Raw genomic sequence first — 47979 nt, 5'->3', positions numbered from 1 at the left:
AATTATATCTTATTTACGCCTAATCCCGCTTTATCGTCCTGCTGAATTTATTTCAGCATCTTTTTAGCGTGAAAGACCCTGAAATAAATTCAGGGTGACGACCGTCTTAACAGAAAACTTGATTAAAACGCCACAAAATGAGATTTAATAATCGAACTCAGGTTATTAAGCAATGGCCTAAGCGTTGCTGCAACTTCAAGAAACCTGAACGATTTAATAAATGCAGTTGGTGAACACGAACACTTTTTACCACTAGCTGTTGATTTGATCGACGAAAGCAGTGTAGAAGCAGCAATTAGCCAAACGATCAGCAAATTTGGTCAGTTAGATGTGGTGGTAAACAATGCAGGCTATGGCATGCTTGGTGCTTTAGAAGAATTGAGCGATAAAGAATCGCGTCAAAATTTTGACGTAAACGTTTTTGGTTCGTTAAACGTCATCAGAAAAGTACTTCCTCAATTGCGGAAACAACAATCAGGTCATATTTTCAATATTTCTTCAATCGGTGGCTTTTCAGGTAACTTCCCCGGTTTCGGAATTTATTGCGCAACAAAATTTGCGGTGGTTGGTTTTACCGAATCGCTAGCGGCTGAAGTAAAATCGATGGGAATCAAAGCAACAATTGTAGAGCCGGGTTATTTCAGAACAGCATTCCTAACTGAAGGATCATTAGCCGTACCGAATAAACCAATTGATGCCTACAAAGAGGTACGCGACTCGCAAGCGGCACATCAGAACGACATCAATAACCAACAGCCAGGCGATCCGGCCAAAGCAGTTGAGGTAATTATTGAAGCTTCGAAAAGTGAAAACCCACCGCTCCATTTATTCTTAAGGCCTGATGCTTATCAGGTAGCTGATGCAAAAATTGCAGATGTACAAAGGGATATGGCCAATTGGAAATATTTAGCAACCGCCACTAATTTCGATGAGGTGAGTGCTTAAAATTGATTTAATATGGACCGATCGCTGTCGGTTTATAATTAAATTTCCTTAGAGCTTGTTTAATTTTTATTAGGAGTTATCCGTATGTCAGTCTGAGCGTAGTCGAAGACCCTTTTTTTGATTATATTAAAGGCACTTCGACTCCGCTCAGTGTGACAGAAATGTTAGAAAGAAAATAATTGGATGAAATTTCAACAGGCTCTTACAACTCTTTAAAATATCTCCTTCTAAACCATTGCGCCAGGTTAACCAATGCAATTAATGCTGGCACCTCAACTAACGGACCGATTACACCGGCAAATGCCTGCCCTGAATGAATACCGAATACACCTATTGCCACAGCAATAGCCAATTCGAAGTTATTACCAGTCGCCGTAAACGCAATAGCGGTACTTTTGCCATAATCGGCTCCAAAATACCTGCCCGCAAAAAAACTGATCACAAACATGATCACGAAATAAATCACTAAGGGCAAAACAATTCGCAGTACATCGAACGGAATCTGTACAATTAATTCTCCTTTCAAACTAAACATCACTACAATGGTAAATAACAAAGCAATTAAAGTTATAGGAGAAATCAACGGCACAAAAGTGGAGTAAAACCATTCTTCGCCTTTCCACTTGATCAGTACTTTTTGACTTAAAATACCGAGCACAAACGGAATACCAAGATAAACCCCTACACTCTTTGCAATTTCTGCGATGGAAATTGATACAGAAAGGCCTTTTAAACCAAAAACGGGTGGTAAAACCGTAATAAAAAAATAGGCAAATACACTGTAAAGCAATACCTGAAAAATACTGTTCAGGGCAATTAAACCAGCGGCATACTCTCGGTTTCCGTCGGCAAGTTCATTCCATACCACCACCATGGCAATACACCTGGCAAGACCGATCATAATCAAGCCGACCATGTATTCGGTGTGGTCATGTAAAAATGCAATGGCCAGGAAAAACATCAGAATCGGGCCGATTATCCAGTTTAAAACAAGCGAAGCGCTTAATATTTTTACATTTTTAAATACTTCGCCTAAATTCTGGTATTTAACTTTTGCTAAAGGTGGATACATCATCAGGATCAATCCGATGGCCAAAGGAATGTTTGTACTCCCGCTCGAAAATGAATTGATCAAGACAGCTGATGATGGGAACAAAAAGCCTAAGCCCACCCCCAATAACATGGCTAAGAAAATCCACAGCGTTAAATAACGATCTAAAAAACTTAGATGTTTTCTTTGAGCTGCCGGGGCACAAATATCTGCAGACATTAGCTTTTTAGGTTTTTATTTACAAAATCTTCCATGTAAACCTTTACCAGATCTCTTGTATTTCTAAATTCGGCCATAATTTCTTCATCTGTACCTACGGCTTTTGCAGGGTCGGGAAAATTATGGTGCATTTTTATAGCCTGCGTTGGAAAATATGGACAACTTTCTTTTGCATGATCGCAAACGGTAATCACATAATCGAAAGGAACATCAAAATACTCCTCGATATTATTTGAGGTTTGATTAGAAATATCGATTCCATCTTCGGCCATTACTTTTATCGCCCTTGGATTAACGCCATGAACTTCGATACCAGCACTGTAAATTTTGGCCTTGTTTTGGGCGAAATGTTTCAAATAACCTTCTGCCAGTTGACTTCTGCAACTATTTCCGGTGCAAAGCACCAATACATTTTTCATTCCTATAAATTTTGAATAATTAACAACATCCACTTCCTGGAGAACAACTATTTTGACTGGTTGCTAGATTAACCAGTTCGACTTTTTGCTTTATCGGCTGAGCAGGCGCACAACACTCTTCGCCAGTTTCGGTAGTGCCACAGCTTCCCCCACGGTTAATCGCTTTACATTGGGTAGCATCGGGTGTTAGATCCAAAACCAGGTTTTCCCCATCAATTTTAAATTCACCTGGAAACATCTGCCTTGTATCGAACGCAGAATTGCCAAATTCAATTTTCACAATTCCATTAGGATTTAAGGGCAGTTTGCTTTCTACCATATTGATAATGGATAATGCTTTTTTCACCTGCATGGCCCTACCCGTTTCTTGTTCGGTAGGTTCCCATAACTGTATAATAATTTCAGTCCAGGCGTTCATTACGCCTCCACAATCTACCGAAACAATCGGCGCTTGTTTAACTTCGGTGATGTGATAATTGGCATTTACCCACTTGCCTGGAGCATATTGAAACTGTAATACCAATTCTGGATGTTGTTGAAGTTGAGCCTTAAAGCTGCTCCATTCGATCGAAGATGTATTTATCATAATATTGCAATTTAACGATTGATTTATATAAAAAATTTTAACAGCAGTTTTGTCCGCCCTTATATGCAGCAAAGAAATCGCTCAGCTGTGTTTGTAATAACTTCCAGGTTTTAGGTTCTATACAATAGCAAATACTCACACCCTCGATAGTGCCCTGTATAATACCTGCATTTTTAAGTTCTTTTAAATGCTGAGAAATAGTAGCCTGCGCCAAACCAAGTTCCTCAACCAAATCGCCACAGATACAGGTATTCGATTTAAGGATACGCTGAAGAATAGCAATCCGTGCAGGATGCGCCATCGCTTTTAATAACGCTGCCATTTGATTCTGCTCTTCGGTGAAGATTTCTGTTTTGGTAAGTCCCATAATTTTATATCGCAATATTACGATAGATAATTTAGATATCAAAATTTATTTTAATTTTCTATTTTCATCAAAAACAGATTATCTAGAGAAAGAGTTGGTGTGTTTTTTAGCCACGGAAGCAAGGAAAAACACGGAAATTTGGTTGATAATGGCCCTTGCCTTCACTTCACTCCGTTATCAATTCAGAGAATTTAATAAAAAGTATCGTCATCTCGACTGGAACACAGTGGAATGTTCCAAGGGAACTCCTTCGGAGGAGAGATCTATCTCGAGATAGATTTCCTGACTACGTTGCACTCCGCTAGAAATGACGGCATTTGAAGGGTAAACAAAAAAACCGTCGACTAATTAAAGTCAACGGTTCAATTTGTACAGGGATGAGAAAAATTATTTCTTAGGTTTTGCGCTCATGTAAAAAGTAAGCTTTCCGCCGTTGGTGATATCGGCATGTTTGATTTTATGATCGGTAATTTCTTTGCCGTTCAGTAAAACTTTCTCTACATAAACATTTTTATCGCTCTGTTTAATGGCCTCAACGGTAAATGTTTTACCGTTTTCTAAGTTAATTAAAGCATTATTAACCAACGGACTACCTAACGAATACACATCAGAACCTGGTGCTACCGGATAAAAACCTAACGAAGAGAACATATACCAGGCGCTCATCTGCCCGCAGTCGTCATTTCCACCCAAACCATCGGCTGTAGGTTTGTACTGCATGTTTAAGATGTGACGGATCTGCGCCTGGGTTTTCCATGGCTGATCGGTCCAGTTGTAAAGGTAAGCGATATGGTGTGCAGGCTCATTACCATGTACATATCCGCCAATAATACCTTCGCGGGTAATATCTTCAGTATGCGCAAAAAACTCGTCAGGTAAATGCATCGTAAATAAAGTATCTAAACGGGTTGCAAATTTCTTTTTACCGCCCATCATTTCAATCAGCGAAGCCGGATCCTGCGGAACAAAAAAACTGTAGTTCCAGCTATTTCCTTCAATAAAACCTTGTCCTTCGGTATCTTTTGGATCGAACTGCTTTTTGAAAGAGCCATCTGCCAATTTAGGGCGCATGAAACCAGAAGCACTATCGTAGTTGTTTTTCCAGTTGTTAGAACGCTTGATAAATTCATCGTAAACATCCATACGGTTTAACTTCTTGGCCAGTTGCGCAATCGACCAGTCATCGTAAGAATATTCTAAGTTATTGGAAACCGAAATGCCCGATTTTTCTGCCGGGATATAACCTTTATCCATATAATAGCCAATTCCCTCGTAATCGCGGTGTTTTGCTGTTGCAATACAGGCATCCAATGCTTTGTTCGCATCGCCATTGTAGGTGCCTTTTATAATCGCATCAGAAATTACAGAAACACTGTGGTAACCACTCATGCACCAGTTATCGTTGGCATAATGCGACCAGATCGGCAACATATGCAAACTACTTTGATCGTAATGCGCCATCATCGATTTCACCATGTCGTTGCTACGGCCTGGCTGCATAATATTAAAGAAAGGATGTAAAGCACGATAAGTATCCCAAAGGGAGAATGTGGTGTAATTGGTAAAGCCTTCAGCTTTATGTATCCCCTGATCTAAACCTTTATACTCGCCATTAATATCGGTATAGGTTGTTGGATTGATAAAAGCATGATATAAAGCGGTGTAAAAATTGATTTTATTATCGTTAGAAGTTGTAACCTGTATTTTATTCAATTCTTTATTCCAGGTAGCCTGTGCCTTAGCCTTCACTTTTTCGAAATCCCAGCCCGAAATTTCTGCACGCATATTTTGCAAAGCATTTTCCTGGCTAACCGGCGATAAAGCAAATTTAATTTTAATCTTCTCTCCTTCCTGGGTATCGAAGTCGAAGTACATTTTCAGTTTTTTGCCTGCAATTTCAGGAAAGTTCTGCTCCTGGTTAAACTTGCCCCAAAAGCCTCTATAAGCCTGTTTGGCATCGTAGCTTTTACGTCCGTAGCTTTTAAAAGGTTTAGAAAAGCTCATCGCAAAATATACGGTTCTGGTTCTGGCCCATCCGTTGGTTTGGCGGTAACCGGTAATCAGGGTATCGTTCACTACGCGAACGTAAGTCCACACCGTTTTTTCTTCGTAATTATAAATACCGGCCATCAGATCGAGAATAATGTGCGATTGATCTGATTTAGGAAAAGTATATTGATGCATCCCTACCCTCGTGGTCGAAGTTAATTCGGCGGTAATGTTATCATCATCTAATTTTACTTTGTAATAACCGGCCTCTGCAACTTCATTGGTATGCGAAAATGCCGAACGGTAACCACTTTTCGGATCTGATGAAGTACCAGGATTCAATTGTAATTTACCTTGTGTAGGCATAATGAGAAAATCACCCAGATCGGAGTGACCAGTACCACTAAAATGGGTATGACTAAAGCCGGTAATGGTTTTATCCTCATATTTATAACCCGCACAGTATTTATATACATCGCCATTGTATTTTCCGTTTACTTCGTAAGATAAAGTATCCGTTTCGGGACTTAGCTGTACCGAACCAAATGGAACTGTGGCGCCAGGATAGGTATGCCCCATTTTAGATGTACCAATAATGGGCTTAACATACTGCACCAGATTCTGCTGTGCCGATGTAACCAGGGCCGATAGCAAAAGACAAGGCAGGATAATTTTTTTAATCATATCTTTTTAAAATTTAGCTCGTTTTGTTGAAAATTATAAGGTTATAATTTATCTTCAAATATGCATAAAACGAAAGACTAAAACGTTTAAGTAAAGCAAAAAATACATTTAATAAGCTTGAAGATACAATTTATTGTGATTCAAACCTCGCAGGTTTTAAAAACCTGCGAGGTTTATGCGTGTTCTTTTTTATTGCCAAAGACCACAGGCTTTATGATGTAAACCTGATAGAACGGAAAGCCCGGAGGTGAGGTATCCCGATTCATCGGGAAGGACTTGAAGGGATAGCAGGACTGCTGACAGCCACTAACACCGGACCCCCCATTTTCAAAATATTAATGACCACCTGAGTCACTTTAGCGCATCTAAGTGATAAGCCCATTCACTTTAACAACCGCTTTTTACAAGTAACTGACTTGCTTTAAATAATTTCAGCTAAATAAACCTTATTTTTGCATCCAATATTTTTAAGATGAGTAAACACGGTAGAATTCTGGTTGCCATGAGTGGCGGGGTTGATAGTTCGGTAGCGGCTGTAATGTTGCATGAGCAGGGTTATGAAGTTATTGGATTAACCATGAAGACCTGGGATTATGCTACTTCTGGTGGTAGCAGTAAAGAAACCGGCTGTTGCTCATTAGATAGTATCAACGATGCCCGTACACTTGCCGTAAATTATGGTTTTCCGCATTATATCCTTGATATCAGGGATGAATTTGGCGATTACGTAATCGATAATTTTGTTGATGAATACCTTGCCGGAAGAACCCCAAATCCATGTGTTTTGTGCAATACGCATATTAAATGGGAAGCACTTTTAAAACGTGCCAATAAACTCGATTGCGAATTTATCGCAACAGGGCATTATGCCAATATCCGTCAACAAGATAGCGGTCGTTACGTAATTTCAAAAGGAAAAGACGAAAATAAAGATCAATCTTATGTACTGTGGGGCGTTTCGCAAGAAAACCTTTCGCGTACTAAATTTCCGTTGGGCAGTTTTGCAAAATCTGAAATCAGACAGATGGCTTTGGATATGGGACAGGAAGAACTGGCAAAAAAATCAGAGAGTTACGAAATCTGTTTCGTTCCCGATAACGATTACAGGGCTTTCTTAAAACATAAAGTAGAAGATTTAGAAGACAGAGTAGCTGGCGGAAATTTCATTTTAAGTAATGGAATGATCGTTGGGCAACATAAAGGTTATCCTTTTTATACCATTGGTCAACGTAAAGGTTTAGGCGTAGCCTTTGGCGAGCCTATGTTTGTAACACAGATCCTGCCAGAAAGCAATACCGTAGTTTTAGGTAAAGCCGATGAGCTTGAACGCCGCGAAGCCATGGTACGTAACATTAACCTGATCAAATATGCAAGCATTGAAGAACCGATGAATGATGTAATTACCAAAATCCGTTACAAAGATGCGGGTATGTTAAGTACAATTGTTCAGGAAAAAGATAAAATGCGTGTGGTGTTCGATCATAATGTTTCAGCAATTGCACCAGGACAATCGGCGGTATTTTACGAAGGAAATGATTTATTGGGCGGAGGATTTTTAGTTTAATCGCTGAGATCCATTCACGACCATAGAAAACGAAAGAGGTTTATCATAAAGGCAATTTCAGCTCAGGTGATGTCACGTTGTCCAAAGGACTCCTACGGAGAGCCTGTCGAAACACCTTAAAGAGTATTTAAATAGGTCCTTCGACAGGCTCAGGATGACAAATCTATATTTATGACACAACCTCTTTTTGTTTGAATTTTATTAGGCTATAGTCGAGAAATCGTCATGCTGATTCGATAGCTATCGGATTTATTTCAACATCTTTCATGCCATCTATTTATTTTAGACTTCTATAATCTATCCATCATAAAAGTAAGTTTATCGAATTAAGATTCCCGCTTACGCGAGAATGACGACCGCCATAAAATATCACGATAGAAGTCTTTTTTTATTCATTTCCCTTAAAAACATTAATAGAGGCTGTTTTCCAGTGGATGTAACCTAAATTACCGCAGGTTTGGGCTACAAAGTTTTCTACATCTTCAGGCACATCGTTAACAACTCGCCATCTTATTTTATATTTGGGATTATAACTTATATATACCACTAAATCATCACTACGTTGCCCAATGGCCTGTAAATGCTGCAAATGAATGTCCTGCAAATCTGCAGCAGCAATCCTCAGTCTTTCATTCATGATTTTACCTAATGAAAGATCTGGTCTAAAATCTGTTTCGAATATGGCTAAAACGGTAACGGTCATAGAAAAAATAAATATATCAGCAAACAAACCAAGCAAAAAGCTTTTTGTTTAAAATCATCAATTAATACATCGAATTATCTTTATGATATTTCCTGTATCCTGTCTCTCCAAAAGCAAATCTATACTAAAAAAATTAGTATCAAAATTTATTTTTATATTTTTTTTAGTCAGTGTAAAAATTATAGAAACGCATGACACACGCTAGGAAAAGGTTAATAACTCCAATATTGTGCATAACTATCTTAAACATCTGATAGTTAGGTGAGTTATCTATATAACAAAAGTTGAGCTTATGAAAAAGTGCATCTATGTAGTAGAAGACAATCCGAGTATTAGAGAAATCATCGAATTTTTGTTAATCGAAGAACTTTACGAGGTAAAGACCTGTCTTAACACCAACGATTTTTGGTTTCAAATGAGCAAACACCTGCCAGATATGGTAATTCTTGACATTACGTTACCAGATGGAAACGGGCTGGACATCTGTAATACGCTAAAGCGAAATATTAAAACACATGATATTCCAGTCATGATGATGTCGGCCAATAATCACTTAAACGCAGTGAAGGCCAAATGTGATGCGGAAGATTTCATCAACAAACCATTCGATCTGAACGATTTTGTAGACAGAGTAGATAAATATTTACTTAATTAAAGGAAATCGTCATTGCGAAACCAATTTTTCATTGGATGAAGCAATCTTGTAGCAAGGCAGTATGAAAGATTGCTTTCGCGAAAAGTCGGGACAGGCTGTCGTTCCTCCTCGCAATGACGAAATTAAACTCCTTAAAGTGCTATTACAATGGCAAATATGGCAATCAATAAACCAACATCAAATACCTTACCTGCCGGTGTATTCGATTCGTAAATAACTTCATGAAGCTTAAAACGCCAATCTTTAGGTGGATCTGATGCCATGGAAATGGTTTAAATATGATTAAAGGTAAAGAAATTAACCGTTTACCACTTCTCCACCATTTACATGGATTACCTGTCCGGTGATAAATGAAGCATCGTCTGAAGCCAGAAATACATAAGATGGTCCAAGTTCTGAGGGTTGACCAGCCCTTTCCATGGCTGTTTCAGATCCAAATGACTTAATCTTTTCTTCGTCAAAAGTGGATACAATGAGTGGTGTCCACACGGGTCCTGGCGCCACTGCGTTTACCCGGATACCTGTTTTGGCTAAATTTGTAGCGAGCGAACGTGTAAAAGAGGTTATTGCGCCTTTTGTTGAAGAGTAATCGATCAGATTTGGTGAAGAACGATAAGCCGTTACCGAGGTGGTATTGATAATGGTATCGCCTGCCTGAAAATATTCCAGTACCTCATGCGCAAAGTAAAAATAGCCAAATATGTTAGTACGGAAGGTATCTTCCAACTGTTTATCGTCGATCTTTTTTGGATCTTTCTGCGGAACCTGCATGCCGGCATTATTTACCAAAATATTGATCTTTCCAAACTTTTTAACCGTTTTTTTTACTGCTTTTCTACAAAATGAAGACTTTTTAACATCTCCTTTAATCAATAAACAATTTTTACCTTCAGCTTCAACCATTTTCTGGGTTTCTTTTGCATCAACATCCTCATCCAAATAAACAATAGCTACGTTGGCACCCTCCCTTGCAAAATGAACTGCTACCGAACGACCAATGCCACTATCTCCACCGGTAATCAGGGCAACCTTATCATTCAGTTTTCCTGCTCCCTTATAGTTTGCTTTAATTACTTCAGGTCTTGGATCCATCTTCGCCTCTATCCCTGGTTGTTTGTTCTGTTTGGCAGCTGTTTTTTGAGTTTTCATCGTTTCTTTTGTCAAATTAAGTTTCACAACACTGCCAATTAAACAAGAATAGCATCTTCAAAGTTTTAAGAAACTCAACCTTCTCCATTAAAACTTAAACCAATTTAACTTAATATTTTGCTCATATCCGATCATTTTAGAAGCATCGACCTCCTTAAATTAGCTTTTTAATCCCTAACCAATAAACCACACAATGAGAAAAACAATTTTATCAGTTTTGTTCATACTGAGCTTAACCTTACCGGGCTTTGCTCAAAAACGATTAGGCAATGAAACTGCTGCCCAAAAAACCAAAAGAATGGAATGGTGGACCGATGCACGCTTCGGCATGTTTATCCACTGGGGCCTGTATGCATTGCCAGCCCGTCATGAGTGGGTAAGAAATTACGAGCACATTACCAACGAAACTTATCAAAAATACTTCGATCAGTTTAATCCCGATTTATTTAACCCTAAAAAATGGGCCAGAGAAGCTAAAGAAGCAGGCATGAAATATGCCGTGTTAACCACCAAACACCATGAAGGTTTTACTTTATTTGACAGTAAATTCACTGATTATAAGGCAACCAATACACAAGCCAAAAGAGATTTGGTTAAAGAATTTGTTGAGGCTTTCCGTGCCGAGGGCATAAAAGTAGGCTTTTATTATTCGCTGATTGATTGGCACCACCCCGATTTTCCTGTTGATAGGTACCATCCTTTAAGACCTGATAAAGACGATGAGGATCAATATGCGGTATTGAATAAAAACAGGGATATGGCCAAATACCGCAAGTACCTATACGATCAGGTAACTGAGTTACTTACTAAGTACGGCAAAATCGACATTCTTTGGGCAGATTTCTCTTATCCGGGCAAACATGGTAAAGGTCGTGATGATTGGGGTTCGGTAGCACTACTTAAGCAGATTAGAAAGCTGCAGCCACAAATTATTGTAGATAACCGACTGGATCTTAATGATTATGAAGATGGTACAGATTTCGAAACACCTGAACAGGTTAGTCCGAAGGAATTAGAAAAATACCGCGGCAAAGTTTGGGAAACCTGCCAAACCTTTTCAGGCTCGTGGGGCTACCACCGTGATGAAAACACCTGGAAAAGCAACAGGAAGTTATTAGATCTTTTGATTACTTCAGTAGCCAATGGAGGAAATTTATTGTTAAATGTTGGGCCCACTGCGCGTGGTGAGTTTGATAGCAGAGCAAACATTGCTTTAGATAGCCTAGGCCTTTGGATGCACGCCAATTCGAAATCTATTTACCATTGTACTTTCGCCCCAACCGAATTTAAAGCGCCCGAAGGAGTAAAACTCACTTACAATAACGACACCAAAAAACTGTATGTGCATTTGTTCGAATATCCTAATACGGGCTACATTACGCTGGATGGATATAAAGACAAGGCGAAATATGCGCAGTTTTTACATGACAACTCTGAAATACAGATTGATGCTCAAAAATCGACCGGGAATACCTTGGTATTAAAACTACCAAAGAAAAAACCCGACTTCGAAATCCCGGTAATCGAATTGACCTTAAATTAATCTACCCATATTAATTATTGGCCTGCAAGTTAAACCTTGCGGGCTTTTTTATTGATAACATTTAGACAGTTAATCTATTTGGATGACCATTAAGAGTTAAGATTTTAGTTATCGCGTATGCAATCAACCGTGAATCTATAAACTATCAACCAAAGTAGTAATGATCAATTACGAATGAACTAATGAACCCTTCTACGCTGATAAAAGTTCTCCCTGATTTAAGTTTGCATAAGCTTTAGCCTGCACCACATTACCTATAATAATAATAGCAGGATAAGTTAAGCCTGCCTGTTCAGCAGATTCCTGTAAATTTTGCACTGAACATACCACTTGTTTTTGGTTGGGCAAGGTAGCATGCTGAATAACTGCCGCAGGCATATCACCCAAGCCCGCATCACAATAAGCTTTAGAGATTTCGCCAACTTTTTTCATACCCATATATATAACAACTGTAGCCGAACTTTTCATGGCACACTTTAAATCATTGGTTAAACTTCCGTCCTTCTTGGTTCCGGTAAGAATCCAAACACTTTCACTAATGCCACGGTGTGTTAAAGGAACATCAATAAAACCTGCCCCCTGCATGCTACTTATACCTGGGATGTAATGACATTTGACGCCTCTAGCCTCCGCATAAATCAATTCTTCGAAGCCTCTGCCAAAAATAAAAGGATCTCCACCCTTTAAACGCACCACTATTTGATAATTTTGGGCATTTTCGACAATTAATTCATTTATTTTCTCTTGTGGCGTGTATTTTCCATAAGGTTGCTTGCCAACATAGATCATTTTGCAATTTTTTGGCGCAATTTCCAACAATCTCTCATTACTTAAGTTATCATACAGAATAACTTCTGCTCTTTTTAACACATTAAAAGCTTTCATAGTGATCAATTCAGGATCTCCAGGACCTCCACCCATTATAAAAAGTCCAAAATCGTTAGTTTTTTGATTCATAATTTTAATGATTTAACCATTTAAACATAAAAGTGATGAAAATTTATTAAAAAATTAAATTTTTTGTGATAAAAATCACACAATAACAACTTTTAATCTAATTTTAACCTATATTTGAATATCAAAAATCATATGAATATTAAAATATGAATTTCTGAATCGATTATTATCAAGAAAAAACAATAAAACAAATAATTCGAAACAAAAAACAACCAACAGAAACCAACAAATACAAAATACCTTTAAGATTTATGAAAGAACCACAAATAATCGTAATAGGAAATGGAATGGTGGGATATAAATTCTGCGAAAAGCTAAGATCAAAAACCTCTTCTTTTAATCTTATCGTTTTTGGCGAAGAACCCCGCAGAGCTTATGACCGTGTTCATTTAAGTGAATATTTTAACGGAAAAACTGCTGATGATCTTTCTCTTTCTACTGAAAACTGGTATCAAGAGCAAAATATTACCCTTTTCTTAAATAATCCAATCGTTAAAATAGACCGCGAACTTCAAAAAGTTTACACCGCCAGTGGCCTTGATTATCATTACGATATTCTTGTTTTTGCAACTGGCTCGGGGGCTTTTGTTCCCAATATCCCTGGTATCGAGAAAGAAGGTGTTTTTGTTTACCGTACCATTGAAGATCTTGACCTGATTAGCGGTTATGCCAAAAAGGCCAAAACAGCTTCGGTTATCGGTGGTGGTTTACTGGGATTGGAAGCTGCTAAAGCATTAATAGATCTGGGCATCGAAAAAACGAGCATTATCGAATTTGCACCGCGCTTAATGCCAAGACAAATTGATGCTGCAGGTAGCGATATGCTTAAATCTAAACTCGTAGATCTTGGTTTACATATCCACTTAAATAAAAACACGACAAGTATTGAAGGCGATGGCCGTATTACCGCATTAAAGTTTAGCGATGATACTGCTTTAGATGTAGATATGCTTGTCATCTCTGCTGGTATAAAACCACGTGATGAACTGGCAAAGGCATGCGGTATCGAGGTTGGTCCGCGCGGTGGAATTGTTGTAGACCAAAAAATGCAGACCAATGATCCGGCTATTTTTGCCATTGGTGAATGCGCTTTGTACGATGGAATGATTTATGGATTAATCGCTCCTGGTTACGAAATGGCTGAAGTGTTGGCTGCAAACCTTTGCGAAGGTGAAAAAACCTTTACAGGGTTTGATATGAGTACTAAACTGAAACTGATCGGTATCGATGTGGCCAGTTTTGGCGATAATTTTATTACCGAACCCGATTGCCGCACCATCACCTTCGAAAACAAACACAAAGGCGTTTATAAAAGAATAAATGTTAGTAATGACGGGCAATACCTTTTAGGAGGTATATTAATTGGAGATGCAACAGCTTACAACCTGCTGTTGCAGACCTCTAATAATCGGATTGTATTACCAGAAAACCCTGAAGAACTGATTCTGGGTGCACGTGGCGGAAGCGAACCTGCTGGCGGAGCCGGAATTACAGGTTTACCCGACGGTGCATTGATCTGTAGCTGTGAAGGCGTGAGCAAAGGCGATATCTGCGCTGCAGTTGCTGATGGCTCTTGCGAAAACATTGATGACTTAAAAAAATGCACCAAAGCAGGCACAGGCTGTGGTGGATGCTTGCCAATGGTTAAAGACTTGATGACTTATACCTTAAAATCACAAGGTAAGTATATCAAAAATGTAATCTGCGAACACTTTAACTATAGCCGACAAGAACTTTTTGACCTTATTCATATCCACGAACTAAAAAGTTATGATGAAGTATTGGATGCTTTAGGCAAAAATGACGGTTGTGAGGTATGTAAACCATTAGTATCATCGCTCCTAGCCAGCCTTTGGAACGAAATGATCCTTAAAAAAGGAAATGATGTAGCCCAAGATAGTAACGACCGTTTTCTGGCCAACATCCAAAAAGGCGGCTCATACTCAGTGGTACCAAGGGTTCCGGGCGGCGAAATCACACCCGATAAATTGATAGTAATTGGCGAAGTAGCTAAAAAATATAACCTCTACACCAAAATTACCGGAGGTCAGCGTATAGATATGTTTGGCGCGCACCTCAACGATCTTCCTATTATCTGGGAGGAATTAATTGCCGCAGGTTTTGAAAGCGGACATGCTTACGGAAAAGGCCTAAGAACGGTTAAAAGCTGCGTAGGTAGTACCTGGTGCAGATTTGGCTTGCATGACAGTGTAAGTTTCGCCATCCGGATCGAAGAAAGATACAGGGGTATCCGTGCACCGCACAAGTTTAAATCAGCTGTAAGTGGCTGTATCAGAGAATGTGCAGAAGCGCAGAGCAAAGACTTCGGCATTATTGCTACTGAAAAAGGCTGGAACTTATATGTATGTGGTAATGGAGGTAGCAAACCTCAACATGCCCTTTTACTGGCAACAGACTTAGATAGTGAAACCTGCATTAAATACATTGATAGATTTTTGATGTTTTACATCCGCACTGCCGATCCACTTACCAGAACAGCAACCTGGCTGAACAAAATGGAAGGTGGAATAGATTACCTGCGGAATGTAATCATTAACGATAGTTTAGGAATGGCCGCCCAATGGGAAAATGAAATTGAAAACTTAATTGCCTCTTACAAATGCGAATGGAAGGAAGCTGTAGAAAATCCTGCGATCAGAAAACGCTTCTCTCATTTTGTAAATGCACCAGAAGACAAAGATCCAACTATAGAATTTGTTGAGATGCGCGGACAAAAAAGAACCGCCGAATGGAAAACAGTTCAATAAATAATCTTTACAAACCTTATAAAACCCAAAAATTATGAATGAACAATCAAATTGGCTAGCAGCCTGCCGAGTCGAGGATGCCATTGAGAACGGTGGCGTTTGCGTAAAACATGGTGAAGATCAGATTGCACTTTTCTATTTCACCAGAAGAAATGAGTGGTACGCCACACAAAATGAGTGCCCGCATAAAAAACAGATGGCATTAAGCCGTGGAATGATTGGATCTACTACTGATGAGCCTAAAGTAGCATGCCCTTTCCACAAAAAAACGTTCTCGCTGAGCACTGGCGAATGTTTGAGCGGCGACGAATGTGCAATAAAAACCTATCCAGTAAAGATAGAAAACGGAACTGTTTACATTGGTACAACACCAAAATCTTAACCTGACCCAGTAAGATTTAAACTTTTTCCGATTAAAAAATTTAACCCCAAACCAAACCGACATGAAAATTTCTAATTATGTAGCCGCAACAGGCTGCCTTGCACTTACCTTGTTCTTTTTTTCAGCTAAATCGCAAACTAAAGCCGTTTTATTCGATGGCACTATCGTCGCCGGATATGTTGATCACGGTGCTTTTATAAACTGTACGGGCCCGGGCATCAAATTCAGCAAAAAACCTTACACCGTTTTATTGGGATTGTTGCCCAGCTTAAGAATCAAAGAAGATAAAGTTGCCGCCGGAGCGCCAAAAAATTCAGTCCTCACTCCTAGCCTTGGTTTTGGCTTAACAACGGTATTTCGCCATGTAGCCTTACAAGTACCGCTATACTACAACCCTAAAACCGCAGTTAAAAATGGCGAATGGAACGCTGGCGTAGGCTTAGGCTATAAATTTTAAAGAACCCATTTATTTATTTACGCTTAAACAGATCGTTATGACACTAAACTCCATTACTAAACCGCTAGATAAATTAAATATATTTTCGCTCAAAGGTGTTCAGATGAAAACCTTTCACATCACCTGGCTAACTTTCTTCTTTTGTTTTTTCGCCTGGTTCGGCATGGCCCCCTTAATGAAAATTGCAAGAGAGCAATTACACCTTACCAAAGATCAGGTCGGCAACATTCAGATTGCTTCAGTATCAGCTACCATTATTGCCCGTTTACTGATCGGACGGCTAATTGATAAATTTGGTCCCAAACTTATTTACACCTGGCTTTTGGTACTGTGTGCCATTCCGGTACTGTTAATCGGAACCAGCCATTCTTATACTTCATTTTTACTTTTCCGCTTGGCCATTGGCGTAATCGGCGCTTCATTTGTAATTACCCAATTCCACACCTCCATTATGTTTGCATCGAACATTAAAGGAACCGCAAATGCAACTGCAGGTGGCTTCGGTAATGCAGGTGGTGGTGCTGCCAATTTATTTATGCCTTTAATCGCATCTGGCATTACCGCTCTGGGCTTTTGTAGCACTGAAGACAGCTGGCGTTATGCTATGATTTTCCCTGGCGTAATGCTTTTAGTATGTGCATTTTTATATCACCGTTATACTTTAGATACTCCACAGGGAGATTTTAAGGATTTAAAAGATGAGAACATAAAAAGCACCAAAAACACATTTTTAATCGCCGCAAAAGATTACCGCACCTGGATTTTAACCATTGCCTACGCTGCCTGTTTTGGTGTAGAAATAACGGTTGATAACTTCGCACCGATCTTTTTTACAGATTCATTCGGTGCAACAATCGCCATAGCCGGAATGGTTGCAGGTATTTTTGGCTGGATCAATGTTTTTGCCAGACCATTGGGTGGAATTGTTGCTGATAAAATCGGTAAAACCTGGGGATTTGATGGCAAAACACTTTTACTTGCGTTATTGCTTCTGATAGAAGGAATCGGATTGATCTGGTTCGCAAAATCAGGCAATATCGGAATGGCTATTTTTATGATGTTCGTTTTCGGTCTAAGTTTAAAAATGGCCAACGGAGCAACTTACAGCCTTGTTCCTTTCATTAATCCACTTGCAGTTGGTAGTGTAGCAGGTATTGTAGGTGCCGGCGGAAATATCGGCGCTATGCTTATTGCATTTATGTTTAAAGCCAAAGCTGGTCATGCTACTAAAAATGTAATCGAAAATGGGCACTCTATTCAAAAAGATCTGATCGATTATACCAGTGCATTTACCTTTCTAGGCTTTATCATTCTCGGAATTGGCATTGCTGTATTTATTTTCAGAACCATTATGGCACAGAAAAGAGCAGAGATAGAAGATCTTGTACTTACACCAAGCAAATAGTGATACCAAAAGTAAAAATCTACCTACAATACCGTTGATCATTTGAAAGAAGAAAAGAATATATCGCTAAATAATACAACAACATGCTGCTATTGCGGAGTGGGCTGTGGTATTGTGGTAAATAAAGATATCCATGAGCGGATAACAGTTGAAGGAGACAAAAACCACCCTGTAAACAAAGGCATGTTGTGCAGTAAAGGCATGAATCTTCATTACACGGCGAATGACAAAAGCGACAGGTTGCTTTACCCCGAAATGCGCTACAACAAGAATATGCCCCTCCAAAGGGTTAGTTGGGATACCGCACTAGAAAGAACAGCAGCCGTTTTTAAAGCACTGATTAAAAAACATGGTCCCGATAGTGTGGCTTTTTATGCAAGCGGACAATGTTTAACGGAAGAGTATTATGTAGTAAACAAATTGATTAAAGGTTTTATCGGTAGCAATAATATCGATACCAACAGCCGCTTATGTATGAGCAGTGCGGTTGTTGGTTATAAAATGAGCTTAGGTGAAGATACTGTGCCCATTAGTTACGATGATATTGAAATTGCCGATTGTATTTTTGTTGCGGGCGCAAATCCAGCATGGTGCCATCCTATCCTTTGGCGCCGTGTTGAAGCCGCAAAGCAAAAAAATCCAGACCTAAAGATCATTGTAAGTGACCCTCGGAAAACGCAGACCTGTTCGCTTGCCAATGTCCATCTGCAACTCAATCCAGGTACCGATATTACCCTTCACCACGCCATTGGCAGATGTTTAATTGAAGACGGAAAAATCGACGCTGATTTTATCATCAACAGTACTAATGGTTATGAAAAATACCATACTACCGTTTTCGGAACTTCACTGGCCGAAGCAGCAGTTATTTGCGGCATAAAAGAAAGTGATATCCGCTTGGCTGCATCTTACATCGGCAATGCAAAAGGTTTCATCAGCATGTGGACGATGGGGCTTAACCAAAGTGTGGTGGGTACCAATAAAAACCTTTCATTAATCAATCTAAACCTGATTACTGGCCATATTGGCAAACCTGGAAGCGGACCTTTTTCACTTACCGGGCAACCAAATGCCATGGGTGGACGAGAAGTTGGTGGTTTAAGCAATTTATTGCCGGCACATCGCATTTTAGCCAACGAAAGTCACCGCAATGAGGTCGAAAAATTTTGGCAGATCCCATTGGGCACCATACAATCTAAACCGGGCTTAACTGCAACCGAAATGTTTGATGAACTGAATACCGGAAAGCTCAAAGCGGTATGGATTTTATGCACCAATCCATTGATTAGCCTACCAGATGTTCGTGTAGCCGAAGAAGGATTAAAAAAAGCGAAATTTGTAGTTGTTCAGGATATTAGCAACAAAGTAGAAACCTTAAAATACGCAGATGTGGTTTTACCTGCAGCTGCCTGGGTAGAAAAAGAGGGCACCATGACCAATGCGGGCCGCTATATTTCTTATCTCAGTAAAGTAACCGAAGCACCTGGAGAAGCCTTACCAGATTCTGAAATTATCTGCCGGTTTGCAAAAAAGATGGGTTATCACGGTTTCGATTTCAGAAGTGCTTCCGAAATATACAACGAGCATGCAGCCCTTACCGAAGGAACCAACATTGATATCAGCGGACTTAATTATGATATTTTAAGGAAAAAAAGAGCCGTTCAATGGCCTTACCCGAAGCAAGAAAAAGCATTCGGAACAGCCAGGTTATTTACCGATCACCAGTTTTATACACCAGATAAAAAAGCCAATATTTTATCATTTGATGATCAAAACCAATCGGAAGCTTTAACACCGGAACATCCATTGATTTTAACCACCGGAAGAATCAGAGATCAATGGCATACCCGAAGCAAAACGGGCAAGGTAAATAAATTGAACCAGCATATTAGCGAATCTTTTTTAGAGATCAACCCTATTGATGCTGAAGCTCGGCAGATTAAAGACAATGATATTATCGAAATTTCCAGTTTACGTGGAAATGTTCGTGTAAAAGCAAAATTTTCGGAAGATATTAAACCCGGAGTGGTTTTTATGCCCATGCACTGGGGGAAAATCTTAAAAAGTGACCTAAACCGGGTGAATAACCTCACCAATAACCTGGTTGACCCACTAAGCAAAGAACCCGATTTTAAATTTAGTGCTGTAGAAGTAAAATTATATCAAAAAGCCCGACAAAAGATCATTGTTATTGGTGCTGGCGCTGGTGCCTGTGGTTTTGTTAAAAGTTACAGGACTTTAAATACCGAAGATGATATTGAGATCTTTAGCAAAGAGAATTTCCCTTTTTACAACAGGGTACTTCTCCCCGATTATATTATTGGCACTTTACCCTGGCATAACCTCATTAAAATGAGCGATAGTGAGGAAACCGATTACAGAATTAAACTGCACCGGGGACTAGGTATCGAAAAAATCAACAAGGAAAATAAAACCGTTATCGATAGTAACGGAGAAACCCACCATTACGACGTTCTGCTCCTGGCGACCGGAAGCAGGGCTTTTGTGCTTAAAGATATCCCAAAATTAAACGGCATATTTACCATGCGCAGCCGTAATGATGCCGATAGTTTTAAAAAACACGTGGATACCACAAATGGAAAAGTAGTGATTGTTGGTGGCGGTTTATTGGGGATCGAATTGGCTACATCTTTGGCCGAAACAGGATCAAAAGTGACGATTATCCAACGGATATCGAGATTAATGGGTCGCCAGTTGGATGCATTAGGCAGTCAGTTATTACATGAAGAACTGACCAGCAAAGGCATTGAGATTTTTTATAATGATGAAGTAGACCGGATTATCGGAGAAAAAAACATTTCGGGCATCCGTTTAAAAAGTGGTTTATTGATCGATTGTGAATCTTTAGTAATTGCCATAGGTACTGTTCCGAATACTGAACTGATTAAAGAAGCAGGCATAGAATGTAAAAGAGGTGTTGTGGTTGATGAATACCTGAGAACCACCGAAAAAGACATTTATGCCATTGGTGAAATTGCTGAATTTCAAGGCCAGATGTACGGCATTACCGCAGCAGCAGAACAACAGGCCGAAATAGTGGCACGATTTCTTTGCGGAGATATTGCTAAATTTTACCAGGGCAGCCTGCTCATGAATATCCTTAAAATGCACAGTTTAGAACTCTGTTCATTAGGTTTGGCCGAAATACCGAACAACGACCCCACTTATGAGGAAATTGTTTTTATTGATAAAGCCAAACGTTACTATAAAAAATGTATTGTACACAACGATAAATTGGTTGGGGCGATATTAATCGGCGATAAAAGTGAGTTTTTGGAGTTCCGCAACCTGATCGAAAATAAAATGGAGTTGAGCGAAAAGCGGCTTCAATTATTAAGAAGTGGTAAAACAACCGAACCTATTATAGGCAAAACCGTATGCAGCTGCAACAATGTTGGCGAAGGCAACCTGATCAACAAAATTAAAGATGGCTGTAAAGATCATTTGCAGCTTTGCCAGTTAACTGGCGCTGGAATGGGTTGTGGCAGTTGCAGACCAGAGGTAAAAGCTATATTAGATTCTTTTGTAAATGTATTAAAAACGGAACCTAAACAGGTTTTAGTAGAGAAATGATAGATTTCGGCAGTTCGTGATCCCTTGCAGTCAGTTTTAAGAAAAAAATAAAGGGGTTCTGATGACAGGTTTTTCTAGGGAGGTCGTCATTGCGAGAAGGCTTTTTCAGCCGACGAAGCAATCTTTATCGTAGGTTGGAAAGATTGCTTCGTCGTTCCTCCTCGCAATGACGATCGATTTTTGAAAATTGTCATTAGTAAACGACCGGGAATCGTAATACAATAAGCATTAAGATTCCCGCCTGCGCGGGAATGACGATAGATTGCTAAAGAATATTTAAAATTAAACAACGTGATGAAAGTAAAACTTGGTCCTTCAGAATTTAAAAACCTAAAAGGGATTGAATATTTTAAATTCGAAGAAGATTTTATTGAAGAAAATGTACGTTGCATCCCTATGATCGTCCGTTTTAAAATGGATGCCGCAGGAATAAAACTAAAATTAGCTGAATGGAGCAAATTTCATCCATCGGAACGGATCCAACTGGCCTTACTACCGGTTTCAACTCAAGAACAAACAGATAAGTACCATCAATTTCTGATTGGCCTGATTACCAAATATACTGGAAATCGAGCCACCACGCTGGCTATCGACCCGCTGCCCGATTGGGGGAACCTACATCAAATCCCTACGATGTTAAGAGAAAAGGCGACAGAATTAGCTTTGCAACTCTCCTTAAACCAATGGCGAAAACTCACTAATATCCAAAGGTTTGCGCTTTTAAAATTATGCAGACCAGGGCACGAAAACAAAAACTTCCCAAAGGCAGTAGTAGAATTTGGACTTTTAAATAGCTAAACCATGTATCAAACCATCATCATTAACTTTCCAGGCGGCATCATTTCACCGGGCAACTTGTATAACATCTTGGTTGCAGCAACAAAAGCGCGGATCCAATATGTTCGTTTTGGCCTCCGCCAGCAGTTATTGATTGATACTACAACCTATAATATTGCCATATTTACAGGTGAAATGGATAAACTTGGGATCGATTATGAAGTAGACACCAATAATTTTCCGAATATTATCAGTTCTTATCCTGCTGAAGAGATTTTTATCCGCAAAACCTGGCTTACTGAAGGGGTATACAAAGATATTTTAGATGATATCGACTTTAAACCTTCCGTTAAAGTCAATATCTGCGATAGCGACCAAAGTTTTACCCCCATGTTAACGGGTAATATCAACTGGATTGCCTCTTCACAATCCGAACATTATTGGCATTTGATTATCCGGTTTCCAAAAACCAATGTAACCTATGAATGGAACCAGCTTTGTTATACCAACCATATTGCACAGGTTACCAAAGCGCTGGAGGGTATTATCAAAAAAAATCCGTCACAGTTTGTAGATAATCCACAAGCCAATGGTGAAGCGCTCTTTGCACTTTTAGATCAGGACAACTTCATTCTTAAACAGGCCGAAAATACCGTATCCCTATCTTCTTTTAACCTACCTTATTACGAGGGCTTAAACCGGTATAACAATAAATATTGGTTGGGTATCTACAGGCGCGATGAATTGTTCAGCATTCCATTCTTAAAGAAACTCTGCCAGCTTTGTTTAGATACCAAACTCGGTCAGTTGTGCTGTACCTCCTGGAAAACCATTATTATAAAAGGAATTGATGAAAAAGACAAAAGCCTTTGGAACAGTTTACTTGAAGAATTTGAGATCAATATGCGGCATGCGGCCAACGAACTTAACTTTCAGGTGGAAGACAATTGTAACGAAGGCCTAGCGTTAAAAAATTTCCTTGTTAAACATTTGAGCATTGATGATACCAGGACGTTTGGAATCTGCTTTGGCATTAAAACACGCAAAAAAAGTGAGGTTTTCAGTAGTATCCTGATCCAAAAACGCCACTTGATTAATATATTGGGTTTAAAACTACTCCCCGTTTACGATATCCTTTGTGCTAAAGATTTTAACCCCAACGAGCGTACCGGCGAAATTTTTAGCAGGAGTAATCCTAGTTTTTTGTTACCGGAACAAGTAAGGCGTTCGATATTTAAGTTTTACAAATACCGTTTAAATGCGATAAAAACCGGTAATCAAAAACAGAGCTTTCAAACTGAAGAAACGATAAAAAAAGATGGCGAGTTTTTATACCAGTGTAATAATTGTTTAACGGTGTACAACGAGCGCATTGGCGAAATTGAAAACAATATTAACCCAGGTACGGCATTTGAAGATTTACCAGAAGGTTATTGTTGTGTGCTTTGTGAAGGAGAAAAAGACAATTTCACTAAAATTGATCAATCGGCCTTGCAATTGTTATAAGCCATTTATTTCGGCATGGGAGTTAAAATTACTGAAATAACGATAATCTTGGTCCTCAATGGCAATTTCGCAAACCCGCAAATTACTTAAAACGTATTTCATGCTGTGTTTGGCCAAACCATTTGTTTGAAGCAGGTGTACAATTTTTTTCAAACCCTCAACTTTATAAATCCCGCATAAAGGTTCTTGCTGACCATCTTTGGTGAAAATATAAGCCTCGAAAGAATCATCAGCTTTAAGTGAATGGATTAGTTTTTCCAGCAACCTGATTTCCATCAACAACATATCGCAGGCCAATAAGAACAGATCTTCCTCAGGGTTTGATAAATGAGCAGAAAGTACCCCCAATAACGGCCCTTTGATATCAAGTAAAGAATGGTCAACTATCAGCTGTTCATTCCCAAAATACCCTGCATAGCTTTCTTGCTGCGACGGATTAACTGAAAATTTTACCGGGAGATTAAGCGAGCTTAACTTATCACAGGCTGCCTGTGCCCATAATCTATCTTGATGATGGAGCAAACCTTTGTCAGTGCCCATCCTTAAACTCTGCCCGCCACATAAAACGATTCCCAACATATTATATTAATAATTTAAAAACTGGTCATTAATTAAGCTAAGCGAAATAAATATTTTGAAAAGATACTTCGACTACGCTCAGTATAACAACAATAAATTTTAAAAAATTAAAATTATAAACCTTAATTATTTATTACTCAAATCTGTTAGTCCAGCTTCGTTTAAAATGCCAATTTGCTTTCCTTTCACTATTATTAACTTTTCTGCTAACAGCTCGTTCATGGTCCTAAAAACGGTTTCGTAAGTGGCACCGGTAAAAGCAGCCAGATCCTGACGGCTTAGTGCTAAATTTAAAAATCCTTCGGCATCTAATCCAAATTGATCTCTCAATCCTAAAATAGCCACGGCAAGCCTTCCCTTAACCGACATTAAAGCTAAATTACGCATTTTCTTTTCTGAAGCATGTAATTCATCTGCATAAAACATCAACAAACCGTAAGCAAATTCCTGGTTTACTTTTATGGTAGTTTTAAAAAAATCGATATCTACAAAACAAAGTTTGGTGGTTTCTAAAGCTGTTGCCGATATTGGATAGGTAGAAATACTGCTGCTTATTCCCCTATGTCCAATTATGGCTCCATCGTTTGCAAAACGTAAAATCAATTCTTTGTCGCCCCATTGTTTATGCACTTTTACATTACCCGAAGTAACAAAATAAACACCACTCACCGGATCGTCCTCTTTGATAATTACTTCCCCCTTTTTAGCGATAAAATTTCGTTTATGGCTCTCGATAGCCGAATGCCACTCTTTTAAAGTGAGCTGGCACATAAAACAGGTTTTAAGATCGCAGTTATTATTTTTCTTCATATTTTATTAGGGATGTTGGGTAAAAATAGCAAATCATTGCACAATTATTGGGTATCGTAAGCAAATTCGGTGATTCTTCACTATTGTTGAAAATTTTATAAGAATAAAACTCATTGAAAGAGAACACTTAGCATTTTTTACTGGTATCCCTATCGCAAAGAAGTTTAAAGATATGCCCATCAAATCATAATTTTGTGTTATGGCAAATACAAACGTTAGAAAATCAATCCAGAATAAGATCGAATCATTAGGTAAGGAAATCGAAAGCTTACAGGCAGAGCTAAAAAGATGGGAAAAAATTGCAGCCGATTATGAAACCAATTCTGAAAGCATTGATTTGATTTTATCGATACAATTACCTGAAAAACCAGAACCAAAAACTAAAAAGGTAAAATTGTAAGGCATTAAACAAAAAGAGGTTGTATCATAAATATAGATTTGTCATCCTGAGCCTGTCGAAGGGCCTGTTAAATACTCTTTGAGGTGTTTCGACAAGCTCAACATGACAGCATTTGAGGTGAAATCACCTTTATGATACAACCTCTTCTTTTTTATCACTACCTGTTCTATTTTTTTGTCGGGATCAAAGTGCAGCCGGAACAATACTGAATCATTTTAACTTAAATTTCTGGCGGGGTATACCAATCGATAAAGGCTTTCCTACTTAACATTTTCAGGTATGGATAATTTCCATTTAATTGGTTACGCTGTTTTAGCTCATATAAAAAATGCCCACCTAAGTCTACAATTATTTTTGCGGTAGCTAAATACCATACACTATGTGGCTGTTTCCAACAAAAAGAATAAAGGTTTGAGGTGAGTTTAATGCCCTGAAGTTCGGGATGGTAAAAATTAAGTATTTTTGGATTGGGCAGCCCCTGCATTACCTCCGATTTCCTAACCATCGAAAGGTGATCGGAATGGCAAAACTCGTAATCCTTTAGCTTTGGGCCATCTACATCAGGCAAATGTTTCAATATTTTAAATCCCTTAAATTTTTTGCCATTCAATACCCATATTAAATTTGGATAAAACGCCTCTCTGCTATTAAGCTCGGCCAATGTGATCGGAGAATTTTGAAACTCAATGGTATAACCGGATGGGGTAAATACATCAGCACGGTGGATATCGGCATTGGCTGCATCATAAAAAGCAACTTCTCTAAATGATGGCGGGAAAGCCAATTTCCAATCTCGGTGCCATGCGGTCTCCTTTCGGCAATATTCTTTTTTAAGTGATGAAATATCCTGAATCATATCTGAATGGATGATATCCTTTTTCATTTCACTATTGTCCATTCTTTTTCAATGTGATTAGAACACTAAAACAATTAATTAGGGAAAACAAATTTAAACTAAAATTTTTAGCAAAGAAATAGACTTGAGATATAACCGGACAATATTTAAAAATCATTATGACTGAGCATTAGGCAGATACCACCTGTCAAAAAAAAATATTTCGATCTGCTCAAAATAGAATGATAACTTTGCAGTATGACCATCCAAGAAATACAGCAGCTAGAAGATTTTTTTACCCAGGCAGGAAAGCAAGAGGTTCCAATTTATCTTAATCAAGCTACCGTAATTACCGATTATGCCCATTTTCTGGAAAGTCATTTTATGCCTTTAAAGCTTAATCCTGATGCAAAAGTGAACCTACCACTTATACATAGGCTGAAAATGTTAAAGTTATTGATTGAATCAAATGCATAAAAACGATTCAATTAGCTGTTACAGCTCCACCATTGGTAAGAAGGGGCCAATTTGAATCGCAACACAAGTAATCGAAACACTTACTATTTGTTAAACTGGTCTTTCGACAGGCTATCATTGACAGAATCCAATAGAAAGCTCGTCATTGCGAGGAACGAAGCAATCTTAAAGCGCAGGTAAGTAACGATCGTTGTAAGATTGCTTCGTTCCTCGCAATGACGATGCCTCGCAGCTTATTATTGCACAAAAAATTCTCTGTCATCTATATTGATTTTATGCAATAAATTACCTCTCGGGATGACAATCTACATTTGTCATACATCCACTTCATGCCTTTGCTATTTATATTTATGACCGTTGGAATAGCTGACTCCCGTTTTCTAATCAGGCAATTAAAAACTTAACCCCTTTTAGTTTTTAAAATAGATATTTCCAACTATATTGGCCGTGATTGGTTATTCCTATCCATTGACCTTTATTTATGACTAAAAATATATTCATTGCTTCGGCCGAACCCTATACCGGAAAATCAGTAATTGCTTTCGGAATGATTAATATGTTATTGGCTAAAACGCAAAAAGTAGGTTATTTTAAACCCATTATTGCGCAAGACGATCAGAATAAAAAAGATGAACATGTAGAAGCCATGTTGGATTATTTCTCACTCCCTGTTAAATATGAGGATGCTTTTGCCTTTACCCGCCAAGAAATGCTGCATCAAGCAGAAGATAGTGGAGCAATTATCAATACCATTATCAGTAAATATAAAAAACTGGAAGACAACTATGATTTCACCGTAATTGAAGGCAGCGATTTTTTAGGCGAAGGTATGGCATTTGAGTTCGAATCGAATGCCTTAATGGCCAAAAACTTAGGTGCACCAGTTTTAATAGTGGTATCGGGAAAGAACAAAACAGCAAGTCAGCTTTTTAAATCGGCCATCAATATTTACCGTAACTTCCTGCTGCGCGATGTACAGGTATTAGGTGTTGTGGCCAATATGGTGAATCCAGAGGAGGCAGACCGTATTAAACAAGCTTTAACCAATCAATTACCTGCCGAATTACTTATCGCCGTTATACCTACTGAAACAGGCCTGCAAAGTCCAATAATGAAAGAAATTACATTGGCACTAGGTGGTGAGGTACTTTTTGGAGCTGAACTATTGGATAACCAGGTTGATAATTTTGTGACAGGCGCCATGATGCTTCCTAACTTTTTAAGGCACATAAAAGATAACCTGCTTATTGTTACCCCCGGCGATCGTGGCGATATCATTATTGGCGCACTTCAGGCCAACTTATCAGCGAACTACCCAAAAATTGCAGGCATTGTTTTAACCGCAGGCAGTTTACCGGATGAGCCGATTATTAAACTGATTGAAGGTTTACAAACCATTATTCCAATAATAGCGGTTAAAAAGGGAACTTTCGAAACCACTACAACCATTGGCGGTATCCACTCAAAAATTACAATCGAAAACAAGAAGAAAATTGCAATCGCAATAGAGCTTTTCGAAAAATATGTCGACATTAAAGCGCTTGATGATAAAATTATCACTTTTAGCTATCAGGGAATTACGCCACATATGTTTCAATATCAATTGGTTAAATGGGCCAAACGCGATAAAAAACATATCGTTTTACCAGAAGGAAATGACGAACGCATTTTAAAGGCTGTAGAGAAACTCATTACACAAGATATTGTAGACATCACGCTCTTGGGCGATCCAACCGAAATTACCAATACGATTAAAAGACTTGGATTAAATCTGGATCCCAATACCTTAAAAATACATAATCCTGGCCAATCGGCTCATTATAACGATTATGTAGATACCTTGCACGAACTACGTAAAGCCAAGAATGTAAACCTCGAAATGGCCAGGGATATGATGACCGATGTTTCTTATTTCGGAACCATGATGGTTTACAAGGGTGATGCTGATGGGATGGTTTCGGGTGCGGTTCATACCACTCAGCACACCATCAGGCCTGCTTTACAGTTTGTTAAAACCAAGCCAGGCGTATCGGTGGTTTCATCCATTTTCTTTATGTGCCTGCCAGAAAGGGTAGCCATATTTGGAGATTGTGCGGTTAACCCCAATCCTACTGCCCAACAGCTGGCAGAAATAGCAATTTCTTCAGCAGAAAGCAGCGCCAAATTTGGCATTGAACCCCGGATAGCGATGTTATCTTATTCGTCAGGTACATCAGGCGAAGGTGAAGATGTAGAACGAGTAAGAGAAGCCACTGCCATCGTTAAAGCAAGGCATCCGGAATTAAAAATTGAAGGTCCGATACAATATGATGCTGCTGTAGATCCCCTTGTAGGCAAACAAAAATTACCAGGATCTGAGGTTGCAGGTAGAGCAAGTGTATTGATCTTCCCCGATTTAAATACCGGAAACAACACCTATAAAGCCGTACAGCGCGAAACCGGTGCACTTGCTATTGGGCCAATGCTGCAGGGCTTAAACAAACCAATAAACGATTTAAGCCGAGGCTGTACTGTAGATGATATTTTTAATACCGTTGTAATTACAGCGATCCAATGCCAAGACATTTAATATGAACATTTTAGTAATCAACTCCGGAAGTAGTTCCTTAAAATACCAGCTTTTTAACATGCCAGAAAAGACTCCGGTTTGCAGCGGTCTGGTAGAACGTATTGGCATTGAAGGCTCGTTTATTAAACATACAGTTTATCGCAACAACGAAAAGCATAGCATAGAACAATCAGGTTTTATTGCTAACCACGGCGAAGGCTTAAAACAAGTTTTAGCATTGCTAACTGAAGGAGAATACGCGGTAATAGCCAGCCCTGATGATATTGCAGCTGTTGGCCATAGAGTAGTACATGGAGGTGAACATTTTACAGGCGCAACCCTTATTACAGATGGGGTAAAACATCAGATCAAAAAGCTGTTTTCTCTTGCGCCGCTGCATAATCCGGTTAATTATAAATGTATTGAAGTAGCCGAACAGACTTTTGTAAACGCGAAACAAATTGCAGTATTCGATACAGCATTTCATCAAACCATACCAGAACAGGCCTATCGTTATGCCATTCCGGAATGGTATTACAAAGAACATGGCATCAGGGTATATGGATTTCATGGTACCAGCCATAAATATGTAAGTGAACAGGCCATTAAATGGTTAAATAAAGTTGATACAAAAATTATCAGCATCCACTTGGGCAACGGCTGCAGTATTACCGCCATTAGAAATGGTAAATCGATAGATACGAGTATGGGATTTGGCCCATTAAGTGGATTAATGATGGGCACTCGCTCTGGAGACATCGATCCATCGGTTATTTTTCATTTAATGGAACATTCCGGATATACTTTAGAGCAGTTGAGTACCCTGGTTAACAAACAGTCGGGGCTTTTGGGTGTGGGGGGTTCAAGCGATATGCGCGACATTAGAAAAATGGTAAGCGAAGGCAATACAGCTGCAATTTTGGCGCTAAAACTTTATGCCTATAGGATCAAGAAATTTATTGGAGCTTATGCAGCTATTTTAAACGGCATAGATGCGATAGTATTTACCGCCGGTGTAGGCGAAAATGACAGTAACATGCGTGAATCCGTTTGTTCAGCACTCGATTATCTGGGTATTGAATTAGATTCAGATCAAAATACAGCCTATAATGGAGAATTGAAAGAAATTAACAAGGCTGATTCAAAGGTTAAGATATTGGTTATCCCAACCAACGAAGAATATGAAATTGCCCACCAATGTTTTGAGCTTATAGACTAAACTTCCGAAGTTTGGCCGAGAAAAGACTTCCGAAGTTTGCGCTATGGCCTTTGCGCTTTGCCAATTTCGAAAGTCTAGCTAGGCTTAGGCCGTTTCCAAAATAGACAAAATATTGCCGGCAGGATCTCTAAACCAGGCGATGTTTGGTCCTCCGTTTCCCCGTGAGATGCCTTTACTATCCGTTTTGAAGTATTCTTCATTGTAAATCTCGAACTTTATTCCCTTAGCAATAAGTTCGTCGGCCGCTTGATCTATATTTTCGACAGGAAAATTAAGTACCGTAAAAGTTGCTGGAACATGATTTGGCTTTGGATAAAGCAATACATTTGCTGATCCGGAAATAACCAGTTCAATTACGCCCATCGGGTTATCTTTCACTTCGATCCCCAATACGCCTTGATAAAAATCTTTTGCTTTCTGTATATCGTCTACAGAAAATGAACTGAATGCTTTTGAGTTTTTTAACATAATTTCTTTATTTTAATCAACTATCATGAGAACGAATATTTAAATTTAGTGGAATAAACCAACAATAACAGGCCGTATAAGTGGCAAAGTACAGCCCCAAACAAGACAACTTCCTTTAGCTTTTCCAGGCACCCAATAAACGTCTGATGACTACAATTTCGGCAATGTGGTAGGCATTATGATCGGCAATCTGCAAGGCTTCGCGTAATATACTTTGTCCATCGCCATGCGGAATTGGCACATATAAATCTGAAGCATCTAACAAAGCAATAAATTCTTTCAGATCAGCATCAATCTGTTTTAGTGTATTGTTCCAGGCATGTTCATCTTTAGGCACCAGTTCTTTAGGCCAATATTCCTCTGGCCATTTAGGCGATCGATGCGATCCATCCTTGCTAAATTCGAGCATATCCCACTGGGCAATTTTGATATGTTCTACCAATTGCCAAATGCTGTAAGGTAAGTTGTAAGGCTTTTCGCCCAATAGATTAAAAGGCAAATTGGCAACAGCATCTTTAAACCCTACATGCGCTCCACCCCCATTTAATAATTTTTTAAGTTCCGTAACCAGTATTGATGTTTGATTTTCCATATAACATTAGCAGATTGTATAAATCTAACAAATGTGATTCTCATAGGTTTGTATAAAAATCAATTTCGGTGGCAGCATCTATTTTTTTAACGCACAATTCTTTTAAATTTGGGCATGAACCTATCTTTTCCGATCCTCACAGCATATACCTATCTCAACACCGCTAATTCTGGCATTTTATCTACCAATCTGGCAGAATGGAGAACTAAACACGATCAAGACTTTATTTCCGGAGGAAGTATTTTCAGAATGGAAAATCTGCCCATCATTACCGACCTCAGAAATAACATAGCTAAACTTTTCAGTTCAAAATCCGAGAACACCTATCTGGTTCAGAATTTTTCAGTAGGTTTTAATATTTTACTGAGTGGATTGGACAAAAACCATCGTTTTCTATTATTGGAGGAGGAATATCCATCTGTGAGTTATCCTGTAATCAGTATGGGTTTTGAGTACAATAGCATAGCTATTGATGAAAAGCTAGAAGAAAACATCATTATTGCCATTGAAAAATTTAAACCTACCGTGCTGGCATTTAGTATGGTACAATACATTAGTGGATTAAGAATGGATGATGGATTTATCCAGAAATTAAAAGCTACATATCCTGATCTTTTGTTGATAGGTGATGGCACTCAGTTTTTAGGCACAACAAATTTTAACTTTGAAAAATCAGGCTTGGATGCTTTAATCGGAAGTGGCTATAAATGGCTTTTAGCGGGGTATGGAAACGGTTATGCCTTTCTTTCCGATCAGATGAAAGATGCGATTTATAGCAAAAACAAACTGGCCGAATTGCCTACAGCACCTTTTTTAAAAGGCAAAGATCATTTATCTATGTGTTTCGAACCTGGGCACTTAGACACCTTAAATTTTGGCACATTAAACGAAAGCTTAAATGAACTTGGCTCAATCGGTTTCGATTGGATTGAAAAAACTGTACAGGAAATTTCCAACAAAGCCAGGTTAGCATTAAATTTAAGGGGCTTAATTCCAGATTGGACATTGGAGCGAAAATACCAATCTACTATTATGAGCATGCCATTGGATCAAAAAACAGTTGACAAAATTGCTGCAGCCAAAATACTTTGCTCACCACGTGGCAAAGGCACAAGGATTTCATTTCACTTTTATAATACAGAAGAGGATTTAAATCAACTGCTCCAGGTTTTGGATAACCGCAGTTAGTCTACTTTCCAGATGGCATCTACAAAATACTGATGTTGATCGAAGAAACGCTTAAGCGGTTTAAATCCGGTTTTTTCTGCAAGCTGATCGATATCATTAAGCGAATACTTTTGTGATATTTCCATAAAAATATGCTCATTTTCTGCAAAGTGAATGGCATTTTGACCAATATTAACAATCTGTTTTTTTAAACTGATGAGGTAACTTTTACAGGCTCCAGATTCTGGATCGTAACTTGCATAATGCTCAAAATTGTTCAGATCAAAATTGCCATCCAATTCTTTATTGATGCGATGAAGCAAATTGAGGTTAAATGATCTGGTAATTCCGCCTTTATCATTATAAGCAGAAAGAATCTGCTGAGGATTTTTTTTCAGGTCGAATCCAATGATCAATAAATCCTTAGGAGAAAGTAACTTTTTTAATGAAGAGCAGAATTTTCCGGCATCGGCTATACTCATGTTTCCGATATTTGCGCCCATAAAAAGCACAACCTTTCTGCGGCTGGATAATTCTGTGGCCTTTTTAAGCATATTAAAATAATCACCATTTAAACCCTTCATATCCAATCCAGGAAGTTTTTTAGGCAAATTTTCTTCCAGGTCTGAAATTACATGTGCGGAAATGTCAATCGGAAAATAACTAAATTCCAACTGACTATCCAACAATGATTTTAGCAGGTGAATGGATTTTGTTGCATCGCCAGCACCCAGTTCGATTAAATCAAAAGTGCTTCCATCGGCTGATATCGCCTGAGAAATCTGATTGGCCTGGTATTGCAGGATTTCCATTTCTGCATTGGTTAAATAATATTCCTCCATTTCCATAATCTGCTGAAAAATGCGGTCTCCGGTAGCATCGTAAAAATACTTAGAGCGCATAAATTTTGGCTCGGAGTGTAAGCCTGCCAAGGTTTCTTGAAGGAACTGTGTTTTGTTGTCTGTTGCTGTTTCGATAGTGGTGGTGGTCATATCTATACTATTTTACTAATCGGATCCCTGTATATTGCCATCTTAAATGTGGGTGGAAGAAATTTCTATAACTGATGCGTGAATGATTTTCTGGCGTGGCAATTGATGCACCGCGAAGCACTTTCTGGTTAACCATAAACTTTCCATTGTACTCACCAATGGCACCCAGTGCTTTACTAAAACCAGGATATGGCAAATAGGCACTTTCGGTCCACTCCCATCGTTCGCCCCAGTTAAAGTGTTTGGCTGCTATTTCCCATTCAAATTCAGTGGGTAAACGCATGCCTTTCCAGCTTGCAAAAGCATAAGCCTCATAATAGCTGATGTGGCTTACCGGTGCGGTTAAATCAATAGGTAAAAGGCCAGCTAAAGTATAATTAAACCATTTTCCGTCTATTAAGTGCCAGTACATGGGTGCACTAATGTTATTGTTTTTCACCCAATCCCATCCTTCAGCATGCCAGAAATTAAAATTTTCATAACCGCCTGCACTAATGAATTCGATAAATTCTGCATTACTCACCAATATTTTACTGATTGAAAAATCGTGCAGGTAAATCTTATGCCTGTTTAATTCATTATCAAAGCTGAAATCCTTTCCATCATAACCGATCTCATAAATTCCTTCTGAAATTTGGATAAAGCCTGATTCCTTTTCACTTACGGTTAAAATTTCCTTTTGGTTTTTCGAATAGGTTGGAAAAAGTGGGTTGTTTCCTAAAATGTATTTAATATCGGTAAGTAAAAGTTCCTGGTGCTGCTGCTCGTGGTTAAAACCCAAAATCAGCAGTTCTTCTACTTCATCTTTTAGCGTCGTGGCCAAGAATTTCACCATGGCTTCATCTACATAAGCCCTGTACTGGTAAATCTCATTTACACTGGGTCGACTTAAATTACCACGATCTGTCCGGATTACGCGGTTACCAACCGTTTCATAATAACTATTAAAAACGAAATTATACTCATCGTTATATACCTGATAATTAACAGAAAACGGCTTTAATATAAAGGTTTCATAGAACCAGGTGGTATGTCCCAAATGCCACTTCGGTGGACTTACATCCACAATTGGTTGTACGACATAATCTTCTGTTTGCAAGGGTTCGCAAATTTGTTCAGAGTATTTCCTGATCTGCAAGTATTCTTCTACCAGTGTCATTAATTTTTATCTAGATAGTTTTTAAGATCTGTGATGGTATTAACATTCAGATCTTTTGATTGTTTTTGCAGCATCATTAAAGCATAAGAATTATTAAAACCTATAGGTTTAAGCCATTTGATCTTAAACTTTTTCTCAAATTCGGTGCAGACATAATCATAAGTTTTATCTTTATCGTGCGCCATTTCCTTCGCAATTTTTGGATCCGGTTGCAACAAAACCAATAAACCTGTCCCTGTATATTCTGGATAAAAATCGATCTGATCATTCATCAGTGCATCAAAACAGATTTTTGTTCCACCAAGTCCTGTTTTGGTAGACACTTCATAATCTGTATTTCCTTTAATCAACATGCTGTACATTTCAGCCAGAATATATTGCTCACCAAAAATCTTTGAGCCTATCCTCACGACACCGTTATGTCCGTTTTTTGGCGCTTTATACAAACCAGTACTGATGAGGAAATCCTTTGCTACACGTTCCGGTGTCTGGTGCAAATAATCGGTTCTGTAATTAAGATCGGTCATTACTGAATCAGTAATTTTACCAGCAAGTAAATTCAAAGTTTCTGCTAACTGGGGAAATTGCTTCAATGCTTCATCCCGAACAATGGGTGCAGCATAATACGGCGGAAAAATACTTTTATCGTCTCTTAAAATCTTTAGATCAAAGGCTTTCAAACGACCATCGGTAGAATAACCGCTAATCACATCCAATTCTTTTGAAAAAGCGGCCTTGTACATTACCGCATCACTGATTACAATGGTATGTATTTTTAAGCCATAGATAGATTTCAATCCAAGATCCCCGTCTTGTCTGCCCATAAATTCAGGCGTAAATCCGGCGGTTAAGCTAGAACCATAAGCCGATGGAAGTGCATAAAAGCCACCTAAAATTAAAATCGCAACGGGCAAAACGTACAATGCTTTTCTCAGCTTTTTAAAATCCATTTTCTGTACCAGGGAAAGTAAAGCATCGAGAATAATGGCCAACAAAGCTGCAGGAATAGCCCCAGCTAAGATCATGTTGGTATTGTTGAGTGAAATACCCCCAAAAATAAACTCCCCTAATCCACCCGCAGCAATAAAAGAGGCCAATGTGGCTACGCCTACATTGATGACTGTTGCAGTACGGATACCCGCCAAAATAACGGGCATAGCCAATGGCAACTCAACCTTTAGCAAAATCTGACTTTTGCTCATGCCCATTGCCCTGGCAGCTTCTTTAACATGCTGATTGATGCCAATAATGCCCGTATAGGTATTGCGGATAATCGGTAACAAAGCATAAATGAGCAGTGCCACAATTGCAGGTTTTGCACCAATCCCTAAAATGGGGATCATAAATCCCAATAAGGCAATACTCGGAACCGTTTGCAATACGCCGGCAATCCCTAAAACTGTTCCGGAAAGTTTTCTTTTTCTGGCAATCAATATACCAAGTGGTAAGCCAATGGCGATGGCAAAAAGTAGGGAAATAAAGGTTAAACCAACATGTTGAAGGGTTTGAGCAAACAATTTATCAGATTGCTCATGCATAAACTGCCATAAAGTTTGCTGATGCTCATTCATGTACCTGCGCGTTTTGAAATTGGTTAAATCCTTTGATTAACTGTTCGAAATTAATGGCTTTGCTTTCTTTATCGGTACCAGAAACAAGAAGTTCGCTCCGATCAGAACTCCGCAACAATTCCATCGCATCCCATACATTCAAATCAGCAGACAGGCTTTTTCCATCTTGTAGTGCCCCTTTAGGTAAATAAGGCCAAATATCTTGTATTTTAACTACTTTAAATTCGAGGGCTAACCTTTGTCCGGCTAAAAATTTCCTTGCAAAATCATTTACCGGTTGGTAAAGTAATTCTTTTGGTGTTCCAATCTGGATGATTTTCCCCTTATCCATTAAGCAGATGCGATCTGCCAATTCAAAAGCTTCCTGAACATCATGCGTAACCATTACAATGGTTTTCCTTTTTAGTTCTTCTAATCCCTTAAATTCTTTTTGGATACTGGTTCGGGTAACGTTGTCTAAAGCGCCAAAAGGTTCGTCCATTAACAATACAGAAGGGTCTGTAACCAAAGCACGGGCAAGGCCTACCCGCTGCTGTTGCCCGCCACTTAACTCATGTGGAAACATCGACAGACTATTTTCAGAAAGGTGGAGTTTTTTGATCAGCTCCCGCGTTCGGACTTTAATTTTTTCCTTATCCCATTTTAAAAGCTTCGGCACAACAGCAATATTCTCAGCGACGGTATAGTGTGGAAAAAGCCCAATGTTCTGCATCACATAACCAATTCCCGTTCGTAAAACATCAGGATCTTGATTGGTTATATTTTCGCCATTGATAAAAACCTGGCCTGCATCTGGCTCAATTAACCGGTTGATCATTTTTAGCGTGGTGGTTTTACCACAGCCACTTGTGCCCAACAATACCAGCGTTTCCTTTTCTTCTACCTTAAAAGAGGCTTTATTTACCGCTAAGGTATCTCCAAATTTCTTACTTATCTCTTTTAATTGGATCATACTTAGTTATCGATTTTCATAAATAGATTATTTAACGATTCGGAATAAGTAGGGTGTGCAAATACACAATATCTGATCCTATCGTAAGTAATCCCGCCTTCCATCGCCATTTGAAGAACAGACATGATTTCTCCACCTTCTGAGGATAGGATAGCAGCTCCCAGTATCTTTTTACTATCAGCATCTACAATTGCTTTCATCAGCCCTAAAGTTTCGTTTGTTTCAATACCACGCGCAACATTCGACATCGGTAGAACGGCAACTTTATAATTCAATTTCTTTTCTTTTGCTTCTTTTTCAGAAATACCTATCCGCCCCAGTTGAGGGTCGGTAAACATGCAATATGGCACCGGCCGATCGTGAATAGCATAATTTGTATCCTCCATTAGGTTCCTGTAAACAATGGTATAATCGTTATAAGCAATATGTGTAAATGAAGGACCACCTTTTACATCACCCAATGCATAAATCCCTTTAATATTGGTTTCGAGTTTTTCATTAACAAGGATATGCCCTTTGTTATCCAATTTTACGACACAGTTTTCAAGGGCTAAATCTGCAGTCTGAGGCGTACGGCCTGCGGCTACCAACACATGGCTCGCAGTTATTTCTTTTTTGATTTTCCCAGACTCCAGCATAATGCTAATCTGTTTTTTATCCTGCGCTATTTTCTTGATTTTAACATCAGTGATCAGTTCGATGTTTTCGTCGGTTAAAATTTCAGTGAGTGCTGATGAGATATCCTGATCTTCTCTCGCTAATATGCCTGATGATTTTTCCAAAACGGTTACTTTACTACCAAATCGATTAAACATTTGCCCAAACTCAAGCCCGATGTAATTTCCGCCAATAACCACCAGGTGTTCTGGAACAGTTTTAAGATCTAAAATTGTTGTCGATGTAAGATAATTAATTTCATCTAATCCTTCAATATCCGGTATGGTAGTTTTTGCACCAGTGTTGATAAAAATCCATTCGGCGGTTACTTTTTCTTCACCGCCATCGTTGAGTGCAATAGACAGTTCTTTTTCACTACTAAATCTGGCCGTTCCAAATATAAGCTCAAGTCCTTTGGTATTTTTAAGGCCTTTTTCAGATGATGACCTGAACTGGTTTACGATATCGTCTTTCCGTTGCTTTATCTTTCTAAAATCAATTTTGATCGCTCCAACTTCTACGCCCAATTCAGTTGCTCTTCTGGCTTGATATATTGCCCTTGCGGAAGCGATCATTGCTTTTGTTGGTGTACAACCATCATTAATACATGTGCCGCCAACATATCTTTTTTCAACAATCGCTGTTTTTTTGCCTGCTTCGGCAAGCCTTTTGGCCAAAGGAGTTCCTGCCTGCCCTGCACCTATGATTATTGCGTCGTAGTGTTTCATCGATCTCCAGATTAAGAGAATTTGTTTTATCCTGAAGGATATAACCTAAATACTAGTCCAATGTTTGGTCAATATTAATTTATACTATGCCCAATTGAGACATTACAAGTTCGAATAAAAAAGTTACAAACTATATTCCAAAATCGACGTTAGATAATTGTAGACATTTAATTGACAAACATAAACCGCAGCCTTATATGCAAACTCAAACAACAGAAAACACGAACCTTACCGTTTTTATCTAGGATGATTCTTCAATTGAAGATAAAAGAGACATTTTATTGAATGGTTTATTGGATGACCTAAATAACGAGACCGAATCTTTTAATTAATAACCATTATCCACTATTTTCTAAACTAAAGCCTGACCATTAAGAAATAAAGAAAGTTAAGATTATTTTGGATTTAAAGTGTGCTGTGAGACATGAACCTTGTATTTCTTAATGCCCTTAATCTCTTAATGATGGAGAAAGTACCTGGCATTAAATACTAATATGACTAAAAACGAAAAGGGCAAACAAATTCATGTTTACCCCTTTCAATCTAAATTAACGCTCTCGCGACAAAAGTATAAATTCTTCTTAGACCTGTATGTAACAAATTTATTTACATTAAAGTTAATGTAAAATGATCTGTGCACGGCGAAGGTTATCTGTAGTCTGCAAAATTTTATCCCTTAATTTTGGGTTGTAATTAGGATGTGATTTTAAGAAATCCTGTACAACTGCATTGGCTTCTTTGTTATTATAACTCGAGAATATAGCAGCTAGCCACGATTGCGGAAAAAATATATCTCCTGTTTTCTGTATTTCTTCCAATAATTCTAAGCTTTCTTTGAGATAATGGATAGAACTTGTTTGCCTGATGGGATGATGCAGGTAAGATAAAGCTGTAGTTACCCAGGCCTCTTTCTGTCGGTTTTTCCGGTCTTTTAAGCCGTTAAAAAAATTATCTCTTTCCATAACATCTAAAGATAAGGCAGGCGTTAAATAAATAAGCCGGTTTTTACGATCTTCGTTTTTGGTACGTGCCAACTGATCTTTTAAGATCGTATTTGCAGTATCTGTTTTAAGGGCTAGCGTTAAAGCTAACGCGCTATAATCATCTTCTAACAATTTAATTCCACTTGGTGCGGTTTGTTTGAGCCAGATATTATACATGCGTTTTCCGGCATCCGCACTCAGGTATACATTTTGATAAGCATTGAACAAAATCTTCCTGTTATTTTGCGTTTGCTGTTGCTCCATTGCATTCCATATTGTTTTCTCCATACTTTCATACATCGCATTCCGTGCTTCAGCAGTAAGAAAAGTCCAGTAAATATTGGTTAGGTATCCCGTAATCAGCCTGAGGTTCATCTCGTTTTTCTCAACCGATAATCCTTGTAAAAACACAGCCAAAAGTTCTTTAGGCTTAGTGCTTTTGCCCGAAAGCATATTTTCGTAGGCATTGATATAGGCTGATGCCCGTTCTAACGGATCAACAAGATCATAAAGATTTGCCATCATCTCTTTATCAATCGGAAAAAGGCCATATCCCGCACCGTTTGCATTAAATAAAATATACTGTGGTTTTGGAAGACCTTTTGCTTCAATTAAATCTGCTTTAGCAAGCTGAGCATTTACAACCAAAATCTTACTCGCTGCTGGGTAAACCAGCTTAACCGTAAAAGATTGCGGCCATACCCGTGGCTGCCCCATCTCACTGCTTTGGTTTAAGCTTAAATCGCTTATTTTATCTCCGTTGTATTTAATATCGTAACTAAAAACTGGTCTGCCAGGTTCATTTACCCAAACTTTGTTCCAACTATGGAGATCACTTTTGCTGTATTTACTTAAAATGGCAATCAAATCATTCCATGTAGCGTTGCTATAACTGTACTTTTTCAGATACTCCCTTATACCCTGTTGAAAATTCTGTTTTCCCATCAATAATTCCAATTGACGCATCATAATTGGTGCTTTATGGTAAATTATATTTCCATACATCGATCCAGCCTCTTGTAAATTATCCAATTGCTGGCGAATGGGATTGGCGCCCAGTGTTCTATCTACCCCGTAAGCTGCCGGATAATGGTCTTGTAAAAACTTAAGGTCGAAAGTACTTTTACCCATTAACTTTTCAGTTACCTTATCGGCCATAAAATTGGCAAAAACCTCTTTCATCCAAACATCGTTAAACCATTTCATGGTTACCAGATCGCCAAACCACATGTGTGCGGTTTCATGCGAAATCAGGTTAGAACGCGAAATGAACTGATCTTTGGTTGCACCTTGATCTAAAAACAATGCTGATGCTTTATATTGTACCTCCCCAGGATGTTCCATACCGCCAAACTGGAAATCTGGAATACTAACAAAACCCACTTTTTGAAAAGGATATTTTATCGCTGTCCAGTCTTCCAAAAAATCGAGAGCATCACGATGTGCTAAAAAAACAGAATCTACGCTGAGCTTGATTTTGGCTGAATCAGTTTCGCGGTGCAAAAATTCCATTTTATTATTTTTCATTTCCCTATTTATCAAGGTGTATTTACCCGCAGTGAAGGAAAATAAATAAGTGGGTAATTTATCTGAATTATTGAAATGATAGGTAGTAGAACTCCCTTGCACAAATGAGTCTTTTTTATTCGCATTAGCCATTACTTGCCAATCAGTTGGAACGGTTAATGAAAGTAAAAATTTAGCTTTTAAATCGGGTTGATCAAAGCACGGGAATACCGTTCTGGCATGATCAGGAACAAAAAGCGCATACAAAAAGTCTTTGTTTCGGTTTAATGATTCGTTACCCGCAATAAATCCAATCTCGACATGGTTGGCACCTACTTTTAAATACTCCTGCTTTACTAGGATATGTTCTGTTTGAAAATCAATCGGTATCGTTTTGCCATTAACCGATACTCGCTTTATATGGTCCACATCCTGCTTAAAGTCGATCTGCAGATAAATCAACCTATTTAGCTTAAAATCAATATTTTCAGTTGATTGAATTGGCGCTGTTTGTTCTGTTGGAATGGTAAAGTGAAGCTTATATTGAATGTTACTTATGGCTGCACTTCTTGAACTTGCCAGTGCAAGAGAAACTCCGGGTTCAATGGCTACGGGACTAGTAACCTGTTGCGCAAAACAGGTAACACTTAATAGAAAGAAAAAGCAAAAGTATTTGGTAATCGTATTCATCGTATAAAGATTTATTCTCCTTTTATCATTTGTATTATGGTACCATAACTCATCCAAACCATAGTTAATACCACAGCTAAACCTGTTAAGGTTAACCAAAACGGTTGTTTGTAATTTGCAATAATTTTGGTTTTATAAGCGGCAATGAGCATAATACCTAATGCAATTGGTAAAATAAAACCATTAATGGCGCCTACGGTAAGCAGTATTTTAACGGGTTTACCGATAAGGATAAATATAATGCAGGATATGGTTATAAAGGCGATGATTATCTCTCTGTTAAACTTTAATATCAGTGGGTGAAAACTCTTAATAAATGAAATGGAGGTATACGCAGAGCCCACAACAGAAGAAATCCCCGCAGCCCATATTACCACACCAAAAATCTTATAACCGATTTCGCCGCTGGCCAATTTAAAAACCGAAGCAGCTGGATTGGATGGGTCTAAGGTAAAACCTTTACTTACCACCCCTAATGCTGCAATAAACAACAATAAGCGCATAATAGATGCCAATCCAATGGCACTTAATGCCCCTTTATTTACGGCACCTAAATTATGGATCCCAGTTTGCCTGGCATCCAATAAACGGTGAGCACCTGAAAAGGTGATATAACCACCCACTGTTCCACCAACTATGGTTAATACTGCCGTAAAACTAAACTGCGTAGGATTTACTGCCCTTAATGCAGCTTCTGCCAATGGTGGCGAACTGGTGTAAGCGATAATTAAGGCAAGTACAATTTTAATCAGCCCCATGGTTTTGGCAAAAACATCCATTGCCTTGCCAGCTTCCTTGTAAATAAAGATACCTATTGCCATAATTGCACTTATTACAGCACCCTGTCCTACACTAATGCCGAATAATACATTGAGTCCTAAGCCAGCGCCAGCAATATTACCAATATTAAAAGCCAAACCACCTAAAAAAACCAGGAATGAAATAAAGTATCCCAAACCTGGAAATACCTTATTGGCTATATCTTGAGCAGGTTTATCGGCAACAGCAATAATCCGCCAGATGTTTAACTGTGCAATGGCATCTAATATGATGGATAGCAATATCACAAACACAAAACTTGCGCCTAATTGCTGGGTAAAAACTGCGGTTTGTGTTAAAAACCCAGGGCCAATGGCTGATGAAGCCATTAAAAAAGCTGCCCCTAAAAGTACACTCCAATTGTATTTTGGCTTCATATTGCTGGAGCTTTAATTACGATACCTTCTTTTTGTAACCGTTCAGCTATTAATTTAGCAAAAGCAACAGCGTGTTCACCATCGCCATGCAAACAAACCGTTTCGGCTTTAACCGCGATGCGGTTTCCATTTATACTATTTACTTCCTGGTTTAAAGCAAATCCCAATACCTGATTGATGGCATCTTCTTCATTCGTAATTAAAGCATTGTCTGCTGACCGAGGGGTAAGTAAACCATCATCCTGATAACTACGATCGGCAAAAACTTCTGATGCGGTTACAATCCCCTTTTTTTCAGCTTCATCGATCATCTTACTTCCTGCTAAAGCATATAAGATCAGACCAGGGTCGAAATCGTAAACGGCCTGTACAATGGCTTTTGCCAAAGCGGTATCCTTTGCAGCCATATTATACAATGCGCCATGTGCTTTAACATGATGCAATTTACTACCTGCAGCTTTGACAAAACCGCTTAATGCACCCATTTGATATAAAGTAAGCTGATAAGCCTCATTTGGGGTAATCTTCATTTCTCTACGACCAAAGCCCTGCAGATCGGGCAAACCAGGGTGCGCACCAATGGCCACTCCTTTTTTTAAGGCTAAAGCTACAGTTTGCTGCATTACAGCCGGATCGCCGGCATGGAAACCACAGGCAATATTTGCCGATGAAATATAATCCATCAGTTTTTCATCATTGGGCATGGTATAATTCCCAAATGCTTCTCCCATGTCGCAATTAAGATCGATTATTTTCATGTTTTAATATATTTAAGGCCTATTGCCATGGTAATCAACGATAAATCGTGTTCACGTTCAAGGTAAAGCGCTTCTGCCTCATCTCTCGAAATTTCGGAAAAATGAATGGTATCGCCAGGTTTTAACTGGGCACATAAAGGTAAATCGACCGCTGCAACGTGCGCGATACGCGGATACCCCCCTGTTGTTTGGCAGTCGGCCATGAGTATAATCAAATCGCCACTCCCAGTTACCTGGATAACCCCAGCTGTTACTGCGGTGCTGAGCAATTCTTTTTTAACCTTCTTTACCAATGGTTTTCCAGATAAATGATAGCCCATACGATTACTCCTTCTATCAATGGAATAAGAATTGGTTAAAAATGAAATAATGGATGTTGCGTCAAACCAGCTGATTTCATTGGCAAGTACAACTCTAATGCTTTGTCTATTCTCTGGCAGTAAACTTTCGCGCGAAATGCGCCAATTTGGATAGGTTAACGATCTTTCAATCAAATGATTCAATATTCCATCTGATACTTCGCTAAGTAAAGTACCGCTAACCAAAACATCTGCCTTTTGCAATGCCCTCCCCTTAAAGCCCCCAAAAGCAGCAGTAAGATAGGTACTTTTACTTTCCATTACATCAGGCACATCCCATCCACCCGCAATAGCCAAATAGGTACGCACCCCAATTGCATTATGGATCAGCTTTATAACGGACCCTGCCGGAAAAAACAATGGCTTTTCTGCAGGCATTAATTCATTATTGTAAACTAAGCTTGCACCATCGCCAGAATAAGAAATTAGAACAGGTGTTTCAGCTTTAAATGAAGCATCGGCATAGGTAAACTCAATGGTAGCATTATTATCATCGTTACCAACAGCTTTATTCGCTAATCGGTGGGCCAGCTCATCCATGGCGCCCGAAACAGGTACAGCTTGCGAAAGAAATCGGTATCGTCCCATATCCTGAATGGTACTTAATAAACCTGGCTTAATGATGCTGATTTTCATACTCATATTTCAGCATAAGCATTAAACTCCTTTATACCAATGGCTTTAAAAGTAACTATATCGCCTCCCTTTAAAAGTGATGGTTGTAAGCGGTTTACATCAAATATCTTTAATGGCGTTTTTCCAATAATCTGCCATCCGCCAGGTGTTTCCATAGGATAAATGCCCGTTTGAGTGCCTGCAATACCTACAGATCCGGTGGGTATTTTAGCATTGGGAACCTCTTTTCTAGGGGTTGATAATCGGGTATCCATTCCGCCCATATAGGCGAAACCCGGCACAAAGCCGATCATGAAAACAGTATATTGCCCGGCAGTATGTATATCAATTACCTCAGTTTCGCTAAGCTTGTTTGTGCGAGCTACCGTTGAAAGATCCTGTCCGAAATCGCCACCATAACATACAGGAATAATCAGTTTATCAGGTATTTTGCTTGATTTTTCTCTTTTTGTTTGAGCAATTTTATTTAAATGTGCTGATACCTTTTCGAAACAAACCTGCCCCGGAAGACCTGATAACATCACACTTAAGGGATCAAAAAAAACAGTTAATGTAGTATAAGCCGGAACTGTGGTTATTAAACCAGAAAAAGGGTTTTGCAACAACAATTGATTAAAATCGGTGATCAGGGCCAGCAAATGGTGATCGATTGCCGTTCCGAATCCTATAGTAACCGATTTTTCGCTCAGCCCATAAATTTTTAAGGGGGTATCTGTTTCAAAATACCCTACCTGCTCAGTCATACAAAAACAGTAAGATTTAATAATAAGTGTTCTTTATAAAACGGGCCTAACAACTAAACTGCTGCTATAAAAATGACTATATAATATCAAAATCACAAGTTTTGTGAATAATCGTAGCTAATTATGCGTAAAAAAAGTAAAGAAGGTATTTTTAAATGGCTATAGGGTTCGCATGCTTTTATCAAAAAAAGCTCAACAAGATTAGTGATTTACGCTCAACCAAAAAGATCGCTGCTCAGGTAGCGGTCTCCCCGATCGCAGGCGATAAAAACAATGGTTCCTTTATCTAGTTCATTAGCAAGCTTCAAAGCAGCTGCACAGGCACCACCAGAGCTCATGCCAGCGAATAAACCTTCTTCTTTTGCCATTCTTCTCGACATTAAGGTTGCCTCGTCCTGTGCGATATCCATTACCCTATCTACCCGTAGTGGATCGAAAATCTTAGGTAAATACTCCTCAGGCCAACGCCTGATACCCGGAATAGAAGAACCTTCAGTAGGTTGACAGCCTACAATCTGAATATTATTATCTTTTTCCTTAAAAAATCGGGAGCAGCCCATAATGGTCCCCGTTGTTCCCATAGAACTTACAAAATGCGTAATCTGCCCCTCCGTATCTCTCCATATTTCTGGTCCGGTTGTTTTATAATGAGCCAGGTAATTATCAGGGTTTGCAAATTGATTTAATAAAAAATATCCATTTGAAACGCCTTTTTCTTCTGCATAATCCCTGCATTCTTCTATACTTTCTAGTAGGGTTACTTTTGCACCAAAGGCCTCCATAGTTACCTTACGTTCGCGCGTAGAATTGGCTGGCATAACCAATTCAATTTCTAAATTATATAAACTTGCAATCATAGCCAATGCAATTCCGGTATTACCACTTGTGGCCTCTACCAGTTTAGTTCCAGGAGCTATATCGCCACGTTCTATCGCACTTCTGATCATATTGAGCGACGCTCTGTCTTTAACACTACCGCCTGGATTGTTTCCCTCTAATTTGGCAAATACCCTTACCGCTGGGTTAATATTCAGCTTCTGAAGTTCAGCCATTGGCGTATTTCCGATCAGATCGATTATTCCTGCCATATTTTTATATATTAATTGGTTTCTTTATGGTTTCTAATGGTAATTATTGGAGAATGATAAGCCGTAGAAAAAGCTGGGATACTTTCAGTAAGCCACACATTCCCCCCGATGATGCTATCGTGCCCAATGGTGGTTTCGCCGCCCAGTATGGTTGCCCCAGAATAGATTACTACCCTATCTTCTACTGTTGGATGGCGTTTGCTACCTGCTAATGTTTTTTTAACACTCAAAGCGCCAAGTGTTACCCCTTGATAAAGTTTCACGTAACGGCCTATTGTACTGGTTTCGCCAATAACAATCCCAGTTCCATGATCAATATGGAAGTATTCGCCAATACTGGCTGCCGGATGGATATCGATACCTGTTTTAGAATGGGCATATTCGGTAAGAATTCTTGGAACCAGCGGTATACCGAAATTATAAAGCATATGGGCAATTCTGTAGAAACAGATGGCATAAAAACCGGGATAGGTTCTAATTACCTCAAACCTGCTCTGTGCAGCCGGATCGCCTTCATAAATGGCGACTATATCGGTGTTCAATACACGGTAAAGCGCTGGAAGTTCTTCAAAAAACTGACCTGCTGCATTTTTACATTCGCTATTTTTAAGCTTACAACTGGCTGATATGATATCATAAAGTTCAAGTTCTAAAACAGCAACATATTCCTTTACTTCTATAATTGTTGAAAATACTTTAGAAGAATTTTCAGGAAAAAGCACTTGAATTAGCTTTTCTGCCCAATGGGATATCACTTCATTGGGTGGAATATTTGGTTGCTCAAGAGGATTCTTAATAATTTGTTCAAAAAAATGGTCTTCCATAACTGGTGGTCATACCTGCCCGATCTGCTCATCGACTAGGTATATAGATTTAATCGCTAAATGTAAGTTTTGTTTTTTTAAACCAAAACAACTGGCGCATTTTTATGATAAAAATTGCTCGGCAATAACAATAAAATTCATGAATATACCTTTTAACCTGAGTTCGATAATTATTTGCTGAAAATTATATCTTATTTACGCCTAATCCCGCTTTATCGTCCTGCTGAATTTATTTCAGCATCTTTTTAGCGTGAAAGACCCTGAAATAAATTCAGGGTGACGACCGTCTTAACAGAAAACTTGATTAAAACGCCACAAAATG

General features: G+C 38.8%; 42 protein-coding genes. 16 read left to right on the top strand and 26 right to left on the bottom strand.

Features of this window, described 5'->3' with window-relative positions; translation table 11 throughout:
• Nucleotides 1-147 precede the first annotated feature (147 nt).
• On the top strand, nucleotides 148-945 hold the full coding sequence (locus AW17_RS10195) for an SDR family NAD(P)-dependent oxidoreductase (RefSeq protein ID WP_051691749.1): 798 nt from the start codon (nucleotides 148-150) through the stop codon (nucleotides 943-945).
• Between the two features lie 202 nt (nucleotides 946-1147).
• Here the strand turns inward: AW17_RS10195 and arsB are convergent, their stop codons facing one another.
• From arsB to AW17_RS10170, 5 genes are all read right to left on the bottom strand, one after another.
• The gene (gene arsB, locus AW17_RS10190) at nucleotides 1148-2215 is read right to left on the bottom strand and encodes an ACR3 family arsenite efflux transporter (RefSeq protein ID WP_029276071.1); all 1068 of its coding nucleotides are present in this window, start codon (nucleotides 2213-2215) and stop codon (nucleotides 1148-1150) included.
• A complete protein-coding gene (locus AW17_RS10185; RefSeq protein WP_029276069.1) occupies nucleotides 2215-2634 on the bottom strand; it encodes an arsenate reductase ArsC in 420 nt (139 codons plus the stop codon). Before AW17_RS10185 ends, arsB begins: the two co-directional genes overlap by 1 nt.
• A 19-nt stretch (nucleotides 2635-2653) precedes the next feature.
• Complete coding sequence (locus tag AW17_RS10180; protein ID WP_029276067.1) at nucleotides 2654-3220, bottom strand: DUF6428 family protein; 567 nt, start codon at nucleotides 3218-3220, stop codon at nucleotides 2654-2656.
• A 37-nt stretch (nucleotides 3221-3257) separates the two neighbouring features.
• Nucleotides 3258-3587, bottom strand: coding sequence for an ArsR/SmtB family transcription factor (locus AW17_RS10175; RefSeq protein WP_029276065.1), 330 nt, complete (start codon nucleotides 3585-3587; stop codon nucleotides 3258-3260).
• Nucleotides 3588-3974: 387 nt separating this feature from the next.
• Nucleotides 3975-6260, bottom strand: a complete 2286-nt coding sequence (locus tag AW17_RS10170) for a GH92 family glycosyl hydrolase (RefSeq protein WP_029276064.1) — start codon at nucleotides 6258-6260, stop codon at nucleotides 3975-3977.
• Nucleotides 6261-6732: 472 nt separating this feature from the next.
• Here AW17_RS10170 and mnmA point away from each other — a divergent pair, with 472 nt between their 5' ends.
• Nucleotides 6733-7824 (top strand): tRNA 2-thiouridine(34) synthase MnmA, encoded by a 1092-nt coding sequence (mnmA, locus tag AW17_RS10165; RefSeq protein WP_029276062.1) that lies wholly within the window; start codon nucleotides 6733-6735, stop codon nucleotides 7822-7824.
• Nucleotides 7825-8212: 388 nt separating this feature from the next.
• Here mnmA and AW17_RS10160 read toward each other — a convergent pair whose 3' ends face one another.
• Nucleotides 8213-8527, bottom strand: coding sequence for a hypothetical protein (locus AW17_RS10160; protein WP_029276060.1), 315 nt, complete (start codon nucleotides 8525-8527; stop codon nucleotides 8213-8215).
• 292 nt (nucleotides 8528-8819) lie between these two features.
• On the opposite strand from AW17_RS10160, the gene AW17_RS10155 reads away from it, so the two are divergent.
• Complete coding sequence (locus tag AW17_RS10155) at nucleotides 8820-9182, top strand: response regulator (protein ID WP_029276058.1); 363 nt, start codon at nucleotides 8820-8822, stop codon at nucleotides 9180-9182.
• 131 nt (nucleotides 9183-9313) lie between these two features.
• On the opposite strand, the gene AW17_RS25115 is transcribed toward AW17_RS10155, so the two are convergent.
• Together AW17_RS25115 and AW17_RS10150 are read right to left on the bottom strand one after the other, a co-directional pair.
• The gene (locus AW17_RS25115; protein ID WP_280739957.1) at nucleotides 9314-9445 is read right to left on the bottom strand and encodes a hypothetical protein; all 132 of its coding nucleotides are present in this window, start codon (nucleotides 9443-9445) and stop codon (nucleotides 9314-9316) included.
• Nucleotides 9446-9479: 34 nt separating this feature from the next.
• Nucleotides 9480-10331, bottom strand: a complete 852-nt coding sequence (locus AW17_RS10150) for an SDR family oxidoreductase (protein WP_029276056.1) — start codon at nucleotides 10329-10331, stop codon at nucleotides 9480-9482.
• 193 nt (nucleotides 10332-10524) lie between these two features.
• Here AW17_RS10150 and AW17_RS10145 point away from each other — a divergent pair, with 193 nt between their 5' ends.
• Nucleotides 10525-11874, top strand: coding sequence for an alpha-L-fucosidase (locus tag AW17_RS10145; protein ID WP_029276054.1), 1350 nt, complete (start codon nucleotides 10525-10527; stop codon nucleotides 11872-11874).
• 192 nt (nucleotides 11875-12066) lie between these two features.
• Here the strand turns inward: AW17_RS10145 and cobA are convergent, their stop codons facing one another.
• On the bottom strand, nucleotides 12067-12831 hold the full coding sequence (cobA, locus tag AW17_RS10140; RefSeq protein WP_029276052.1) for a uroporphyrinogen-III C-methyltransferase: 765 nt from the start codon (nucleotides 12829-12831) through the stop codon (nucleotides 12067-12069).
• Between the two features lie 251 nt (nucleotides 12832-13082).
• On the opposite strand from cobA, the gene nirB reads away from it, so the two are divergent.
• The 7 genes from nirB (at nucleotide 13083) to AW17_RS10105 (ending at nucleotide 23720) form a co-directional block, all read left to right on the top strand.
• Nucleotides 13083-15599, top strand: coding sequence for a nitrite reductase large subunit NirB (gene nirB, locus AW17_RS10135; RefSeq protein WP_029276050.1), 2517 nt, complete (start codon nucleotides 13083-13085; stop codon nucleotides 15597-15599).
• Nucleotides 15600-15633: 34 nt separating this feature from the next.
• Nucleotides 15634-15981 carry a nitrite reductase small subunit NirD gene (gene nirD, locus AW17_RS10130; protein WP_029276048.1) on the top strand — a complete coding sequence of 116 codons (348 nt, stop codon included), beginning with the start codon at nucleotides 15634-15636 and terminating at the stop codon, nucleotides 15979-15981.
• 61 nt (nucleotides 15982-16042) lie between these two features.
• Nucleotides 16043-16438 carry a hypothetical protein gene (locus AW17_RS10125; protein ID WP_245235040.1) on the top strand — a complete coding sequence of 132 codons (396 nt, stop codon included), beginning with the start codon at nucleotides 16043-16045 and terminating at the stop codon, nucleotides 16436-16438.
• Between the two features lie 37 nt (nucleotides 16439-16475).
• Nucleotides 16476-17843, top strand: a complete 1368-nt coding sequence (locus tag AW17_RS10120; RefSeq protein ID WP_029276044.1) for an MFS transporter — start codon at nucleotides 16476-16478, stop codon at nucleotides 17841-17843.
• Nucleotides 17844-17885: 42 nt separating this feature from the next.
• Nucleotides 17886-21437, top strand: a complete 3552-nt coding sequence (locus AW17_RS10115) for a nitrate reductase (RefSeq protein WP_051691748.1) — start codon at nucleotides 17886-17888, stop codon at nucleotides 21435-21437.
• 294 nt (nucleotides 21438-21731) lie between these two features.
• On the top strand, nucleotides 21732-22235 hold the full coding sequence (locus tag AW17_RS10110) for a nitrate reductase associated protein (protein WP_051691747.1): 504 nt from the start codon (nucleotides 21732-21734) through the stop codon (nucleotides 22233-22235).
• A 3-nt stretch (nucleotides 22236-22238) separates the two neighbouring features.
• Nucleotides 22239-23720 (top strand): rubredoxin, encoded by a 1482-nt coding sequence (locus AW17_RS10105; RefSeq protein WP_029276040.1) that lies wholly within the window; start codon nucleotides 22239-22241, stop codon nucleotides 23718-23720.
• Here the strand turns inward: AW17_RS10105 and AW17_RS10100 are convergent.
• On the bottom strand, nucleotides 23715-24299 hold the full coding sequence (locus tag AW17_RS10100; protein WP_029276038.1) for a molybdenum cofactor guanylyltransferase: 585 nt from the start codon (nucleotides 24297-24299) through the stop codon (nucleotides 23715-23717). The genes AW17_RS10105 and AW17_RS10100 overlap by 6 nt on opposite strands.
• Before the next feature lie 126 nt (nucleotides 24300-24425).
• Nucleotides 24426-25109: a Crp/Fnr family transcriptional regulator gene (locus AW17_RS10095; RefSeq protein ID WP_029276037.1), complete on the bottom strand. Its 684-nt coding sequence runs from the start codon at nucleotides 25107-25109 to the stop codon at nucleotides 24426-24428.
• Between the two features lie 199 nt (nucleotides 25110-25308).
• Between AW17_RS10095 and AW17_RS10090 the strand changes: the two genes are divergently transcribed.
• Nucleotides 25309-25509, top strand: a complete 201-nt coding sequence (locus AW17_RS10090) for a hypothetical protein (RefSeq protein ID WP_029276036.1) — start codon at nucleotides 25309-25311, stop codon at nucleotides 25507-25509.
• A 220-nt stretch (nucleotides 25510-25729) separates the two neighbouring features.
• Here the strand turns inward: AW17_RS10090 and AW17_RS10085 are convergent, their stop codons facing one another.
• Complete coding sequence (locus AW17_RS10085; protein ID WP_245235039.1) at nucleotides 25730-26407, bottom strand: competence protein CoiA family protein; 678 nt, start codon at nucleotides 26405-26407, stop codon at nucleotides 25730-25732.
• Nucleotides 26408-26602: 195 nt separating this feature from the next.
• On the opposite strand from AW17_RS10085, the gene AW17_RS10080 reads away from it, so the two are divergent.
• From AW17_RS10080 to AW17_RS10070, 3 genes are all read left to right on the top strand, one after another.
• Nucleotides 26603-26821, top strand: coding sequence for a DUF6965 family protein (locus AW17_RS10080; RefSeq protein ID WP_029276033.1), 219 nt, complete (start codon nucleotides 26603-26605; stop codon nucleotides 26819-26821).
• Between the two features lie 481 nt (nucleotides 26822-27302).
• A complete protein-coding gene (gene pta / locus AW17_RS10075) occupies nucleotides 27303-29390 on the top strand; it encodes a phosphate acetyltransferase (RefSeq protein WP_029276031.1) in 2088 nt (695 codons plus the stop codon).
• Between the two features lies 1 nt (nucleotide 29391).
• Nucleotides 29392-30588 (top strand): acetate/propionate family kinase, encoded by a 1197-nt coding sequence (locus tag AW17_RS10070; RefSeq protein WP_029276029.1) that lies wholly within the window; start codon nucleotides 29392-29394, stop codon nucleotides 30586-30588.
• Nucleotides 30589-30672: 84 nt separating this feature from the next.
• Here AW17_RS10070 and AW17_RS10065 read toward each other — a convergent pair whose 3' ends face one another.
• Both AW17_RS10065 and AW17_RS10060 read right to left on the bottom strand, forming a co-directional pair.
• Nucleotides 30673-31056, bottom strand: coding sequence for a VOC family protein (locus tag AW17_RS10065; RefSeq protein WP_029276027.1), 384 nt, complete (start codon nucleotides 31054-31056; stop codon nucleotides 30673-30675).
• A 115-nt stretch (nucleotides 31057-31171) separates the two neighbouring features.
• A complete protein-coding gene (locus tag AW17_RS10060) occupies nucleotides 31172-31648 on the bottom strand; it encodes a DinB family protein (protein ID WP_029276026.1) in 477 nt (158 codons plus the stop codon).
• 114 nt (nucleotides 31649-31762) lie between these two features.
• On the opposite strand from AW17_RS10060, the gene AW17_RS10055 reads away from it, so the two are divergent.
• The gene (locus AW17_RS10055; RefSeq protein WP_029276025.1) at nucleotides 31763-32836 is read left to right on the top strand and encodes an aminotransferase class V-fold PLP-dependent enzyme; all 1074 of its coding nucleotides are present in this window, start codon (nucleotides 31763-31765) and stop codon (nucleotides 32834-32836) included.
• Here the strand turns inward: AW17_RS10055 and AW17_RS10050 are convergent.
• The 12 genes from AW17_RS10050 to epsC form a co-directional block, all read right to left on the bottom strand.
• Complete coding sequence (locus AW17_RS10050; protein ID WP_029276023.1) at nucleotides 32833-33807, bottom strand: L-histidine N(alpha)-methyltransferase; 975 nt, start codon at nucleotides 33805-33807, stop codon at nucleotides 32833-32835. The two genes, AW17_RS10055 and AW17_RS10050, sit on opposite strands and share 4 nt — an antisense overlap.
• 7 nt (nucleotides 33808-33814) lie before the next feature.
• On the bottom strand, nucleotides 33815-34966 hold the full coding sequence (gene egtB, locus AW17_RS10045) for an ergothioneine biosynthesis protein EgtB (RefSeq protein WP_029276021.1): 1152 nt from the start codon (nucleotides 34964-34966) through the stop codon (nucleotides 33815-33817).
• A complete protein-coding gene (locus AW17_RS10040) occupies nucleotides 34966-36537 on the bottom strand; it encodes an ABC transporter permease/substrate-binding protein (RefSeq protein ID WP_029276019.1) in 1572 nt (523 codons plus the stop codon). Before AW17_RS10040 ends, egtB begins: the two co-directional genes overlap by 1 nt.
• Nucleotides 36530-37489, bottom strand: a complete 960-nt coding sequence (locus AW17_RS10035; RefSeq protein WP_029276017.1) for an ABC transporter ATP-binding protein — start codon at nucleotides 37487-37489, stop codon at nucleotides 36530-36532. Before AW17_RS10035 ends, AW17_RS10040 begins: the two co-directional genes overlap by 8 nt.
• A 2-nt stretch (nucleotides 37490-37491) precedes the next feature.
• A complete protein-coding gene (locus tag AW17_RS10030) occupies nucleotides 37492-38874 on the bottom strand; it encodes a mercuric reductase (RefSeq protein ID WP_029276015.1) in 1383 nt (460 codons plus the stop codon).
• Between the two features lie 617 nt (nucleotides 38875-39491).
• Nucleotides 39492-42053: a M1 family aminopeptidase gene (locus tag AW17_RS10025; protein ID WP_029276014.1), complete on the bottom strand. Its 2562-nt coding sequence runs from the start codon at nucleotides 42051-42053 to the stop codon at nucleotides 39492-39494.
• A gap of 11 nt (nucleotides 42054-42064) precedes the next feature.
• Entirely contained in the window at nucleotides 42065-43249 is a 1185-nt protein-coding gene (locus AW17_RS10020) for an NRAMP family divalent metal transporter (protein WP_029276012.1), read from the bottom strand.
• Nucleotides 43246-44007 (bottom strand): 5-oxoprolinase subunit PxpA, encoded by a 762-nt coding sequence (locus tag AW17_RS10015; protein ID WP_029276010.1) that lies wholly within the window; start codon nucleotides 44005-44007, stop codon nucleotides 43246-43248. The genes AW17_RS10020 and AW17_RS10015 overlap by 4 nt, the downstream gene beginning before the upstream one ends.
• Nucleotides 44004-45008 carry a 5-oxoprolinase subunit C family protein gene (locus AW17_RS10010; RefSeq protein WP_029276007.1) on the bottom strand — a complete coding sequence of 335 codons (1005 nt, stop codon included), beginning with the start codon at nucleotides 45006-45008 and terminating at the stop codon, nucleotides 44004-44006. Before AW17_RS10010 ends, AW17_RS10015 begins: the two co-directional genes overlap by 4 nt.
• The gene (gene pxpB / locus AW17_RS10005; RefSeq protein WP_029276005.1) at nucleotides 45005-45745 is read right to left on the bottom strand and encodes a 5-oxoprolinase subunit PxpB; all 741 of its coding nucleotides are present in this window, start codon (nucleotides 45743-45745) and stop codon (nucleotides 45005-45007) included. Before pxpB ends, AW17_RS10010 begins: the two co-directional genes overlap by 4 nt.
• Nucleotides 45746-45960: 215 nt before the next feature.
• A complete protein-coding gene (gene cysM / locus AW17_RS10000) occupies nucleotides 45961-46833 on the bottom strand; it encodes a cysteine synthase CysM (protein ID WP_029276003.1) in 873 nt (290 codons plus the stop codon).
• Nucleotides 46834-46844: 11 nt separating this feature from the next.
• A complete protein-coding gene (epsC, locus tag AW17_RS09995; protein ID WP_029276001.1) occupies nucleotides 46845-47657 on the bottom strand; it encodes a serine O-acetyltransferase EpsC in 813 nt (270 codons plus the stop codon).
• Nucleotides 47658-47979 lie beyond the last annotated feature (322 nt).

Source organism: Pedobacter borealis DSM 19626, from assembly GCF_000708285.2.
Lineage (GTDB): Bacteria > Bacteroidota > Bacteroidia > Sphingobacteriales > Sphingobacteriaceae > Pedobacter > Pedobacter borealis.
Note: the sequence above shows the minus strand (reverse complement) of the source record. Positions and strands in the feature narration are given on the sequence as shown.

Coding starts and splice junctions, on each gene's coding strand:
- arsB (WP_029276071.1), bottom strand. CDS start 2,215: ATGTCTGCAGATATTTGTGCCCCGGCAGCTCAAAGAAAACATCTAAGT.
- AW17_RS10185 (WP_029276069.1), bottom strand. CDS start 2,634: ATGAAAAATGTATTGGTGCTTTGCACCGGAAATAGTTGCAGAAGTCAA.
- AW17_RS10180 (WP_029276067.1), bottom strand. CDS start 3,220: ATGATAAATACATCTTCGATCGAATGGAGCAGCTTTAAGGCTCAACTT.
- AW17_RS10175 (WP_029276065.1), bottom strand. CDS start 3,587: ATGGGACTTACCAAAACAGAAATCTTCACCGAAGAGCAGAATCAAATG.
- AW17_RS10170 (WP_029276064.1), bottom strand. CDS start 6,260: ATGATTAAAAAAATTATCCTGCCTTGTCTTTTGCTATCGGCCCTGGTT.
- mnmA (WP_029276062.1), top strand. CDS start 6,733: ATGAGTAAACACGGTAGAATTCTGGTTGCCATGAGTGGCGGGGTTGAT.
- AW17_RS10160 (WP_029276060.1), bottom strand. CDS start 8,527: ATGACCGTTACCGTTTTAGCCATATTCGAAACAGATTTTAGACCAGAT.
- AW17_RS10155 (WP_029276058.1), top strand. CDS start 8,820: ATGAAAAAGTGCATCTATGTAGTAGAAGACAATCCGAGTATTAGAGAA.
- AW17_RS25115 (WP_280739957.1), bottom strand. CDS start 9,445: ATGGCATCAGATCCACCTAAAGATTGGCGTTTTAAGCTTCATGAAGTT.
- AW17_RS10150 (WP_029276056.1), bottom strand. CDS start 10,331: ATGAAAACTCAAAAAACAGCTGCCAAACAGAACAAACAACCAGGGATA.
- AW17_RS10145 (WP_029276054.1), top strand. CDS start 10,525: ATGAGAAAAACAATTTTATCAGTTTTGTTCATACTGAGCTTAACCTTA.
- cobA (WP_029276052.1), bottom strand. CDS start 12,831: ATGAATCAAAAAACTAACGATTTTGGACTTTTTATAATGGGTGGAGGT.
- nirB (WP_029276050.1), top strand. CDS start 13,083: ATGAAAGAACCACAAATAATCGTAATAGGAAATGGAATGGTGGGATAT.
- nirD (WP_029276048.1), top strand. CDS start 15,634: ATGAATGAACAATCAAATTGGCTAGCAGCCTGCCGAGTCGAGGATGCC.
- AW17_RS10125 (WP_245235040.1), top strand. CDS start 16,043: ATGAAAATTTCTAATTATGTAGCCGCAACAGGCTGCCTTGCACTTACC.
- AW17_RS10120 (WP_029276044.1), top strand. CDS start 16,476: ATGACACTAAACTCCATTACTAAACCGCTAGATAAATTAAATATATTT.
- AW17_RS10110 (WP_051691747.1), top strand. CDS start 21,732: ATGAAAGTAAAACTTGGTCCTTCAGAATTTAAAAACCTAAAAGGGATT.
- AW17_RS10105 (WP_029276040.1), top strand. CDS start 22,239: ATGTATCAAACCATCATCATTAACTTTCCAGGCGGCATCATTTCACCG.
- AW17_RS10100 (WP_029276038.1), bottom strand. CDS start 24,299: ATGTTGGGAATCGTTTTATGTGGCGGGCAGAGTTTAAGGATGGGCACT.
- AW17_RS10095 (WP_029276037.1), bottom strand. CDS start 25,109: ATGAAGAAAAATAATAACTGCGATCTTAAAACCTGTTTTATGTGCCAG.
- AW17_RS10090 (WP_029276036.1), top strand. CDS start 25,309: ATGGCAAATACAAACGTTAGAAAATCAATCCAGAATAAGATCGAATCA.
- AW17_RS10085 (WP_245235039.1), bottom strand. CDS start 26,407: ATGGACAATAGTGAAATGAAAAAGGATATCATCCATTCAGATATGATT.
- AW17_RS10080 (WP_029276033.1), top strand. CDS start 26,603: ATGACCATCCAAGAAATACAGCAGCTAGAAGATTTTTTTACCCAGGCA.
- pta (WP_029276031.1), top strand. CDS start 27,303: ATGACTAAAAATATATTCATTGCTTCGGCCGAACCCTATACCGGAAAA.
- AW17_RS10070 (WP_029276029.1), top strand. CDS start 29,392: ATGAACATTTTAGTAATCAACTCCGGAAGTAGTTCCTTAAAATACCAG.
- AW17_RS10065 (WP_029276027.1), bottom strand. CDS start 31,056: ATGTTAAAAAACTCAAAAGCATTCAGTTCATTTTCTGTAGACGATATA.
- AW17_RS10060 (WP_029276026.1), bottom strand. CDS start 31,648: ATGGAAAATCAAACATCAATACTGGTTACGGAACTTAAAAAATTATTA.
- AW17_RS10055 (WP_029276025.1), top strand. CDS start 31,763: ATGAACCTATCTTTTCCGATCCTCACAGCATATACCTATCTCAACACC.
- AW17_RS10050 (WP_029276023.1), bottom strand. CDS start 33,807: ATGACCACCACCACTATCGAAACAGCAACAGACAACAAAACACAGTTC.
- egtB (WP_029276021.1), bottom strand. CDS start 34,966: ATGACACTGGTAGAAGAATACTTGCAGATCAGGAAATACTCTGAACAA.
- AW17_RS10040 (WP_029276019.1), bottom strand. CDS start 36,537: ATGAATGAGCATCAGCAAACTTTATGGCAGTTTATGCATGAGCAATCT.
- AW17_RS10035 (WP_029276017.1), bottom strand. CDS start 37,489: ATGATCCAATTAAAAGAGATAAGTAAGAAATTTGGAGATACCTTAGCG.
- AW17_RS10030 (WP_029276015.1), bottom strand. CDS start 38,874: ATGAAACACTACGACGCAATAATCATAGGTGCAGGGCAGGCAGGAACT.
- AW17_RS10025 (WP_029276014.1), bottom strand. CDS start 42,053: ATGAATACGATTACCAAATACTTTTGCTTTTTCTTTCTATTAAGTGTT.
- AW17_RS10020 (WP_029276012.1), bottom strand. CDS start 43,249: ATGAAGCCAAAATACAATTGGAGTGTACTTTTAGGGGCAGCTTTTTTA.
- AW17_RS10015 (WP_029276010.1), bottom strand. CDS start 44,007: ATGAAAATAATCGATCTTAATTGCGACATGGGAGAAGCATTTGGGAAT.
- AW17_RS10010 (WP_029276007.1), bottom strand. CDS start 45,008: ATGAGTATGAAAATCAGCATCATTAAGCCAGGTTTATTAAGTACCATT.
- pxpB (WP_029276005.1), bottom strand. CDS start 45,745: ATGACTGAGCAGGTAGGGTATTTTGAAACAGATACCCCCTTAAAAATT.
- cysM (WP_029276003.1), bottom strand. CDS start 46,833: ATGGCAGGAATAATCGATCTGATCGGAAATACGCCAATGGCTGAACTT.
- epsC (WP_029276001.1), bottom strand. CDS start 47,657: ATGGAAGACCATTTTTTTGAACAAATTATTAAGAATCCTCTTGAGCAA.